Source organism: Brevundimonas sp. (assembly GCF_050729455.1).
Taxonomy (GTDB): Bacteria; Pseudomonadota; Alphaproteobacteria; order Caulobacterales; family Caulobacteraceae; genus Brevundimonas.
On sequence record NZ_JBOHLI010000001.1, the window covers coordinates 1 to 55276 of the forward strand.

The 55276-nt window shown below is 68.7% G+C and carries 50 protein-coding genes and 1 tRNA gene (1 of these 51 cut by a window edge); 23 read left to right on the forward strand and 28 right to left on the reverse strand.

Annotated elements, in window-relative coordinates; all coding sequences use genetic code 11:
- Positions 1–109: 109 nt before the first annotated feature.
- Together ACREEF_RS00005 and ACREEF_RS00010 are read right to left on the reverse strand one after the other, a co-directional pair.
- Entirely contained in the window at positions 110–1015 is a 906-nt protein-coding gene (locus ACREEF_RS00005; RefSeq protein WP_431563566.1) for a dienelactone hydrolase family protein, read from the reverse strand.
- Between the two features lie 65 nt (positions 1016–1080).
- Positions 1081–1698: an alpha-ketoglutarate-dependent dioxygenase AlkB gene (locus ACREEF_RS00010; RefSeq protein WP_431563567.1), complete on the reverse strand. Its 618-nt coding sequence runs from the start codon at positions 1696–1698 to the stop codon at positions 1081–1083.
- 429 nt (positions 1699–2127) lie between these two features.
- Here ACREEF_RS00010 and dnaK point away from each other — a divergent pair, with 429 nt between their 5' ends.
- The 4 genes from dnaK to ACREEF_RS00030 all read left to right on the forward strand — a co-directional run bounded on the left by dnaK (position 2128) and on the right by ACREEF_RS00030 (position 7110).
- Positions 2128–4038 (forward strand): molecular chaperone DnaK, encoded by a 1911-nt coding sequence (gene dnaK, locus ACREEF_RS00015; protein WP_431563568.1) that lies wholly within the window; start codon positions 2128–2130, stop codon positions 4036–4038.
- 185 nt (positions 4039–4223) lie between these two features.
- Entirely contained in the window at positions 4224–5432 is a 1209-nt protein-coding gene (dnaJ, locus tag ACREEF_RS00020) for a molecular chaperone DnaJ (protein WP_431563569.1), read from the forward strand.
- A complete protein-coding gene (dapB, locus tag ACREEF_RS00025; protein ID WP_431563570.1) occupies positions 5429–6178 on the forward strand; it encodes a 4-hydroxy-tetrahydrodipicolinate reductase in 750 nt (249 codons plus the stop codon). The genes dnaJ and dapB overlap by 4 nt, the downstream gene beginning before the upstream one ends.
- An 8-nt stretch (positions 6179–6186) precedes the next feature.
- The gene (locus ACREEF_RS00030; RefSeq protein WP_431563571.1) at positions 6187–7110 is read left to right on the forward strand and encodes a DMT family transporter; all 924 of its coding nucleotides are present in this window, start codon (positions 6187–6189) and stop codon (positions 7108–7110) included.
- A gap of 25 nt (positions 7111–7135) precedes the next feature.
- Here ACREEF_RS00030 and ACREEF_RS00035 read toward each other — a convergent pair whose 3' ends face one another.
- The 3 genes from ACREEF_RS00035 to coaBC are packed head-to-tail and all read right to left on the reverse strand — an operon-like array spanning position 7136 to position 9267.
- Positions 7136–7537 carry a BLUF domain-containing protein gene (locus ACREEF_RS00035; protein ID WP_431563572.1) on the reverse strand — a complete coding sequence of 134 codons (402 nt, stop codon included), beginning with the start codon at positions 7535–7537 and terminating at the stop codon, positions 7136–7138.
- A 47-nt stretch (positions 7538–7584) separates the two neighbouring features.
- A complete protein-coding gene (gene dut / locus ACREEF_RS00040) occupies positions 7585–8034 on the reverse strand; it encodes a dUTP diphosphatase (RefSeq protein WP_431563573.1) in 450 nt (149 codons plus the stop codon).
- A 9-nt stretch (positions 8035–8043) separates the two neighbouring features.
- The gene (gene coaBC / locus ACREEF_RS00045) at positions 8044–9267 is read right to left on the reverse strand and encodes a bifunctional phosphopantothenoylcysteine decarboxylase/phosphopantothenate--cysteine ligase CoaBC (RefSeq protein ID WP_431563574.1); all 1224 of its coding nucleotides are present in this window, start codon (positions 9265–9267) and stop codon (positions 8044–8046) included.
- Between the two features lie 136 nt (positions 9268–9403).
- On the opposite strand from coaBC, the gene ACREEF_RS00050 reads away from it, so the two are divergent.
- Entirely contained in the window at positions 9404–9904 is a 501-nt protein-coding gene (locus tag ACREEF_RS00050; protein WP_431563575.1) for an S-type pyocin family protein, read from the forward strand.
- Here the strand turns inward: ACREEF_RS00050 and ACREEF_RS00055 are convergent, their stop codons facing one another.
- A complete protein-coding gene (locus ACREEF_RS00055) occupies positions 9905–10768 on the reverse strand; it encodes a glutamate racemase (RefSeq protein WP_431563576.1) in 864 nt (287 codons plus the stop codon).
- A 123-nt stretch (positions 10769–10891) separates the two neighbouring features.
- On the opposite strand from ACREEF_RS00055, the gene ACREEF_RS00060 reads away from it, so the two are divergent.
- Together ACREEF_RS00060 and corA are read left to right on the forward strand one after the other, a co-directional pair.
- Positions 10892–13075 (forward strand): M3 family metallopeptidase, encoded by a 2184-nt coding sequence (locus tag ACREEF_RS00060; protein ID WP_431563577.1) that lies wholly within the window; start codon positions 10892–10894, stop codon positions 13073–13075.
- Between the two features lie 184 nt (positions 13076–13259).
- Positions 13260–14225, forward strand: a complete 966-nt coding sequence (corA, locus tag ACREEF_RS00065) for a magnesium/cobalt transporter CorA (protein ID WP_431563578.1) — start codon at positions 13260–13262, stop codon at positions 14223–14225.
- Here corA and ppc read toward each other — a convergent pair whose 3' ends face one another.
- Positions 14226–16922, reverse strand: a complete 2697-nt coding sequence (ppc, locus tag ACREEF_RS00070; protein ID WP_431563579.1) for a phosphoenolpyruvate carboxylase — start codon at positions 16920–16922, stop codon at positions 14226–14228. It lies immediately after the preceding gene.
- A gap of 296 nt (positions 16923–17218) precedes the next feature.
- Between ppc and ffh the strand changes: the two genes are divergently transcribed.
- The 4 genes from ffh to ACREEF_RS00090 all read left to right on the forward strand — a co-directional run bounded on the left by ffh (position 17219) and on the right by ACREEF_RS00090 (position 20747).
- The gene (ffh, locus tag ACREEF_RS00075; RefSeq protein WP_431563580.1) at positions 17219–18763 is read left to right on the forward strand and encodes a signal recognition particle protein; all 1545 of its coding nucleotides are present in this window, start codon (positions 17219–17221) and stop codon (positions 18761–18763) included.
- A 27-nt stretch (positions 18764–18790) separates the two neighbouring features.
- Positions 18791–19321, forward strand: a complete 531-nt coding sequence (gene rpsP, locus ACREEF_RS00080) for a 30S ribosomal protein S16 (RefSeq protein ID WP_431563581.1) — start codon at positions 18791–18793, stop codon at positions 19319–19321.
- Positions 19322–19426: 105 nt separating this feature from the next.
- Complete coding sequence (gene rimM / locus ACREEF_RS00085; RefSeq protein WP_431563670.1) at positions 19427–19960, forward strand: ribosome maturation factor RimM; 534 nt, start codon at positions 19427–19429, stop codon at positions 19958–19960.
- Positions 19961–20042: 82 nt separating this feature from the next.
- Positions 20043–20747 (forward strand): glutathione S-transferase N-terminal domain-containing protein, encoded by a 705-nt coding sequence (locus tag ACREEF_RS00090; protein ID WP_431563582.1) that lies wholly within the window; start codon positions 20043–20045, stop codon positions 20745–20747.
- A gap of 46 nt (positions 20748–20793) precedes the next feature.
- Here ACREEF_RS00090 and ACREEF_RS00095 read toward each other — a convergent pair whose 3' ends face one another.
- Both ACREEF_RS00095 and ACREEF_RS00100 read right to left on the reverse strand, forming a co-directional pair.
- Positions 20794–20967: a YegP family protein gene (locus tag ACREEF_RS00095; RefSeq protein ID WP_114817138.1), complete on the reverse strand. Its 174-nt coding sequence runs from the start codon at positions 20965–20967 to the stop codon at positions 20794–20796.
- Positions 20968–21067: 100 nt separating this feature from the next.
- Positions 21068–22237 (reverse strand): benzoate/H(+) symporter BenE family transporter, encoded by a 1170-nt coding sequence (locus tag ACREEF_RS00100; RefSeq protein ID WP_431563583.1) that lies wholly within the window; start codon positions 22235–22237, stop codon positions 21068–21070.
- 73 nt (positions 22238–22310) lie between these two features.
- Between ACREEF_RS00100 and ACREEF_RS00105 the strand changes: the two genes are divergently transcribed.
- A complete protein-coding gene (locus ACREEF_RS00105; RefSeq protein WP_431563584.1) occupies positions 22311–22715 on the forward strand; it encodes a VOC family protein in 405 nt (134 codons plus the stop codon).
- Positions 22716–22719: 4 nt separating this feature from the next.
- Here the strand turns inward: ACREEF_RS00105 and ACREEF_RS00110 are convergent, their stop codons facing one another.
- Positions 22720–23517 (reverse strand): enoyl-ACP reductase FabI, encoded by a 798-nt coding sequence (locus ACREEF_RS00110; RefSeq protein ID WP_181545060.1) that lies wholly within the window; start codon positions 23515–23517, stop codon positions 22720–22722.
- A gap of 133 nt (positions 23518–23650) precedes the next feature.
- Between ACREEF_RS00110 and ACREEF_RS00115 the strand changes: the two genes are divergently transcribed.
- Complete coding sequence (locus ACREEF_RS00115) at positions 23651–23989, forward strand: DUF2794 domain-containing protein (RefSeq protein ID WP_431563585.1); 339 nt, start codon at positions 23651–23653, stop codon at positions 23987–23989.
- 126 nt (positions 23990–24115) lie between these two features.
- On the opposite strand, the gene ACREEF_RS00120 is transcribed toward ACREEF_RS00115, so the two are convergent.
- A complete protein-coding gene (locus ACREEF_RS00120) occupies positions 24116–24865 on the reverse strand; it encodes a Bax inhibitor-1/YccA family protein (protein ID WP_431563586.1) in 750 nt (249 codons plus the stop codon).
- Positions 24866–24989: 124 nt separating this feature from the next.
- On the opposite strand from ACREEF_RS00120, the gene thpR reads away from it, so the two are divergent.
- Genes thpR through mmcB form a run of 3 tightly spaced genes read left to right on the forward strand, consistent with a single transcriptional unit; the run spans position 24990 to position 26562 of the window.
- Positions 24990–25529, forward strand: coding sequence for an RNA 2',3'-cyclic phosphodiesterase (gene thpR / locus ACREEF_RS00125; protein ID WP_431563587.1), 540 nt, complete (start codon positions 24990–24992; stop codon positions 25527–25529).
- Positions 25529–26089 carry a GNAT family N-acetyltransferase gene (locus tag ACREEF_RS00130; RefSeq protein ID WP_431563671.1) on the forward strand — a complete coding sequence of 187 codons (561 nt, stop codon included), beginning with the start codon at positions 25529–25531 and terminating at the stop codon, positions 26087–26089. The genes thpR and ACREEF_RS00130 overlap by 1 nt, the downstream gene beginning before the upstream one ends.
- 26 nt (positions 26090–26115) lie before the next feature.
- A complete protein-coding gene (gene mmcB, locus ACREEF_RS00135; protein WP_431563588.1) occupies positions 26116–26562 on the forward strand; it encodes a DNA repair putative endonuclease MmcB in 447 nt (148 codons plus the stop codon).
- A gap of 69 nt (positions 26563–26631) precedes the next feature.
- Here the strand turns inward: mmcB and ACREEF_RS00140 are convergent, their stop codons facing one another.
- Positions 26632–27186 (reverse strand): ActR/PrrA/RegA family redox response regulator transcription factor, encoded by a 555-nt coding sequence (locus ACREEF_RS00140; RefSeq protein ID WP_431563589.1) that lies wholly within the window; start codon positions 27184–27186, stop codon positions 26632–26634.
- Positions 27187–27255: 69 nt separating this feature from the next.
- Positions 27256–28782, reverse strand: a complete 1527-nt coding sequence (locus ACREEF_RS00145) for an ActS/PrrB/RegB family redox-sensitive histidine kinase (RefSeq protein WP_431563590.1) — start codon at positions 28780–28782, stop codon at positions 27256–27258.
- Between the two features lie 63 nt (positions 28783–28845).
- On the opposite strand from ACREEF_RS00145, the gene ACREEF_RS00150 reads away from it, so the two are divergent.
- The 3 genes from ACREEF_RS00150 (at position 28846) to ACREEF_RS00160 (ending at position 31523) form a co-directional block, all read left to right on the forward strand.
- Positions 28846–29466, forward strand: coding sequence for an SCO family protein (locus ACREEF_RS00150; protein ID WP_431563591.1), 621 nt, complete (start codon positions 28846–28848; stop codon positions 29464–29466).
- Between the two features lie 97 nt (positions 29467–29563).
- Complete coding sequence (locus ACREEF_RS00155; protein WP_431563672.1) at positions 29564–30844, forward strand: polyhydroxyalkanoate depolymerase; 1281 nt, start codon at positions 29564–29566, stop codon at positions 30842–30844.
- On the forward strand, positions 30810–31523 hold the full coding sequence (locus ACREEF_RS00160) for a M48 family metallopeptidase (protein WP_431563592.1): 714 nt from the start codon (positions 30810–30812) through the stop codon (positions 31521–31523). The genes ACREEF_RS00155 and ACREEF_RS00160 overlap by 35 nt, the downstream gene beginning before the upstream one ends.
- Positions 31524–31535: 12 nt before the next feature.
- Here ACREEF_RS00160 and ACREEF_RS00165 read toward each other — a convergent pair whose 3' ends face one another.
- Positions 31536–33617 (reverse strand): PBP1A family penicillin-binding protein, encoded by a 2082-nt coding sequence (locus ACREEF_RS00165; protein ID WP_431563593.1) that lies wholly within the window; start codon positions 33615–33617, stop codon positions 31536–31538.
- A 144-nt stretch (positions 33618–33761) separates the two neighbouring features.
- The gene (locus tag ACREEF_RS00170) at positions 33762–34691 is read right to left on the reverse strand and encodes an alpha/beta fold hydrolase (protein WP_431563594.1); all 930 of its coding nucleotides are present in this window, start codon (positions 34689–34691) and stop codon (positions 33762–33764) included.
- A gap of 120 nt (positions 34692–34811) precedes the next feature.
- Here ACREEF_RS00170 and ACREEF_RS00175 point away from each other — a divergent pair, with 120 nt between their 5' ends.
- The gene (locus ACREEF_RS00175; RefSeq protein WP_431563595.1) at positions 34812–35954 is read left to right on the forward strand and encodes a Rieske 2Fe-2S domain-containing protein; all 1143 of its coding nucleotides are present in this window, start codon (positions 34812–34814) and stop codon (positions 35952–35954) included.
- 103 nt (positions 35955–36057) lie between these two features.
- Here ACREEF_RS00175 and ACREEF_RS00180 read toward each other — a convergent pair whose 3' ends face one another.
- Both ACREEF_RS00180 and ACREEF_RS00185 read right to left on the reverse strand, forming a co-directional pair.
- Positions 36058–36717: a TetR/AcrR family transcriptional regulator gene (locus ACREEF_RS00180; RefSeq protein WP_431563596.1), complete on the reverse strand. Its 660-nt coding sequence runs from the start codon at positions 36715–36717 to the stop codon at positions 36058–36060.
- Between the two features lie 229 nt (positions 36718–36946).
- Positions 36947–38809, reverse strand: coding sequence for a cation:proton antiporter (locus tag ACREEF_RS00185; protein WP_431563597.1), 1863 nt, complete (start codon positions 38807–38809; stop codon positions 36947–36949).
- Between the two features lie 154 nt (positions 38810–38963).
- Between ACREEF_RS00185 and ACREEF_RS00190 the strand changes: the two genes are divergently transcribed.
- The gene (locus ACREEF_RS00190) at positions 38964–41099 is read left to right on the forward strand and encodes a M13 family metallopeptidase (protein WP_431563598.1); all 2136 of its coding nucleotides are present in this window, start codon (positions 38964–38966) and stop codon (positions 41097–41099) included.
- A gap of 383 nt (positions 41100–41482) precedes the next feature.
- On the opposite strand, the gene hisS is transcribed toward ACREEF_RS00190, so the two are convergent.
- The 5 genes from hisS to ACREEF_RS00215 all read right to left on the reverse strand — a co-directional run bounded on the left by hisS (position 41483) and on the right by ACREEF_RS00215 (position 46205).
- A complete protein-coding gene (gene hisS, locus ACREEF_RS00195) occupies positions 41483–42976 on the reverse strand; it encodes a histidine--tRNA ligase (protein WP_431563599.1) in 1494 nt (497 codons plus the stop codon).
- A gap of 42 nt (positions 42977–43018) precedes the next feature.
- Positions 43019–44242: a DUF418 domain-containing protein gene (locus ACREEF_RS00200; protein WP_431563600.1), complete on the reverse strand. Its 1224-nt coding sequence runs from the start codon at positions 44240–44242 to the stop codon at positions 43019–43021.
- 76 nt (positions 44243–44318) lie between these two features.
- Entirely contained in the window at positions 44319–44882 is a 564-nt protein-coding gene (locus tag ACREEF_RS00205; protein ID WP_431563601.1) for a hypothetical protein, read from the reverse strand.
- Positions 44882–45760 carry a 3-hydroxybutyryl-CoA dehydrogenase gene (locus ACREEF_RS00210; RefSeq protein WP_431563602.1) on the reverse strand — a complete coding sequence of 293 codons (879 nt, stop codon included), beginning with the start codon at positions 45758–45760 and terminating at the stop codon, positions 44882–44884. Before ACREEF_RS00210 ends, ACREEF_RS00205 begins: the two co-directional genes overlap by 1 nt.
- 139 nt (positions 45761–45899) lie before the next feature.
- Positions 45900–46205 (reverse strand): YggT family protein, encoded by a 306-nt coding sequence (locus ACREEF_RS00215; RefSeq protein ID WP_431563603.1) that lies wholly within the window; start codon positions 46203–46205, stop codon positions 45900–45902.
- A gap of 123 nt (positions 46206–46328) precedes the next feature.
- Between ACREEF_RS00215 and ACREEF_RS00220 the strand changes: the two genes are divergently transcribed.
- A tRNA-Ala gene (locus ACREEF_RS00220) sits at positions 46329–46404 on the forward strand.
- Positions 46405–46452: 48 nt separating this feature from the next.
- Here the strand turns inward: ACREEF_RS00220 and ACREEF_RS00225 are convergent.
- From ACREEF_RS00225 to ACREEF_RS00235, 3 genes are all read right to left on the reverse strand, one after another.
- Entirely contained in the window at positions 46453–47475 is a 1023-nt protein-coding gene (locus ACREEF_RS00225; RefSeq protein WP_431563673.1) for an NAD-dependent epimerase, read from the reverse strand.
- A gap of 46 nt (positions 47476–47521) precedes the next feature.
- Entirely contained in the window at positions 47522–49408 is a 1887-nt protein-coding gene (locus tag ACREEF_RS00230; RefSeq protein ID WP_431563604.1) for a M20/M25/M40 family metallo-hydrolase, read from the reverse strand.
- A gap of 114 nt (positions 49409–49522) precedes the next feature.
- Positions 49523–51757: a TonB-dependent receptor gene (locus ACREEF_RS00235; protein WP_431563605.1), complete on the reverse strand. Its 2235-nt coding sequence runs from the start codon at positions 51755–51757 to the stop codon at positions 49523–49525.
- Between the two features lie 251 nt (positions 51758–52008).
- Here ACREEF_RS00235 and ACREEF_RS00240 point away from each other — a divergent pair, with 251 nt between their 5' ends.
- Complete coding sequence (locus ACREEF_RS00240) at positions 52009–53376, forward strand: metallophosphoesterase (RefSeq protein ID WP_431563606.1); 1368 nt, start codon at positions 52009–52011, stop codon at positions 53374–53376.
- On the opposite strand, the gene ACREEF_RS00245 is transcribed toward ACREEF_RS00240, so the two are convergent.
- The 3 genes from ACREEF_RS00245 to chpT form a co-directional block, all read right to left on the reverse strand.
- Positions 53373–54188 carry a CheR family methyltransferase gene (locus tag ACREEF_RS00245; protein ID WP_431563607.1) on the reverse strand — a complete coding sequence of 272 codons (816 nt, stop codon included), beginning with the start codon at positions 54186–54188 and terminating at the stop codon, positions 53373–53375. The genes ACREEF_RS00240 and ACREEF_RS00245 overlap by 4 nt on opposite strands.
- Positions 54185–54577, reverse strand: coding sequence for a response regulator (locus ACREEF_RS00250; protein ID WP_431563608.1), 393 nt, complete (start codon positions 54575–54577; stop codon positions 54185–54187). Before ACREEF_RS00250 ends, ACREEF_RS00245 begins: the two co-directional genes overlap by 4 nt.
- A gap of 79 nt (positions 54578–54656) precedes the next feature.
- Positions 54657–55276: the 3' portion of a histidine phosphotransferase ChpT gene (gene chpT / locus ACREEF_RS00255; protein WP_431563609.1), read on the reverse strand. It continues 94 nt past the right edge of the window; the window shows 620 of its 714 coding nt (coding positions 95–714); the start codon falls outside the window, past its right edge; it ends in the stop codon at positions 54657–54659.

Sequence of the window (55276 nt, forward strand, 5' to 3'; positions counted from 1 at the left end):
AACTATTCCCGCTCACCCCGGCGGACGCCGGGGTCCAGTCCTTTGGCTGCGGCCTGCGCGTGGGGCTCTCACTGGGTCCCGGCGTCCGCCGGGATGAGCGGGTTTTAGGTCAGTGTTTCAAGCGGGCCTCGAAAAACGCCAGCAACCGCCGCCAGCCGTCCTTCGCATCCGCCTCGCGGTAGCTGGCGCGGTAGTCGGCGTGAAAGCCGTGCGGGGCGTCGGGATAGACAATGATCTCGCTGTCGGTCTTGCCAGCCGCAGTGAGCGCCGCGCGCATGGCCTCGACGCTGGCGACCGGGATGCCGCCGTCCTGACCGCCGTAGAGGCCCAGCACCGGGGCCTTGAGGTCGGCGGCCAGATCGACGGGCCACGGGCGGCCCGCTGCCTTCTGTTCGTCCGTAGCCGTGGCCGACGGGGCGAGGCGTCCATACCAGGCGACTCCGGCGTCCAGGGCGGGGAAGCGGGCGCAGGCCTGCCACACCACCTTGCCGCCCCAGCAGTAGCCGGTGATGCCGACCCGGTCCGACCGGGCCCAGGACTGAAGACCGATCCATTCCAGCGTGGCGCCGACGTCGCCCATGACCTGTTGGTGTCCGGCGGCGGCGACGATCTGCTGGATCCGCGTCATGTCGCTGAGCGGGGCGGGGTCCTCGACGCGGACGAAGAAGGCGGGGGCGACGGCGGCGTAGCCGGCCTTGGCCAGGCGGCGGCAGACGTCGCGGATGTACTCGTGCACGCCGAAGATCTCGGACACGACGATGACGACGGGGAAGGGGCCGTCGCCCTCGGGCCGGGCCAGATAGGCGGGCAGTTCGAAGCCGTCGGGCGCGGGGAAGGAGACGGTCGACGTGACCAGACCGGCGCTGTCGGTGGTGAGCGGTTGGGCCGACTGGCTGAGGGCGGCGGGGGCGTAGGTGGCGAAGGCGACGCCGCCGAGGGCCGCGACCCCCAGGCTGCGGCGGCTGGGGGCGATCTGGTCGGCGCTCAGGCCCTCGGGCCGGGTGATCAGGGACATCAAGGGTCTCCGGCTGGTTGAAGGCGCGACTGTGGCCCGGCTTTCGCGGTTTCGTCGAGTCCCGTTCAGCGGGCGCGGCGCAGCGTCAGATTGATCCGCCCGCCGCCGGGGACCAGCTGCGACGAGCCCGTCAGCAGCCGGTCGATCCCGTGCCGCGCCAGTCGGGCGGGGCCGGTCAGGGCGCAGACGTCGCCGGAGGCCAGCTTCAGGCTGTGGGTCCGACCGCCCTCGGCCGGGCCGATGCGGAAGATGGCCGTATCGCCCAGCGACACCGACAGGACGGGGGCGGTCAGGTCGGCCTCGTCGCGATCCTGATGCAGGCCCATTTTCGCCTCGCCGCGATAGAGGTTGACCAGACAGGCGTCGGGCGGGGCGGGCCAGCCGGTCAGGACATCCCACAGGTCGCGCAGGGTCTGCGGCATCGGCGGCCAGGGCTGTTCGGTGAGCGGATGGGTCGGCTGATAGCGATAGCCCGCCCGGTCCGAGACCCAGGCCAGAGGCCCCATCCCGGTCATCTCGACCAAAAAGGGCCGCCCGCCGGGCGTCACCGGGCGATAAAAGGGCGCCGCCTCGGCCGCCTCCAGCACCTCGGCCAGCAGAGCCTTCTGCGCGGCGGCGTCCAGCGCGCCCGGCCACAGGCGAAAGCCGGGCAGGCCGGTCGGAGTTTCGCGGGGTGAGGACATGTTCCCTCATCTAAGACCCTTCTCCCGATGGGAGAAGGTGGCCCGCAGGGCCGGATGAGGGTCGTCGGCGTCCCTCGGCGTGAGCCGTCGCAGGGACCGTCGCCACGGCTTTCGCCGACTGAGGCCGCCGCCCCTCACCCTCCCGCCGCCAGCGGCGGGCCCCTCCCTCTCCCATCGGGAGAGGGTTCATGGCGGGAAACGCCACCGAATCCGTCCCGAACCGCACGAAACCCTTGCAGGCCCTGCGGTCTTTCCCATATCCGGGCCAGTCTGGAAGAAGCCCCGAAGTTCCTGGGGCTTTCGACCGAAACCATTCAACCTGCCCGACCGGACGACCGGAACGGCTTTCAGCCCAACTGGGGGCGGTCACGCGCGGCGCTTTTCGAAGGCCGCCGCATCGCCCGCCGCAAGGAGTGAAAAGACAAGCTCATGGCCAAGATTATCGGCATCGACCTCGGCACGACCAACTCGTGCGTCGCCGTCATGGACGGCAAGAACCCCAAGGTCATCGAAAACGCCGAAGGCAACCGCACGACCCCGTCGGTCGTGGCGATCCAGGACAGCGGCGAAGTGCTCGTCGGCCAGCCTGCGCGTCGCCAGGCGGTGACCAACCCGACCAACACCTTCTTCGCCATCAAGCGCCTGATCGGCCGCAATTTCGATGACCCGGTGGTGGCCAAGGACAAGGGCATGGTGCCCTACGAGATCGTCAAGGGCCCGACGGGCGACGCCTGGGTGCGCGCCCACGGCAAGGACTATTCGCCGCAACAGGTCTCGGCCTTCACCCTCGGCAAGATGAAGGAGGCCGCGGAGGCCTACCTCGGCGAGACCGTGACCCAGGCCGTCATCACCGTTCCGGCCTACTTCAACGACGCCCAGCGTCAGGCGACCAAGGACGCCGGCAAGATCGCCGGCCTGGAAGTCCTGCGCATCATCAACGAGCCGACCGCGGCCGCCCTGGCCTATGGCCTGGAGAAGAACGAAGGCCAGAAGATCGCCGTCTATGACCTGGGCGGCGGCACCTTCGACGTCTCGATCCTGGAGATCGGCGACGGCGTCTTCGAGGTGAAGTCGACCAACGGCGACACCTTCCTGGGCGGCGAGGACTTCGACCTGCGTCTGGTTGACTACCTGGCCGACGAGTTCAAGAAGGAGCAGGGCGTCGATCTGCGGACCGACAAGTTGGCCCTGCAGCGCCTGAAGGAAGAGGCCGAGAAGGCCAAGAAGGAGCTGTCCTCGACGTCGCAGTACGAGGTCAACCTGCCGTTCATCACCATGAACGCCTCGGGCCCGCTGCACCTGAACATCAAGCTGTCGCGCGCCAAGCTGGAAGCCCTGGTCGACGACCTGATCCAGCGCACGATCGACCCCTGCGCCAAGGCGCTGAAGGACGCGGGCCTCAAGGCCTCGGACATCGACGAAGTCGTTCTGGTCGGCGGCATGACGCGCATGCCCAAGGTCGTCGAAGCCGTGAAGGCCTTCTTCGGCAAGGAGCCGCACAAGGGCGTGAACCCTGACGAAGTCGTGGCCCTGGGCGCCGCCGTTCAGGCCGGCGTTCTGCAAGGCGACGTCAAGGACGTGCTGCTGCTGGACGTGACCCCGCTGACCCTGGGCATCGAAACCCTGGGCGGCGTCTTCACCCCGCTGATCGAACGCAACACCACCATCCCGACCAAGAAGAGCCAGGTCTTCTCGACCGCCGACGATAACCAGTCGGCCGTGACGATCCGGGTCTTCCAGGGCGAGCGTCCGATGGCGTCGGACAACAAGGTCCTGGGTCAGTTCGACCTGATGGGCATCCCGCCGGCGCCGCGCGGCATGCCGCAGATCGAGGTCGCCTTCGACATCGACGCCAACGGCATCGTGCACGTGACCGCCAAGGACAAGGCGACCAACAAGGAACAGTCGATCCGCATCCAGGCCAACGGCGGCCTGTCGGACGCCGACATCGACAAGATGGTCAAGGAAGCCGAGGCCAACGCCGCCGCCGACAAGGTCCGCAAGGAACTGGTCGAGGCCGTCAACGGCGCCGACAGCCTGATCCACTCGACCGAGAAGGCCCTGGCCGAGCACGGCGACAAGATCGACGAGGCGACCAAGGCGACCATCCAGTCGGCCCTGGACGAGCTGAAGTCGGCCAAGGACGGCTCGGACCCCGAAGCCATCCGCGAGAAGACCAACACCCTGGCCCAGGCCTCGATGAAGCTGGGCGAGGCCATGTACGCCGCCCAGCAGGGCGCCGGTGAAGACGGCGCTTCGGAAGAAGCCCCCGCCGACGACGGCGTGGTCGACGCCGAGTTCGAGGAAGTCTCGGACGAAGACGACAAGAAGAACGCGTAACGAAACGCGATTGAAGACGACCGGCCCCGCTTGCCAGACGGCAGGCGGGGCCGTTTCATAAAACTTGCATCATTCGACCGGGCGCCCATGTCAGCAGGCATGGTCAATCGGTCATTCGCGAACGCACGATCTTCGGCTTAACGGGGACGGCGTACGCAGCGGGAAAGTAAGAGGACGAACGCCTGATGGCGCAGCGTGACTATTACGAGATTCTGGGGGTCGAGCGGACCATCGACGCTGCGGGCCTGAAGTCGGCCTATCGCAAGCTGGCCATGATCCACCACCCGGATCGCAACGGCGGCTCGGAGGAATCCCTCGCCCAGTTCAAGGAGATCTCCGAGGCCTATACGGTGCTGTCGGACGATCAGAAGCGTGCGGCCTATGACCGGTTCGGTCATGCGGGCGTGAACGGCGGCGCCGGCGGCGGCGACCCGTTCGGACGCGGCGGCGGGCAAGGTTTCCACGACATCAACGACATCTTCTCCCAGGTCTTCGGCGACGCATTCGGCGACGCCTTCGGCGGCCGGGGCGGGCGTCAGCAGCAGGGCGGACCGCGTCGCGGCTCGGACCTGCGCTATGACCTCGAGATCACCCTGGAGCAGGCCTACAAGGGCGCCGAGGTCGAGATCGCGGTGCCCACCACCATGACCTGCGAGGTCTGCGACGGCTCGGGTGCCAAGGCCGGAACCAAGCCGAGCATCTGCTCCACCTGCGGCGGCGCCGGGCGCGTGCGCCAGGCCAACGGCTTCTTCCAGGTCGAACGCACCTGCCCCCGTTGCGGCGGCTCGGGCGAGATGATTTCCGACCCCTGCAACGCCTGTCACGGCCACGGCCAGGTCCGCAAGAACCGCCAGCTCAGCCTGAAGATCCCGGCCGGCGTCGACGACGGCTCGCGCATCCGCCTGTCGGGCGAGGGCGAGGCCGGTCAGCGCGGCGGCCCGCGCGGCGACCTCTATGTCTTCCTGTCGGTGCACGACCACGAACTGTTCGAGCGCGACAACCTGGACCTGCTGGTCACGGTGCCGGTGCCGATGACGGTGGCGGCTCTCGGCGGCGTGGTCGACGCCCCCTGCCTGGTCTCCGAGGCCTGCGACGGCAAGTGCAAGGCCACGGTCGAGGTGCCGGCCGGCGCCCAGACCGGCAAGACCATCCGCATCAAGGGCAAGGGCATGCCCCACCTGAACGGCCGCCAGCGCGGCGACCTGGTGGTCGAGCTGTTCGTCGAGACCCCCGCCGACCTGACCCCGCGTCAGAAGGAGCTGATGCAGGAACTGGCCGCCTCGTTCGGAGAGAGCCAGAACCCGCGCAACACCACCTTCGCCGGCAAGGCCAAGCGCTTCTGGGCCGACATCCTGGGCGGCGACGCCGAGAACTCGAAAGAAACAGCCGCGTGAGCGACATCTTCCACGCCGGCATCTCCGGCGCCCGGGGCCGCATGGGCCGCGCCGTTTCGCAAGTCCTGGACGCCCGCGAGGACGTGGTGGTCGCCGCCCGCTTCGACCGGGGCGAGACGCCCGGCCTGAACCTGTGCGACGTCATCATCGACTTTTCGACGCCCGAGGCTTCGGTCGATCTGGCGAGGGCCTGCGCCGAACGCGGCGGTCCGGCACTGGTCATCGGCTCCACCGGCCTGTCGCCGGAACAGGACGCCCTGATCGAGGCGGCGGCGGAGAAGATCGCCATCGTCCGCAGCGGCAACTTCTCGCTGGGCCTCAACATCCTGATCGGTCTGGTCGAGCACGCGGCGCAACGCCTGGACGGCCGTGACTGGGACATCGAGGTGCTGGAGACCCATCACCGACGCAAGGTGGACGCCCCCTCGGGCACCGCCTTGATGCTGGGCGAGGCCGCCGCCAACGGCCGGGGCCGCGATCTGGAAGACCTGAAGACCGCCCCCTATGACGGCATCACCGGGCCGCGCGAGCCGGGCAAGATCGGCTTTGCGTCCCTGCGCGCCGGCGGCGTCATCGGCGAGCATACGGTCCTGTTCGGGTCGGAAGACGAGCTGCTGACCCTGTCGCACTCGGCCATCGATCGGTCGCTGTTCGCCAAGGGCGCCGTGGCCGCCGCCGCCTGGGTGCGTAACCGCCGCCCCGGCCTCTACGACATGCAGGACGTGCTCGGCTTCCGTCAGGCCTGAGGCGGCGGATGAGCCGCCAAGGGGTCAGACAGGGAAGCAGCTACGGCATGATGCTGCGGGCGGCCGCCGCCCTCTGCTTCTCCCTGATGTACGCCCTGATGAAGTGGGCGGCGACGATGGAACCCGTCTCGGCGGGCGAGATGGTCTTCTACCGCTCGATCTTCGGCCTGCCGGTGGTTCTGTTCTGGATTCTGAACAGCGGCGGGGGACTGGCCGCGATCTCGACCCGCCGGCCCATGGTTCATGTCTGGCGCTGCGCCCTGGGGGTGAGCGGCATTCTGCTCATCTTTCAGGGTCTGAGGCTGCTGCCCCTGGCCGACGCCACGACCATCGGCTTCACCGCCCCCATCTTCGCCACCCTGCTGTCCATCCTTGTCCTGAAGGAGAAAGTCGGACGCCATCGCTGGACGGCGGTCATCCTGGGCTTCGTGGGGGTTCTGGTCCTGGTGCGGCCCGGCGCCGAGGGCGCGCCGCCCCTAGGCGGGCTGCTGTTCGCGCTGGGCGGGGCCTTCGTGGCGGCCTCGGTGACTGTCACCCTGCGCCAGCTGGGCAAGACGGAGAAGGCGACCGCCATCGTCTTCTGGTTCTTCATCGCCTGCGCCTTGGTGGGTGGGGGGCTGGCCCTGATCGACGGCCACAGCCATAGCTGGCTGGTGCTGGCCGTGCTGGCGGCAGGCGGACTGGCGGGCGGGCTGGCCCAACTGCTGATGACAACCTCGCTGCAACACGCCCCGGTCTCGCTCCTGGCGCCGCTGGACTATCTGCAGATGGTCGGGGCCGTGGTTCTGGGCTGGCTGCTGCTGAACGACGCGCCGACCGGGGCGACCTTGATCGGGGCCGCCTTGATCGCCGGCAGCGGTCTCTACACCGCCTGGCGCGAGCGGGTGCTCCACCGCGAGATCACCTCGCCGTCGCCCAGTTCGACGGTCTGAGGCGTGGCCGCAGGTTGAGTCGGGCCTAGGCCGTGAATGCGGCGCTCATCGCCTGCCTCCACGACTCCAGGCGGGGTGAGCGCTCTGCGATCAGACGATCCAGGTCGCGGGCCGCGCGCTGGTCCGGCCGAGAGGCCGTCATGCCCCAGATCGGGAAGGCGCGTCGCGTGATCTGTTCGCGCGCCAGGACGACGATATCCTCATGTCGCTCATCGAAATGCAGGTGCAACATAAGGATATCCAGCTCGGTCGGGGTGCCTTCCAGCAACTGGACAAAGGCGCCGCCCCTGAGGGTCAGGGCGCCGGTAATGCCGACGCGGGCGTTTCGGAAAGTTGAGACGTGGACGATGTCGGCGATCTGCTCGTCGGCTTGCTCTTGATTCAGCCGGGCGCGGCTGCAGTAGACGAGTTGGTCCAGCGTATTCATACTGCTACGCTAGGTTGAACTGTGGCGTTTCGTAAAGTGCCGTTTTGTCAGCGCCCCGTCGAGCCGAAGCCGCCGGCGCCGCGCGCGGTCTCGTCCAGAGCCTCGACCTCGGCCATGACGGCCTGGGCGTAGGGGGCAATGACCATCTGGGCGATGCGTTCGCCGCGCTGGATCTCGAAGGCGAGCTGGCCGTGGTTGATCAGGATGACCCCGACCTCGCCGCGATAGTCGCTGTCGATGGTGCCGGGCGAGTTCAGGCAGGTGACGCCGTGCTTCAGCGCCAGACCCGAACGGGGGCGGACCTGGGCCTCATAGCCGGGCTCCAGCGCGATCTTAAGGCCGGTCGGGATCAGCTTGCGCTCGCCGGGGTGCAGCACGACCGGCTCGAACGCGGGCAGGGCGGCGCGCAGGTCCATGCCCGCCGATCCCGTCGTCTCATAGGCGGGCAGGGCCAGGCCCTCGGCGTGGGGCAGGCGTTCGACGCGGACGGTGGTCATGGACTTCTCTCAGGCCTTGAAGTGATCGGCGATGCGGCGGGCGAGCTTGCGCGCCACCTCGGTCTTGGACTGGCGCGGCCAGGGCTCGGCGCCGCCCTGGGTAAACAGGGTCACGGTGTTGCCGTCGGCGCCGAAGACGTCGTCGGAGACGTCGTTGCCGACGATCCAGTCGCAACCCTTCTTCGACAGCTTGGCGCGGGCGTTGGCCTCCAGATCGCTGGTTTCGGCGGCGAAGCCGACCACCAGTTTCGGCCGCTTCGGACCGGGGGCGGAGACGCCGGCCAGGATGTCGGGGTTCTCGATCAGGGCCAGGGACGGCGGGCCGCCCGGCTTCTTCTTGATCTTGCCCGAGGCGATCCCGTCCACGCGCCAGTCGGCGACGGCGGCGCTCATCACCGCGATGTCTGCGGGCAGACGGGCCTCGACGGCGGCCTTCATCTCGGTGGCGGCCTCGACCCAGACACGGGTCACGCCGACGGGGGCGTCCAGGGCCACCGGGCCGGAGATCAGCGTCACCTCGGCACCCAGTTCGGCCAGGGCGGCGGCCACGGCGTAGCCCTGCTTGCCGCTGGAGCGGTTGGTCAGGCCGCGCACCGGGTCGAGGGGCTCGAACGTCGGTCCGGCGGTGACGACGGCGGTCTTGCCGGTCAGGGGGCGGCCGTCGGGGCCGGCCAGCAGGCGGGCGATCTCGTCGAGGATGACGGGGGGCTCGGCCATGCGGCCGGGGCCGAACTCGCCGCAGGCCATCTCGCCGTCGTCGGGGCCGACCACGGCGACGCCGTGGAAGCCGTCGAAGTCTTTCAGCCGCTCGACATTGGCCCTCACCGCCGGGTGCAGCCACATCCGCACGTTCATCGCCGGGGCCAGCAGCACCTTCTTGTCGGTGGCCAGCAGCGTGGTCGAGGCCAGGTCGTCGGCCATTCCGTTGGCCGCCTTGGCGATCAGGCCTGCCGTCGCCGGCGCCACCACCACCAGATCGGCCCAGCGCGACAGCTCGATATGGCCCATGGCCGTCTCGTCCTCGGGCATGAACAGGTCCTGCCGCACCGGACGGCCGGTCAGGGCCGCCAGCGACATGGGAGTGACGAACTCGGCTCCGGCCCGGGTCAGCACCGTCATCACCTCGACCCCGGCCTTCCTCAGCAGACGGATCAGCTCCAGCGCCTTGTAGGCGGCGATGCCGCCGCCGACGATCAGCAGGACCTTGCGGCCGGAAAGCGAGGATGCGGTCATGAAGGAATCTCTAGCGGCGCCGCATGACGGCGTCGAGACAAAGCCGTGTTTGACCAAGCGACGACTACGGAACATTGCCAGAACAAATAGTTTATGCCTAACTGCGTTCGGCGGGTTTTTCAGGGAGGGACGACCCATGCGGATTCAGATGGCGACGGCGGCGCTCGCGGCGCTGGTTCTGGGGGCTTGCGACAGTGGCGGCTCGGCGGTGCAGACGCGCGAACGGGCGGCGGCCGAGCCGGTCGCCCTGATCTCGGCGGCGGTGTCCGAGAGCGAGACGGTCGAGGCGGCGCCCGAGGTCAAGCCGCCGGTCACGGCCAATCGCCGCGAGACCGCCGACGCCAAGGTCCAGCGCCTGTACGAGCGCAACGGCGCGGCCTTCGGGGCGAAGTCGGCGGACGAATACCTGCAAAAGGTGCGGGCCTTCACCGAGGCGGCGCCGCGCGGGACCGAGACGGTCAAGCGGCCGAACGGCGACACCCTTTATTATCAGGCTTCGACCAATACCTTCGCCGTGGTGGACCGGACGGGCACGCCGCGCACCATGTTCAAGCCCGACGACGGCCCGGCCTATTGGGCGCAGCAGAAGGAACGGGCGCCGACCTTCGGCCAGCGCCGCGCCCGTTCAGCCGAATAGTCAGGCTGCGGTAAAGGTCAGGGGCGCGCCCCAGAAGCGGGCGATCAGGTCCGACTGCGGGCCGGGCGCGCCGGTGGTCAGGAAGTCGCGGCGGCCGGACGAGCCCAGGTCGTATTCCGGATGGCGCTCGAAATAGCGTTCCAGCGAGTCGGCCACGGCGGTCGGCTGGCTGATGACCTGGACCCCGGCGGGCAGGGCGTCGGCGAACAGATCGGCGACGATCTCATAGTGGGTGCAACCCAGGATGGCCTTGTCCGGGTGGCGGCCGATGCGGCGGCGCAGGGCGTCGACGTGGTCGTCGACCACCACCTTCAGCTCCTCGGTCGGAGCGCCCAGTTCGATCAGGCCGGCCAGGCCGGGGCAGGGTTCGGTGAAGACGGCCAGGTCCTCGCGGCGCTTGTCGATCTCGATTTCATAGACCCGGCTCATGGCCGTGGCGGCGGTGCAGAAGACGCCGGTGATGTCGATCGCCTGCTTCTTCTCGCCTTCCAGCCGCCCGTTGCGTTCGGCCTCATAGGACCAGGGCAGGCCGGTGGCGGCCTCGATGGTCGGGACGATGATGCCCAGGACGTTGACCGGCCGGCCCAGCTTTTCGCGCATCCCCGGAATCCAGGTCTGCTGCAGGCGGCGCAGGGCGATGGCCGAGGCCGTGTTGCAGGCCAGAACGACCACCGAGGCCCCGGCCTCGAACAAACGCTCGCAGCCCGCGCGGGTCAGGTCGACGATCTCTTCGCCGCCGCGCCCGCCATAGGGGGCGTGGGCCTGGTCGCCCAGATAGATGAAGTCCCGCGTCGGAAAGCGGGTCACAAGTTCGCGGTGGACCGTCAGTCCGCCCACGCCGGAGTCGAAAACGCCTATCGCCATGACGCGGGCTTTAGACCGCCGGGGTTCCGTCGTCCAATGGTTAGGATTACATCGGCTTCATGTGACGACCCGGCCAAGCGCGCCTAGGGTCGCGCGACACTGCTCAAAGGTTGGGAGAACCGGATGCACAGACGCCATCTTCTCATCGGGGGCGCGAGCCTCTTCGCCCTGACGGGCTGCGCCTCCGTCGGCGCCATGGAGAACGCAATGACCGGATCGGCCACGGCCCTCTCGACCGCCGACGAAGCCCGCATCGGCCGCGCCGTCCTGCCGGCCGCGACGCCGCGCGCCGAACTGCTGCAGCCCTGGACCGGCCCCTATGAGGGCGTGCCCCCGTGGGACAAGGTGACGGCGCCCAAGATGCGCGAAGCCGTGCTGGAAGGCATCGAGCTGCAACGCGCCGACGTGGCCGCGATCGCGAACAACCCGGAGGCCCCGACCTTCGCCAACACCCTGGTGGCGATGGAGCTGGTCGGCGAGCCGCTGGACCGCGCCATCAACGTCTTCAGCGTCATGACCTCGAACATCGGCGGCGAGCAGTGGGACGTGCTGGAGACCGAGCTGTCGCCGATCCTGTCGGCCGCCTCGGATGAGATCACCTTTAACGAGAAGCTGTTCCAGCGCATCAAGGCCGTGGCCGACGGCGCCGACGCCGCGGGCCTCAACGCCCAGCAGAAGCGTCTGGCCGAGCGCAGCCGCGACGCCTTCGTGCGCAACGGCGCCGCCCTGGACGCCGCCGGAAAGGCCGAGCTGGGCCGCATCAACACCGCCCTGTCGAACGCCTTCACCGGCTTCGGCCAGAAGGTGGTGGCCGATGAGAACACCTGGACCGTCATCGCCAACGAAGCCGGCCTGAAGGGTCTGCCCGCCTCGAACAAGGCCGCCGCCGCCGCCGCCGCCCGTTCGCGCAACGTCCAGGGCTGGGCCATCGTCAACACCCGCTCCAGCGTCGATCCCTTCCTGACCTTCGCCGACGACCGCGCCCTGCGCGAGCAGGTGTGGAAGAAGTTCGTCAAGCGCGGCGACAACGGCGACGCCAACGACACCAAGTCCACCATCGCCCAGATCGTCGCCCTGCGTCAGCAGCGCGCCAGGCTGCTGGGCTTCGGCAACCACGCCGAATGGCGGATGCAGGACACCATGGCCAAGACCCCGGCCGCGGCGATGGAGCTGATGCAGCGCGTCTGGGCCCCGGCCAAGGCCCGCGTCGCCGAAGAGGTCGCCGACATGAAGGCGATCGCCGGCTTCGACATCGAGCCCTGGGACTACCTCTACTTCGCCGAGAAGGTCCGCAAGGCCAAGTACGACCTCGATCAGAACGAGCTGAAGCCCTACTTCGAACTGCACGCGGTGCGCGCGGCCTCCTTCTACATGGCAGAGCGCCTGTACGGCTTCGTCTTCAAGCCTCTGCCCAAGGGTTCGGTCTCGACCTTCGAGCCCGACGTGACCACCTATGAGGTCACCGACAAGGCCACCGGCAAGCTGATCGGCCTCTATTACGCCGACGACTTCGCCCGTCCGGGCAAGCGTTCGGGCGCCTGGATGACCACCTATCGGTCCTTCTCGACCCTGACCGGCGCCAAGCCGATCCTGGCCTCGAACAACAACAACTTCGTCAAGGCCGAGGCCGGTCAACCCCTGCTGATCTCGCTGGACGACGCCGAGACCCTGTTCCACGAGTTCGGCCACGCCCTGCACTACTTCTCGTCGGTGGTGACCTATCCGTCGTTCGGCAATACGCCGCGCGACTTCGTGGAATATCCGTCGCAGGTGCACGAGCACTGGGTGCTGAGCCGCCCCATCCTCGACGGCTACATGAAGCACGTCGAGACCAAGCAGCCGATGCCGCAGGCGCTGGTGGACAAGGTCGAGGCCTCCTCGACCTTCAACCAGGGCTACGCCACGGTCAGCTATCTGTCGTCGGCCCTGGTCGACATGGACCTGCACACCCAGGCGACGCCGCCGACCGACATCGCGGCCTTCGAGAAGGCCTCGCTGGACCGTCTGGGCATGCCCAAGGAGATGGTGATGCGGCACCGCCTGCCGCAGTTCAACCACCTCTTCACCTCGGACGCCTATTCGGCCGGCTACTACTCCTACCTGTGGTCGGAAGTGATGGACGCCGACACCTGGGCCTACTTCGAGGAGTCGGGCGACGTCTTCAACCCGGACATCGGCGGCCGCTTCAAGTCGATCATCCTGGCGCCCGGCAACACCACGGATCGCGGCGAGGCCTATCGCCAGTTCCGCGGCCGCAACCCCGACGTGGCGGCCCTGCTGAAGGTGCGCGGCTTCCCTGTTTCCTAAGGGGCCTACCGCCCTTCGGGCTACTTGAGGCCCGATAGGCGCTGAAATTGGAAGGGCCCGGCAGAGCGATCCGCCGGGCCCTTTTCTATTCCGGCTGAGGTGGCGTAAGCCTTGGCTGTGTCGCGGGCCGCGTCGGGTCGAGAAGGCGGAGCCTTCTGACCGCGGCCCAGAAAGGGGTCTCTGCATGAGCGTTGTCGCCTCCTACGTCTACAAGGACGGTCAGCGCGTTCGCGAGGCGCCGCTGACCGACGAGGGGCTGCGGCTCAAGCCGGGCGAGTATCTCTGGATCGGCCTCTATGAACCGACGGACGAGGAGTTCGAGGGGCTGGTGCGTCGTTTCCGTCTGCATCCGCTGGCGGTCGAGGATGCGCTGGCGGCGCACCAGATGCCCAAGATCGAGGTCTATGGCGGCGAGTTGTTCATCGTCGCCCGCACGGCCCAGAAATCCGACGACGCCATCCTGTACGGCGAGACCCACGTCTTCGTGGGCGCCCGCTACGTTATCACCATCCGCCACGGCTCGGCCCGCGCCCACACCCAGCTGCGCGCCCAGCTGGAGGCCTCGCCGCTGCAACTGAAGCACGGCGCCGACTTCATCCTGCACGGGGTGCTGGACTTCATCGTCGACGCCTATGTCCCCATCGTCGACGCCATCGAGGACAGCGTGCTGGAGATGGAGCAGCGGGCGCTGGACAGCTTCCTGTCGCGGGCGGACATCAAGCGCCTGTTCCGGCTGCGCCGCGAACTGCTGAAATTCAGCCGCATCCTTGGCCCGATGGAGGAGGTGGCGACCCGGCTGCAGTCGCTGGACCTGCCCTGCATCGACCGCGAGGTCCGCCCCTATTTCCGCGACGTGGCCGACCATGTGCGGCGCGTCGCCAGCCGGACGGCGGCGCTGCGCGATATCCTGTCGACGGTGTTTGAGGTCTCCAACCTGCTGGAGCAGCAGCGCCAGGGCGTCATCACCCGCAAGCTGGCCGCCTGGGCCGCCATCCTGGCCACCCCGACGGCGGTGGCGGGGATCTACGGCATGAATTTCGACCATATGCCGGAGCTGCGCTGGACCTATGGCTATCCGGCGGTGCTGGGGCTGATCGCCGTCATCTGCATCGGCCTCTACATCACCTTCAAGCGGACCCGGTGGTTGTGATCAGCCGCTGTTCCTGAGACCCGCCGCCACGCCGTTGATGGCCAGCAGGATGCCGTTGCGCACGCGGGGGTCGTCGTCGCCGGCGCGGCGGCGGCGGATCAGCTCGATCTGCACATGGTTCAGCGGCTCGACATAGGGCATGCGCTGGCGGATCAGCCGGTCCAGCTCGGGCTGGCCGCCCAGCAGGTCGTCGTGGCCGGTGATCGACAGGACGGCGTTGCGAGTCCGCTCCCATTCCTCGCGGATGGCGCCGTAGATGCGCTCGGCGAGCGCCGGGTCGGGGACCAGTCCGGCGTAGCGGCGGGCGATGGCCATGTCGGCCTTGGCCATCACCATCTCCATGTTCTGGACCACGGTGCGGAAGAAGGGCCAGGCGGCGGCCATGTCGCGCAGTTCGTCGGGGTTCTCGCCCTGAACCGCCGAGCCGAAGCCGAACCAGCCGGGCAGCATGACCCGCGACTGCGACCAGCTGAACACCCAGGGAATGGCGCGCAGGTCCTCGATGGCGGTCGAGGTCGAGCGCGAGGCCGGGCGCGAGCCGATCTTCAGGTCGGCGATCTCGGCGATGGGGGTGGCGGCGCGGAAGTAGTCGACGAAGCCGGGCGTCTCATAGACCAGGGCGCGATAGGCCTTCATCGAGGCCGCCGACAGGCGCGCGGCCGTGGCGCCGTGCTCGGCGCTGTAGCCGCCGTCGGTCTGCGGCCCCAGCGAGGCCAGCAGGGTCCCGCAGGTCAGGGCGTCGAGGTTCCTCTGCGCCACCTCCGGCTCGCCGTACTTGTTGGCGATGACCTCGCCCTGTTCGGTCACGCGGATGCGGCCCGCCACCGTTCCGGCCGGCTGGCCCAGAACGGCCGAGAAGGAGGAGCCGCCGCCGCGCCCGACCGCGCCGCCGCGGCCGTGGAACAGCTGCAGCCGTACGCCCGCCGCGCGGGTCACCTCCAGCAGGGCGCGCGAGGCCTCGTGCAGCTCCCAGCCCGAGGTCAGGTAGGAGCCGTCCTTGTTCGAATCCGAATAGCCGATCATCACCTCCTGCACCCCGCGCGCGGTTGCCACGGCGCGGGCCGAGGGCTCGGCCAGCACCCGCTCCAGCGTCGGTTGCGAGGCGCGCAGGTCTTCGATCGTCTCGAACAGGGGGGCGGCCTGGATCGGGCAGCCGGCGGGATCGGCGGGGTCGTAGAGGCCGACCTCCTTGAGCAGCAGATAGACCTCCAGCATGTCCGAGGCCGCGTCGGTCTTGGAGACGATGTGGGTGCGGATGGCCTGGGGGCCGAAGGCGGTCAGGGCCTGCGCCGCCGCCTGCAGGATGGCGCGCTCCTTCAGGGTCTCGGGCGCATAGTCCGCATACGGAGAAAACAGCGGGCGCGGTCCGGCCAGTTCGCGGGCCAGCAGGGTCAGCCGGGCCTCTTCGTCCAGGGCGCCGTAGTCCGGACAGACGCCCGCGACCTTCAGCAGGTCGGCGACGACCCGCTCGTGCACGTCGGAATTCTGGCGCAGGTCCAGCGTCGCCATGTGGAAGCCGAAGACGTCGGCCGCCGTGATCAGACGCGCCAGCCGGTCGTCAGCGAAGACGGCCCCGTGGGTACGGATCAGGCTGTCGTGCAGGACGGCCAGATCGGCGCGGAAGGCGTCGGGGCCTTCATAGGCGGGGGCCTCGAACTGGGCGGGCAGGGGGGCGGGACCGCCGGTCAGGGCCAGATGGGTGGCCGACAGCCGGGCGTAGATTTGGCTCAGCGCCCGGCGATAGGGCTCGTCCGCCCGCTGGATCGAGGCGTCGCCGGAGCTTCCGACCAGGGCCGCCAGCTCGGGGGTGACGGCGGTCAGGTCGGCAGAGAGGCTCAGCTCCTCGCCCAGGGCGTTCACCTCCTCCAGATAGAAGCGCAGCACGGCGCGCGACTGGGTGCGGAAGGCGGCCGCCAGAACCCCGGCGTCGACATTGGGATTGCCGTCGCGGTCGCCGCCGACCCAGGTGCCGATGCGCAGGAAGGGCGGCAGGTCGGGCGCGTCCAGCAGGGTCCGCCATTCGGCCAGCTGGGCCGGGGCGACGTGCAGGAAGATGCGCTGCAGCCAGTCGGTAACGGTGTTGATCTCGTCCTGAACCACCAGGCCCGAGGCGCGGGTCAGGCGCGTGGCCCACAGGATGACGATCTGGCGGCGCAGGGCCGCCTTCAGCGCCGTGGGCGAACAGGCGATCCCGTCGCGGTCGCAGCCGTCCAGCAGGGCGCCGACGGCGGCGATGCGGTCGATGACGCTCTTGCGCCGCACCTCGGAGGGGTGGGCGGTCAGCACCGGCGAGATCAGGGCGTCCGACAGAAGGTCGCGCACCGCCGCCCGGTCGACGCCCGCCGCGTCCAGCCGCTTCAACGCGCCCTCGGGCGTGTCGGCGCGTTCGCCGGCCTCGGCCTGTTCGCGCGCCCGGCGCTTGCCCGCCCGGTCCTCGGCGACATTGGCCAGCAGGGAGAAGGCGGCGAAGCCGTGGGTCAGGCCGATGGCCTGGTCCAGCGACAGGTCCTTCAGCAGGGCTTCCAGTTGCGAAGCGTCATGCGAGGCCGGGTCGCGATGATAGGCCACCGAGGCCTGCCGCACCGCCTCGATCCGGTCGTAGAGTTCCTGCCCGCCCTCGTCGCGGATCACCTCGCCGAGCAGGGCGCCCAGCAGGCGGACCTCGTCGCGCAGTCGGTCGTCGGCGGCCTGGATCATCGCATCGTCCTTCAGCGGGGAGGCTGGGAACGGAACCGTATCAGCGGAATCCGAACCGCCTAGTCCCCACGGTCAACGTTGAAACCCTTTGTGTGGTTGTTGGACGCGCGCCGCAGAGTCGACATTTGCTCGCGGATGCTCCATAAGCCGCGGCTTCCGGCGCAATTGAACCTGCGCCTCCACCTGCACGACACCCGCTTGATCGGGACGAGGCAGGCGAGGACCCTCTGCCGACGTGATCGTCGCCAGAGGCCGTTTCTCTATGGAGGTCAGGGTTCGCGCATGAAAGGTTTTGAATGTTCGAGGCTCTGAACGAGCGACTGACAGGCGTCTTCGACCGGATCACCGGCCGCGGCGCCCTGTCCGAAAAGGATGTCGAGGAAGCGCTGCGCGAAGTCCGCGTCGCCCTGCTCGAGGCCGACGTCGCCCTGCCGGTGGTCAAGGACTTCATCAGCCGCGCCAAGGAACAGGCGACCGGCGAAGAGGTCATCCGTTCGGTCAAGCCGGCCGATCAGGTAGTCAAGATCGTCTATGACGGTCTGGTCGAGATGCTGGGCGGCGAAGAACCGGTTCCGCTGAACACCAACGCCACGCCGCCCGCCGTGATCCTGATGGCCGGCCTGCAGGGCTCGGGCAAGACCACGACCTCGGCCAAGCTGGCGCTGCGCCTGACCAAGTTCGACCGCAAGAAGGTCATGATGGCCTCGCTGGACACGCGTCGTCCGGCGGCCATGGAGCAGCTGGCGACCCTGGGTCAGCAGATCGAGGTCGCGACCCTGCCCATCGTGGCGGGCCAGTCGGCGGTCGAGATCGCCAAGCGCGCGCTGCAATCGGCCAAGCTCCAGGGCTTCGACGTCCTGATCCTCGACACCGCCGGCCGCATCACGCTGGACGAGGCCCTGATGGCCGAGGTGGCCGAGGTCGCCCGCGTCGCCAATCCGGTCGAGACCCTGCTGGTCGCCGACAGCCTGACGGGTCAGGACGCGGTGCGCACCGCGGCCGCCTTCCATGAGCGCCTGCCGCTGACCGGCCTGGTGCTGACCCGCGCCGACGGCGACGGCCGCGGCGGCGCCATGCTGTCGATGCGCGCCGTCACCGGCCTGCCGATCAAGTATCTGGGCGCCGGTGAAAAGGTCGACGCCCTGGACGTCTTCGACGCCCGCCGCGTCGCCGGCCGCATCCTGGGTCAGGGCGACATCGTCGCCCTGGTCGAAAAGGCCGCGACCGAGCTGGACCAGGCCAAGGCCGAAAAGATGGCCCGCAAGCTGGCCAAGGGTCAGTTCGATCTGGACGATCTGGCCGCCCAGCTGCAGCAGATGAAGAAGATGGGCGGGCTTCAGGGCATCATGGGCATGCTGCCCGGCGTGGCCAAGCTGAAGGCCCAGATGGCCGACAGCAACGTCAACGACAAGATGATCGCCCGTCAGGAAGCCATCATCAGCTCCATGACCAAGGCCGAGCGCAAGAAGCCCGACCTGCTGAACGCCAGCCGCAAGAAGCGTGTCGCCGCTGGAGCCGGCGTCGAGGTCCAGGACATCAACCGCCTGCTGAAACAGCACCGGCAGATGGCCGACATGGTCAAGTCGCTGTCCAAGGGCGGCGGCAAGAACCTGCAGAAGATGGCCGCCATGATGGGCGGCCTCGGCGGAGGCGGCGGAATGCCAGGCCTCCCTGGAATGGGCGGCCCCGACATGGCCCGCCTCAAGGCCCTGGGCGGCGGCAAGATGGCCGAACCCAGCGCCGACGAAATGAAAGCCATTCAGGACCGCCTTGCGGGCCTGGGCGGCGGACAACTTCCGGGGGGCCTTCCGGGCCTGCCGGGCTTCCCGAAAAAGAACTGATTTCGATTTTCTAGAAAGAGACTGAAAATGCTGAAGATTCGTCTGGCCCGCGGCGGCGCCAAGAAGCGCCCCTACTACTACATCGTCGTTGCTGACTCGCACGCTCCGCGCGACGGCAAGTTCATCGAGCGCGTCGGCAGCTACAACCCGATGCTGCCCAAGGACAGCGCCCAACCGCGCGTCACGCTGAAGGCCGACCGCATCTCGGAATGGCTGGCCAAGGGCGCTCAGCCGACCGACCGCGTCGCGCGCTTCATCAGCCAGTCGCAAGACGAAGTTCTGGTCGGCAAGGTTCAGTGGACCCAGTCGAACAACCCGAACAAGGGCACGCCGGGCAAGAAGGCCCAGGAACGCGCCGCCGAGCGCGCCCAGCGCGAAGCCGACCGCCTGGAAGCTGAAGCCGCCGCCAAGGTCGAGGCTGCTGAAGCCGCCGCCCGCGCCAAGGAAGAAGCCGCTGCCGCTGCTGAAGCCGCCAAGAACGCTCCGGCTGCTGAAGAAGCCCCGGTCGAAGCCGCTGCTGAAGAAGCTCCGGCCGCCGAAGAAAACGCCGAGGGCTAAACCCTTCGGCTTCCCGGTTCCGGCCGGGATGCGGAAATGGAAAGCAGCGTCCGATCCCAGGCGCTGCTTTTCTGCTATCTGGCGCATGGAATTGCGCAACGGAGCCTGTCGATGAGCGACGAAAACAAGATGATCCTCGTCGCCCAGATCGGCGGCGCCTTCGGCGTGAAGGGCGAGGTGCGGATCACCGCCTTCACCGCCGACCCTATGGCCCTGATGGCCTACCAGCCCCTGCTGAAGGCCGACGGAACGCCCGCCATCACCCTGCTCTCGGCGCGGCCGGACAAGGCGGGCGTGGTGGCCAGGGTCAAGGAGATCGCCACCAAGGAGCAGGCCGACGCCGCGCGCGGCCAGAAGTTGTTCGTGCCGCGCGACCGCCTGCCCGAGCCTGAGGACGACGAGTTCTACCTGACCGATCTGGTCGGTCTGGAAGCGCGCGATCTGGACGACGCCGTCGTCGGCACGGTCAAGTCGGTGCAGAATTTCGGCGCCTCGGACATGCTCGAGATTTCGCCCAAGGAAGGCGGACCGACCTGGTATCTGCCCTTCACCCGCGAGGCGGCGCCGGACCTGCGCATTTCCGAAGGCTGGCTGCGCATCGTGCGCCCGACCGAGGTGGACGAGCGCGACGAGGTCTGATCGACCGCCACCGACGCGGTGGCTATTGCGGCGGACGGCTCGGCTTCCGACATAGGACGCTCAACGCCAACCGGAGCGCCTCATGGCCGACCTGTCCGCCTTTCCGATCACCCGCCAGTATCCGGCCCAGCATCCCGACCAGCTGCAGCTCTATTCCCTGCCGACGCCGAACGGGGTGAAGGTCTCCATCCTGCTGGAGGAGCTGGGTCTGGCCTATGAGCCGCATCTGGTGGACATCGGCCAGAACGAGACCTGGACGCCCGACTATCTGTCGCTGAACCCCAACGGCAAGATCCCGGCTATCATCGATCCCGATGGTCCCGGCGGCAAGCCTCTGCCCCTGTTCGAGTCCGGGGCCATCCTGGTCTATCTGGCCGAGAAGACCGGGCGTTTCCTGCCCGCCGATCCGGCGGCGCGCTACGAGACCCTGCAATGGGTCTTCTTCCAGATGGCCTCGATCGGCCCGATGTTCGGTCAGGTCGGCTTCTTCCACAAGTTCGCCGGTCGCGAGTTCGAGGACAAGCGCCCGCGCGACCGCTACGTCGCCGAGTCGCGGCGTCTGCTGGGGGTTCTGGAAGGCCGTCTCGAGGGCAGGGACTGGATCATGGGCGAGGACTACACCATCGCCGACATCGCCATCCTGGGCTGGGTGCGCAACCTGATCGGCTTCTATGAGGCGGGCGATCTGGTCGGCTTCAACGACTTCCCGCGCGTCGCCGCCTGGCTGGAGCGGGGTCTGGCGCGCCCGGCGGTTCAGCGCGGGCTGAACATCCCGGCGCGGGCGTAAGGGCGAGGATGCGGGGGCGGGCGAAAGCGCCGCGCCCCCGCGGAACTTAGACTTCTTCGGTCGGGGCGTCGCCGACGTGCTTCTTGATCGACTCGATCGCGCGCTTGGCGCCCGACTTGTCGGAATAGCCCTCGGTCGAGAAGATGATCTCGGAGTTGTATTTGAACCGGACGCGGAACTCGCCCGCCTTGTCCTGATAGACTTCGAACTTGTGCGCCATCGTCGCCTCTCTGCACGGCCGGGTGTCGACCAGGGGCGACGCTCTCACAGTCAGGCTTGGCGTGAAAAGCCGTCGTTCGCTCACAGTCCCGTGATGCGGCTCAGGCGCGCCGCCGGATCCAGCGGCGCGCGGCCAGGGCGACGAAGCCGACCGCCAGACCCCAGAAGGCCGAGCCGACCCCGAACAGGGCCAGGCCGGACGCCGTGGCGGCGAAGGTCAACACCGCCGCCTCGCGGTCCTCGGCCACGCCCATCATGCCGGTCAGCGACCCGGTCAGGGGCGCGATCAGGGCCAGACCCGTGATGACCGCCAGAGCCCTCGTCGGCATGGCGATGAACAGGCCCGCCAGAGGCGCGGCGAACAGGGCGACGACCAGATAGATCAGGCCGTAGATGACGCCGACGGTCCAGCGTCGGTCCTGATCCGGGTGGGCCTCGGGTCCGGTGCAGAGGGCGGCGGTGATGGCGGCCAGATTGACGCCGTGGGCGCCGAAGGGGGCCAGGAGCGTGCTGGTCAGACCGCCCCAGAAGATCAGCTTGCCGGCGGGCGGGGCGTAGCCGGCGGCGCGCAGCACCACCAGACCGGGCAGGTTCTGCGAGGCCAGCGTCACCAGATAGAGCGGCAGGGCCAGGCTGACCGCCGCCTTCCAGTCGAAGGCGGGCATGACCGGCGACAGCTCCCCGAACAGTCCGGTTCCGGCGGGCAGGCCGAGCTGGCCCCTCAGGGCCAGCACCAAGAAGGCCGCGACCAGAACGGCCGGCAAGGCCCAGGCGGCGGCGACGCGGCGCATGATCAGGAAGACGGCCAGTAGGCCGCCCGCCAGCGCCATGTCGGTCGGGAAGACGAGAAACAGCTTCAGACAGAAGGGCAGCAGCACCCCCGCCAGCATGGCTGAGGCGATCGCGGCGGGAATACGTTCGGCCAGCCGTCCCAGGGCGGGGACCAGCCCGGTCAGCACCATCAGCAGCCCGGCCAGCACGAAGGCGCCGACGGCGGTGCTCCAACCCAGTCCCAGAGTCGAGGCGGCCAGCAAAGCCGCCCCCGGCGTCGACCAGGCCAGCACGACCGGCATCCTCAGCCGCCAGCTGAGGATCGCGCCCGGCAGGCCGATGCCGAGGCACAGCGCCGTGACCATGGAGATGATCTGGGCGGGCGCGGCGCCCATGACCTGACCCGCCTGCACCACGAGGGCCACCGTGCCCCCGAAACCGATGACGGTCGCCACGGCGGCGGCGGAGAAGCTGGCGGGCGGGGGGAGGCGCGAACTCATGGCGCAAGACTTAAGCGGAGCCGGAGCCCGCCGCAAAGAGGGAACGGTCGCGGCCCCGCGCCGTTGAGCCCTGATGCTGGATCACACCGGAATCGTCGTCTCGGACCTGAAGGCTGCGCGCCGTTTCTATGACGCCGTGGCGGGCGCGCTGGGGTTGCAGACCATCAGCAATGGGCCGGCGTCCTTCCTGTTCGGCCACAGCGCCGAACAGCCCATTCCGTATCTGTGGATCGGAACCCTGCGGCCGTCCTATTGGGCGCAAGGGTCGCGCGCGGGCCTGAACCAGATGCACGTGGCCTTCGTCGCCCAGGACAAGGCCATGGTCGAGGCCTTCCACCGAGCCGCGCTGGCGGCGGGCGGCCGCGACAACGGCGCGCCCGGCCCCCGCGAAGGGGCCGGGGAGTACTACGGGGCCTTCGTCCTGGATCCCGACGGCAATAATATCGAAGCCTGCTGTCGGGGCGCGGCGGCCCGCTGAGGGATCAGCCCTCCATGTCGTCCGGCAGGCCGACGGCGTGGAAGCCGGCGTCGACGTGGACGACTTCGCCCGTGGTCGAGCGGCCCAGGTCCGAGCACAGCCACAGGGCGGCGCCGGCGACGCCTTCCATCGAGGTCTCTTCCTTGATCAGCGAGAACTGCGCCGACTTGGAGTGCAGGCCGCGTCCGCCCGAGATGCCGGCCAGCGACAGGGTGCGCATCGCGCCCGCCGAGATGGCGTTGACGCGGATGTTCTTCGGTCCCAGGTCGCGGGCGATGTAGCGGGTCGCGGCTTCCAGGGCGGCCTTGGCCACGCCCATGGTGTTGTAGTTGGGGATGACCCGCTCGGACCCCAGGTAGGTCAGGGTGATCATCGAGCCGCCGTTGGGCATCAGCTTGGCCGAACGCTTGGCCACGTCGACGAAGCTGAAGGCCGAGATGTTCATGGCCAGCAGGAAGCTGTCGCGGGTGGTGTTGTCGACGAAGGAGCCCTTCAGCTCGTCCTTGTTGGCGAAGGCCACCGAGTGGACGACGAAGTCGATCGTGCCGAACTCTTTTTCCAGCTCCTCGAACGCCTTGTCCATCGAGGCGTCGTCGGTGACGTCGGCCTGGATCAGCAGCTTGGCGCCGACGCTCTCGGCCAGCGGGCGCACGCGGCGCTCAAGGCTTTCGCCGAGGTAGGTGAAGGCCAGCTCGGCGCCCTGGGCGGCCAGCTGCGAGGCGATGCCCCAGGCGATGGAACTGGAGTTCGCGACCCCCATGATCAGGCCCTTCTTGCCCTTCATGAGTTCGCCGGTCGGCATATCCCAGCCTTCGCTCGTCGCCATGGGTCGTCTCCGTATCTAGAACTTGTTCCGCCTTTTGGACGGGTGCGGCGCGGGTGACAAGTCGCGGCGCCGCTGGCGTTCGACGCGAGCCTGCTTAAGTTGAGGAGCGATGAGCGTCGATCCGCACAGTTCCGAAGCCTCGCAGGCCGGGCCGGTCTTCTTCGATCGGCAGGAGTTGGGCCTGATGCTGCGGGTCTATGGCCGGATGGTCGCCGCCGGGGAATGGCGCGACTACGCCATGATCGGCCACAGGGACGTCGCCGAGTTCGCCGTCTTCCGCCGCTCCGGCGATGCGCCGCTTTACCGGATCGAGAAGCGCCCGGCCCTGCGCCTGAAACAGGGCCAGTGGGCCGTGATCGGCGAAGGCGGCCATGTGCTGAAGCGCGGCCGCGATCTGGCCCAGGTGTTGCGCGTGTTCGACAGCCGCAGGTTCACGGTGGTGGAATAGAAAAAGGCCCCGACGTTTCCGTCGGGGCCTTCATTTTTGGTGACCTATCGCCCGTCGGGCTGCTTGAGGCCGTTGGCGCTCAAGTCGGCCGTGACCGCGTCACGGCCATAGCGCGCTTAGATGGCCCTATTCCCGGCTGCCGCCCATGAAGGCGAGCAGGAACTGGAACAGGTTCACGAAGTTGATGAACAGGCTCAGCGCGCCGAAGCCCGTGGCCACGCCCATGGCTTCCTGATTACCGCCCAGAGCATAGTAGGTCATCTTCAGGCGCTGGGTGTCATAGGCGATCAGACCCGAGAAGATCAGCACGCCGAGGCCCGAGATGATCAGGTACATCACGCCCGACTGCATGAAGATGTTGACGATCGAGGCGATGATCAGGCCGATCACGCCCATGATCAGGAAGCTGCCCATGGCGGTCAGGTCCTTCTTGGTCGTGTAGCCGACCAGGCTGAGACCGCCGAAGGCCGCCGCCGTGACGAAGAAGGTCGAGGCCAGCGAACCGCCGGTGTAGCGCAGGAACAGGACGCCCAGACCGGCGCCGATGGTCGAAACCACGGCCCAGTAGAGCAGGTTCACGCCCTTGGCCGTCGGGTTCTTCATGAAGAACATCGAGCCGAACAGCATGACCAGGGGCGAGAACTGGATGATCATGCCCAGCAGGGTCAGGCCGATGCGGCCGTCAGCCGCCTGGAAATAGAGAAGGCGTTGCACGGGCTCAAAATTGCCGGTGACGTAGGCCAAGGCGCCCGCGACCACGAGGCCGAGAGCCAGCTTGTTGTAGACGCCCAGCATGAAGGCGCGCAGACTAGCGTCGACGGACATATCCGCCGACTGCGGAAGCGGGCGCGCATAGCCCTTGTTGAAGTCGCTCATCGCGAAAATTCTCTCCATATGGCCGACAAGCGCCGACCTTGGCTGGAAATATCGGGACGGAAGAGCCGTCTTGCAAGGAAAACCCGCCTTCCAGCATCGCGTTCCGGGCGCTACCAAGGGTCGCATGTTGCGCCTGTTCACCGCCGTCGCCATTCCCGAGGACGTCGCCGAGACCCTTCAGCGACGACAATCCGGCCTGCCCGGGGCGCGCTGGCGGCCGCTGGACGCCCTGCATGTGACCCTGGCCTTCTATGGCGACGCGGACGAACGCACCGCCGACGACCTGGCCTCGGAGCTGAGCCGGGCCGAGGGCGGCGGGGCTTTCGAGATCACGCTGAAGGGCGTCGGGGCCTTCGGCGACGCCCACCGCACCCACACCCTGTGGGCCGGGGTGGAGCCGTCGGAGCCGCTGAACGTTCTGGCCGGGCGTTGCCGGTCGGCGGGTGAGCGCGCGGGCGTGCCGCCGGAACGGCGCGAATACCGGCCCCATGTGACGCTGGCCTATCTGAAGCCGCAGGCGAACCCGGACCGGATCGGAGCCTGGATCGCGGGCCACAACCTGCTGCGTTCGCCGCCGATCCGCATCGACCGCTTCGGCCTCTACTCCAGCGTCCTGACCGAGGACGGCAGCGTCTATGCGCTGGAGCGGGAGTATCTGCTGTGATCGCCGCCGCGCCCGTCCTGGGCCCGACGCTCGAGACGGAACGGCTGATCCTACGTCCGCCGACGCTGGAGGACTTCCCCCGCTGGGCCGACTTCATGAGCGATGCGGAGACGACCCGTTTTATCGGCGGCGTCCAGTCGAAACACGAGGTCTGGCGCGCCATGGCCTCCATCGCCGGGATGTGGGCCTTGCAGGGCGAGGGGATGTTTTCGGTGATCGAGAAGGCGACGGGGATCTGGCAAGGCCGGATCGGGCCGCTGCATCCCTACGGCTGGCCGGGCCGCGAGGTGGGCTGGAGCCTGCACCGCGACGCGACGGGCAAGGGCTATGCGGTCGAGGCCGCCGCCGCGACCATGGACTACGCCTTCGACGTGCTGGACTGGACCGACGTGATCCACTGCATCGACCCCGACAACCTGGGTTCGGAGAAGGTGGCCCGGCGGCTGGGCTCGAGCAATCAAGGCCCGGGAACCCTGCCGTCGCCGTTCCAGCACCATAAGGTCAACCTGTGGGGCCAGACACGCGCGGACTGGCGGGTGAACCGGCTGCGCTTGCGGTAGGAACATAGGCGGAACATAAAGGCGACATGGCCGCCTCCGCCCTGCATCTCGAACTGGTCTTCAGCCGTCCGGAGACCACCCTGTCGGTGACGCGCGGCGCGGCGCGGCTGATGCTGGACATGGGTTATGCGCCGCTGCTGGAGGTCTGCCTGCCCAACGGGCGGCGCGCCGACGTCATGGCCCTGGGGCCCAAGGGCGACGTGGTCATCTGCGAGGTGAAGTCGGGCGTGGACGACTATCGCGTCGACCGCAAATGGCAGGAATACGGGCCGTTCTGCGACGCCTTCTACTTCGCCGTCGCGCCCGAATTTCCCCAGGCCGTGCTGCCCGACGAGCCGGGCCTGATCGTCGCCGACGGCTTCGGCGGGGCGGTGGTGCGCGACGCCCCCGCCACGCCTCTGGCCCCGGCGCGCAGGAAGGCGCTGACCCTGGCGTTCGCCCGGCTGGGCGCGCTCAGGACGATGCGGGACTAGAACCCCACCGGGGCCTCAAGTAGCGCGAAGCGCGATAGGCCCCCCCTCGAAAAACCAAATAGGCGAAGCCTATTTGGGCGCGCGCTTGGCCAGAATCCGTTGCAAGGTCCGGCGGTGCATCCCGAGGCGGCGGGCGGTTTCCGAGACATTGTGGTCGCACAGCTCATAGACGCGCTGGATATGTTCCCAGCGCACCCGGTCGGCGCTCATGGGGTTCTCGGGCGGCTCGGGGGCTTCACCGGTGGAGAGCAGGGCCTTGACCACGTCGTCGGCGTCGGCGGGCTTCTGCATATAGTCGACGGCGCCGGCCTTGACCGCCGCGACGGCGGTGGCGATGGCGCCGTAGCCGGTCAGCATGACGATGCGGGCGTCCTCGCGCCGCTCGCGGATGGCCTCGACCACCTTCAGGCCGTTGCCGTCCTCCAGCCGCATATCCAGCACGGCGAAAGCGGGGGCCGAGACGCGCAGGGCGTCGCCGGCCTCGGCCACCGAGCCGGCCAGGGTCACCTCGAAACCGCGGGCTTCCAGCGCCCGGCCGAGGCGGGTGCGCAAGGCCTGGTCGTCGTCCAGCAGCAACAGGGTCTTGTCGGCAAGGGTGGCGATACGGGCTTCGAGTTCGGACATGGTGTTCTCCTGACGCTCAGGTCGTGCGTCTGTGAGGCATGGTCAAGGTTGAAGCTCCTGACTGCGACATCAGGTTCCACCCCCGGCGCGGGGCTCCAGCGCCGGATCGGCGACTTCCAGGGCCTGTCGCGGCCAGCGGACGGTGACGCGCGCGCCTCTGGGCTGGCCCTTCTCGCCGTCACCGGCGCCGACTGAGACCTTGCCGCCGGTGCGTTCCAGCAGGGTGCGGGCGATGAAGAAGCCCAGGCCCATGCCGCCCTGGCTGGGGGCGATGGGGGCCGTGACCGGCGGCGGGGGGGCGACCTTCCTGCCCTTCTTGCGCGGGGCGGCCGGGGCCGAGGCGGCGGCGATCTGGGCCGCCAGGGCCCGGCGCGCCTTGGCCTGGGGCCGGCTGGTGACATAGGGCTCACCCAGGCGCGGCAGGATTTCGGAGGCGAAGCCCGGCCCGTCGTCGACGATGTCGATCTCGATCCAGCCGGCGTCGACGACGGCGGTGACCCGCACCCGGCTGTTGGCGAAGTCGGCGGCGTTCTCGACCAGGGTGGACAGGCCGTGGATGACCTCGGGCAGGCGGTGGACGCGCGGCACGGGCTGGCCCGGCGGCGCCTTCACCGCCGTCTCGAACGCCAGATCGAAGCCCCGGTGCGGCTCGGCCACCTCTTCCAGCAGGGCTTTCAGGTCGACGTCGGCGTAGAGGGCGTCGCCTTCCTCCGGCTGGGCCGACAGCTGTTTCAGGATGTCGCGGCAGCGTTCGGCCTGCTGCAGCATCAGGGCTGCGTCCTCGGCTGTGGGGCTGTCGGGCGGCGAGGCGCGCAGCAGCTCCTTGGCCACCACCTGGATGGTCGCCAGCGGCGTGCCCAGCTCATGGGCGGCGGCGGCGGCCAGACCGCCCAGGGCCGCCAGCCTCTGCTCGCGCTGCAGCACGTCCTGGGTGGTGGCCAGGGCCAGTTCCAGCTTCTCGGCGTCGGCCGCCACCTTCCAGGCGTAGCCCGCGGTGAACAGCACCCCTGTCACCAGAGCCAGCCCCATGCCGAAGCGATAAAGGGTCGGCAGCTCCAGATGCTCGTGCATCCGCCAGGGCAGGGGCAGGGACCAGGAAAACAGCACCCCGACCGCGACCAGGGCCATCAGTCCCAGGGCCAGGGCCTGACGCGAGGGCAGGGCGGCGGCGGCGATGGTCACGGGCGCGACCAGCAGCAGGCAGAAGGGGTTGTCCAGACCGCCGGTCAAGGCCAGCAAGGTGGCCAGTTGCAGGATGTCGAAGCCCAACTGCGCCGCCGTCTGGCGCCCGTCGGCCAGACTGCCGTCGATGCGCCGCGCCCGCGCCATGGCGGCCAGGTTCATGACGGCGCTGGCCCCGATCACGGTCAGGCACTGCCATAGGGGCAGGGGGAAATGCAGGGCGAAATAGGCGGTCAGGATGGCCGCGCTCTGACCGACGATGGCCAGCCAGCGCAGCACGATCAGGGTCCGCAGCGACAGGCCGCGCCCGCGCCGGGGCTGGTCGCGCAGGGCCTCCATGGCGCCGGTCGGGGCGGCGGGCGCCCCTGTGCGATGGGGGGGCTGCGACAGGGAAGGGGCTTCTGTGCTGCTCACGGCTCTTCTATAGACCGCGACGCTGACGGCTGCACTCCTGTCGTCAGGTCCGAGGAGAAGCCGATGCCGCGTCGTCCCGTCATTCTGTTCGCCGCCGCCTGTGCGGTCATCGCCCTGGCCCTGGGCCTGATCACCATGGTGGTCGTCAACGGGCGCCAGCAGGCGGCCCAGGTGGCCGAGACCGGAACCGGCCAGCCGAGCGTCGGCGGGCCCTTCACCTTGACCAATCAGGACGGACAGGTGGTCGATCAGTCGATCCTGAACGGCAAGTGGAGCCTGGTCTTCTTCGGCTTCACCTACTGCCCCGACTACTGCCCGACCACCCTGGGCGTCCTGAACGCGGTGCAGGAACGGATGGGCGACAAGGCCAGGGACCTGCAGATCGTCTTCATCAGCATTGATCCCGAGCGCGACACGCCTCAGCTGTTGAAGGACTACCTGTCGTCGGACGGCTTCCCCACGGGCGTCATCGGCCTGACCGGCACGCCGGAGCAGACGGCCCAGGTGGCGAAAGAATACCGCGCCTTCTATCAGAAGGTCGGCGAGGGCGAGGGCTATACGATGAACCACAGCCTGACCGTCTATCTGATGGGGCCGGACGGCCAGTTCCGCAGCGCCGTGGCCCACGACCTGGGGCCGGACAAGACCGCCAAGCTGATCGAGCGGGCGATGGAACGCGGCTGATCACCTTTCCCTGATCGGGGGCGGCTTTGGTCTATTTTGCGCCCGGATGCGTTATATGCTGCACTGCCGCATCGGCGGGGGCCGCAGTCGGGGTTTCATGCTCTACGCTTTTCACGAGCTCGCCTATCATTCGGCGACGCCGTTCCGGATCGGGGCCCAGATGGCCCGCCAGTTCTGGACGTCGCCCTTCAATCCGGCCTCGGACACGGCCATTGGCCGCACGGCCTATGCCTCGGCCGAGGTGTTCGAGAGCCTGACGCGGCGCTACGGCAAGCCCGCCTGGGGGCTTGAGACGCTGGACATCGACGGCCATGCCGCGCGCACGACCGAACAGGTCGTCTGGTCCTCGCCCTGGTGCAGGCTGGTGCGCTTCAAGCGCGACGCGGGCGACCTGAAGAAGGCGGGCAAGCCGGCGACGGCGCCCGCTGTCCTGATCGTGGCGCCCCTGTCGGGCCACTACGCCACCCTGCTGCGCGGAACGGTCGAGGCTTTCCTTCAGGACCACGACGTCTATGTCGCCGACTGGGAGAACGCCCGCCAGGTGCCGGTGCTGGAAGGCCGCTTCGACTTCTACGACTACATCGACCACGTCCGGGCCATGCTGACCGCCATCGGCCCGCGCGCCCACGTCGTCGGCGTCTGTCAGCCCGGACCGCCGGTTCTGGCGGCCTGCGCCGTCATGGCGGCCGAGAACGACCCGAACCGGCCCGCCTCCATGACCTTCATGGGCTCGCCCATCGACGCCCGCCTGTCGCCGACCGTGACCAACCAGCTGGCCGAGGAAAAGCCCTTCACCTGGTTCCGGTCCAACATGATCCACACCGTGCCCTGGCCCTATCCGGGGTTTGGGCGCCGCGTCTATCCGGGCTTCGTCCAGCTCTACAGCTTCATGTCGATGAACGAGGACAAGCACATCGACGCCCACCGCCGCTACTTCGAGAGCCTGGTCGACGGCGACGGCGACGGGGTCGAGAAGCACGAACAGTTCTATGACGAGTATCTGTCGGTGCTGGATCTGACCGAGGAATTCTATCTCCAGACCATCGACATCGTCTTCCAGCAGCATCTGCTGGCGCGCGGCTTGCTGGAGCATGAGGGCAAGACGGTCGACCTGTCGGCCATCACCGACATCGGCCTGGCCACGGTCGAGGGCGAGAAGGACGACATCTCGGGCGTCGGTCAGACCCAGGCCGCGCACGGCCTGACGCCCAACATCCCCGACGACCGCCGCCTGCTCTACGTCCAGCCGGGCGTGGGCCACTACGGCGTCTTCAACGGCCGCCGCTTCCGCGACGAAATCTATCCGCGGGTGCGCGACTTCATCGCCCAGAACGAGTCCTTAAGTGCAGTACCGGAACGGCCAGCGGCTGCCGCTTGAGGGCGGGGGCGCCCTTCGCCTGTCGGTGAACCCGCGCGCGCGACGGCTGTCGATCCGCATCGACGCCCGCGCCGGCGAAGCCGTGGCCGTGGCCCCGTCCGAGCGGCGGCTGGGCGAGGCGGTGGCCTTCGCCCGCACCAAGTCCGAATGGATCGCCGACCGGCTGGCGGCGCGGGTCGCGGGAACGCCGCTGGCGCCCGGCGCGGCGGTGTCCTGGCTGGGACGCAGCGTGCGGCTGGAAGCCGTCGGCGGGGCGGGCGCGGCGCGTCTGGTCGAGACCCCGGATGGCCCGGTGATCCGTTCGGGCGGCGAGGGCGAGGCCTTCGCGCGCCGGGTCGAGAACTGGTTCAAGCGGGCGGCGCGCGAGTTCCTGACCGCCCGCACCGAGGTTCATCTGAAGGCGCTGGCTCAGAAGCCGGTCAAGGTGTCGATCGTTGACACTCGCTCGCGCTGGGGTTCGTGCAGCCCGCACAACCGCTCGATCCGCTACAGTTGGCGGGTCATCATGGCCCCGCCTGAAGTGGCCGACTATCTGGCCGCGCACGAGGTCGCCCACCTGGTCCACGCCGACCACAGCCCGGCCTATTGGGCGGTGGTGCATCGGCTGGTCGGCGACCATCGCCCGTTCCGCCAGTGGCTGCGCGACCACGGCGCGGCGCTGCACGCCGTGGGGCGCTGAGGCGGCGCCTTTCTAGAAGAAGACGGCCTCGGGCTTCTTCTCGCTGCGCGGGGCGTCCTTGGGGGACGGCTGGGGCGAGGTCGGGCGCACGACCGGCTGGTCGTTGGGCAGGGGCTTGGGCGCCGGGACCGGCTCGCCGTCGACGATGGGCGGGGCGTTGGGGTCGCCTTCCTGCGGCTGGGCGTAGGGGTCCTGGACCTGGCCCATCATGTCGCCGACCGGATCGGGCGCGACCCAGCCTTCGGGCAGGGGCGGGCCGTTGGGGATGGGCTGAACGGCCAGTTTGGGCAGAGCGGCTTCCATGAAGCCGCGCCAGATGGCGGCGGGGGACGAACCGCCGGTCACGCCGCGCATGGCCTTGTTGTCGTCCTTGCCGACCCAGACGGCGGCGACGAAGCCGCCGGTGTAGCCGACGAACCAGGCGTCCTTGTAGTCCGAGGTGGTGCCGGTCTTGCCGGCGATGTCGCGACCGCCGATGGCCGCCGAACGGCCGCTGCCGGAGGTGATCACGCCGCGCAGCATCTGGTTCATGTAGTAGAGCGACGGATTGTTGATCGCCTGACCGTTCTCGCCCGCGCCATGGCTGTAGATGACGCGGCCCGAGGGGGTGCGGATGCGGCTGATGCCATAGGCCTCGACCCGCTTGCCGCCGTTGGCGAAGGCGTCATAGGCCTGGGCCATCTCCAGCGGGCTGACTTCGACGGCGCCCAGGGCCATGGACGGCTGCAGGCCGATCTCGCTGGTGACGCCCAGACGGCGCGCCGCGCGGGCCACAGCGTCGCGGCCGACTTGATCGGCGACATAGGCGGCCACCGTATTGGTCGACTGGGCCACGGCCTGGGCCAGGGTCATCTGGCCGGCGAAATTACCGGAGTAGTTGCGCGGCGACCATCCGCCGATGGTCAGGGGCTGGTCCACCACGGGGGTCGCCGGGGTGTAGCCGGCCTCGACCGCCGCCAGATAGACGAAGGGCTTCCACGCCGAGCCGGCCTGACGGCGGGCGTCGACGGCGCGGTTGAACTGGCTGTCGGCGTAGGAGCCGCCGCCGATCATGGCGCGGACCCGGCCTTCGCCGTCCAGGGCGACCAGGGCGGCCTGCTCGACCCCCCGGCCCTTGTCGCGATCCAGGATGCGGCGCACGGCGCGCTCGGCGTCGGTCTGCAGCGTCAGGTCCAGGGTGGTCTCGACCACCATGTCCTCGGTCGGTTCGCCAACCAGGCCGCGGATCTGCTTGTCCAGCCAGTCGATGAAATACTGGGCGTGTTGGCTGGCCAGGGTGCGCGAGACGCGGACCGGCTCGGCCACGGCGGCTTCGCGCTGGGCCGGGGTGATGGCGCCGGTCTCGACCATTTCGTTGAGCACGACATTGGCGCGCGTGGCGGCGCGTTTGCTTTCCGAGACGGGCGAATAGCGCGAAGGCGCCTTCAGCAGCCCGGCCAGCAGGGCGGCTTCGCCGACCGTCAGCTTGTCCGCGCTCTTGTCGAAATAGCGCTGCGAGGCGGCTTCGATGCCATAGGCGCCGGCGCCGAAATAGACCCGGTTCAGATAGAGGGCGAGGATCTCTTTCTTGGTGAACTTCATCTCCAGCCAGACGGCCAGCATCAGCTCCTGGACCTTGCGCTTCATGTTCTGATCGGGCGTCAGGAACAGGTTTTTGGCCAGTTGCTGGGTGATGGTCGATCCGCCCTGGACCACGCGCCCGGCCTTGAGGTTCAGGGCCATGGCCCGGCTCATGCCGATGGGGTCAAAACCGGGGTGGTGGTAGAAACGCCGGTCCTCGATGGCGATGAAGGCGGCGGGGACATAGTCGGGCAGGGCGTCCAGATCGACCGGCGGCGCCATCTGGGTGCCGCGCACCGCGATCAGGGCGCCGGAGCGGTCCAGATATGTGATTGAGGGCTGGCGATCGACCTCGTACAGGCTGGAGGTGTCGGGCAGGTCGCGGGCGAAGACGGCGAAGAAGACGACCGCGAAGATCAGGCCCCAGACGGCCAGCACGGCGGTCCAGTAGAAGAGCCCGCCCAGGAAGGACCGACGCGGCTTCTTGCCGCCAGCCTGCTCGTTGCGGTCCGGTCCGCCGTCTTTACGCGCCATGAAAGTCCCTCTTGCAGCGACGCGACCCTAGAGCGAAATCGGTTTGGACGCGACAGCGGCCAAACTCAGATATTCGCTCCAGCAATATGCTCGGTCACGCCGCCGCAGAAAACGCCCCGCTTGAGTTCACAGGAGCGTGAGGACCTATTTCGCCGAAAGAAAGGCGTCGAGCTGGCCATAGAAGGCCGTCGGCTGGTCCAGCATGATGAAGTGGGCGCTGTCGTCGATGCGCTTCAGCTTCGCGCCCGGCAGAGTCGAAAACGACATCTGATAGATGGCGTCGGTGATGGCGTCGGTCATGCGCGGGTCGTTGAACTTCACATAGAGGACCTCGGTCGGGGCGGTGATCTTGCCCAGTTCGGGGCGCAGGTCGGTGACGATCAGTTCGCGGAAGGCGGCGGCCGAGACCTGCTGGTCGCTGGTCTCGACGTCGCTCAGCGGGCCGGGGCGTGTGGCCTCGGTCTTGATCATGCCGGTGACGGCGGCGCGGGCCTGGGTCAGATACTGGTCGCGGGGCGCGGCCGACTGGCCGGCGAAGACCTGATCGGCGACGGGCTTGACGCTTTCGGCCGTGGTTCCGGGCGGGCCGAACATGGCGCCCATGAAGGGGACCATGTCCACGACCATCAGCCTGCCGACCGCGTCGGGATGGCGCGCGGCCAGCATCATGCCCATGGTCCCGCCCATCGAGTGGCCGACGACGGCGGGCTTGGTCAGACCCTGCTCGCGGATGTAGCGGGCGATTTCCTCGGCCACCGGGGCGGCCACGGGGCCGGTCGCATTGCCCTCGGCAGGCGCGCCGGCGAAGCCCTGAACATGGATGCGGTGAACGCGATAGGCGCCGTTCAGGTGATCGACCGCGCCCTGCCAGACGGCGGGCGAGGACGACAGGCCGGGGATGAAGATGACGTCCGGTCCCTGGCCCTCGACGGCGACATGGATGCGATCCGAGGCGAAGGCGGCGTGCGCGTGGCCGTGCGCGGCGGCGTGGTTGACGTGACCGTCCTGGGCCAGGGCGGCGGCGGGCGCGGCCAGGATCAGAAGGGCGGCGGCGAGTGCGGAGCGACGGATCATGACGAGCTTTCCCGATGTGATGGTCGTTGAATAGATCATCAACTTTGCAATGTAAAGTTCTTTGACGACTTCGGTGTTCAGCCCGACGACACAGGCGGCGTCTCTTGGTAGAGAAGGGAGATGAAGCCAGCCGCCGCCGATCCCGTCCAGTCCCCTTCGTCCGACGCTCCGGAGGCGAAAGCGCCGTCCGCCCATGTCGGGGCGACCGCCTTCGGCAAGGGCTTCGTGCGCGACGCCTGGTATTTCGTCGCCCTGGCGCGCGACGTGCCGGTCGCCAGCCTGAAGCGGTATGAGGTGATGGACGAGCCGGTGCTGATCGGTCGGACCCGCGCCGGCGAAGTCTACGCCATGCGCGACATCTGTCCCCACCGCGCCGCCCCGCTGTCGGCCGGGCGGCTGGTGGACAGGCCGGGCGAGGGCGAGACGATCGAGTGCCCCTATCACGGCTGGCGCTTCCGTCCCGACGGCGTCTGCGCCGCTATTCCGTCCCTGGTCGAGGATCAGGCCTTTGAGGCCAATCGCATCCGCGTGCGCGCCTATCCGGTGCGCGAGAGCCAGGGTCTGGTCTTCGTCTGGATGGCTTCGGATGCGCGCACTCCGTCCGAGCCGGACCACGAGCCGCCGCTCTTCCCCGGCGCCGAGGGCGAGGTGAAGCTGGTCGAGGCGATGGATTTCGACAGCCATATCGACCACGCCGTCGTCGGCCTGATGGACCCGGCCCACGGTCCCTTCGTGCACCAGCAGTGGTGGTGGCGCTCCGAGCATTCGATGCACGAGAAGGCCAAGACCTTTGCACCCAGGGATTTCGGCTGGGCCATGGTGCGCCACGCCCCGTCGTCGAACAGCCGCCTCTACAAGATCCTGGGCGGGGCGCCGGCGACCGAGATCACCTTCCGCCTGCCGGGCTATCGCTGGGAGCATATCCAGGTGGGCGAAAAGCAGGTTCTGGCCCTGACCTGTCTGACGCCGGTGACGGAAAACAAGACGCGGATCACCCAGATCTTCTGGTCCGACCACTGGGTGTTCAACGTCGCCAAGCCCTTCTTGCGGATGGGCGTGGTCGCCTTCCTGAAGCAGGACGGCGGCATGGTGAACCTGCAGAACGAGGGGCTGAAGTACGACCCGGCCCTGATCTGGATCGACGACGCCGACAAGCAGGCCAAGTGGTATCAGCAGCTCAAGCGCGAATGGACCAAGAGCCGCGCCGAGGGCCGCGCCTTCGCCAATCCCATCAAGGAAGTGGTGCTGCGGTGGAAGAGCTGATGAGGCGCGGTCGAGGCCGGTCCTGAGAGCAAGAAAAAGGCCTCTCCCCATCGCCGGGGAGAGGCCTTTTTGTTTCGCAGCCAGGGGCGTCGGCCCCCGCCGATTACTGCCGCGCGAGTTGGCTGGACAGGATCAGGTCCAGTTGCTTGCGGATGTGGGGCGTCAGCTCCTCGATGCCCCAGTTGTCGTAGGCGGCGTAGCGGAAGTTGGCGATGAAGACGTCCCAGATCATGCGGGCCATGACCAGCTGATCCAGGTCCTGGCGCAGCTCGCCCTCGCGGATGCCGCCTTGCAGCACGGCGATGATGGCCTCGATGATCGGCTTGACGAAGGTGCGCGAACGGGCGTCGGCGGCTTCGGGCTGGAACCAGGAGCGGGCGATCATCGCCTGCATCAGCGGCAGGTGCTCCAGCGAGCGGTGGTAGCCGGCGGTCAGGCCCTCGGCCAGGCGTTCGGCGACGCGGCCTTCATGACCGGCGGCGGTCTGGATGTCCTGCAGCAGGCCGGCCATTTCCTCGGCGAAGACGCACTCGAACAGTTCGGCCTTGTCCTGGAAGTTGGCGAAGACCGCGCCGGTCGACATTCCGGCGCCCTTGGCGATGTCGCGGATGGTGGCGGCGTCGTAGCCGCGCTCGGCGAACAGGGAACGTGCGGCGTCCAGCACCTTCTGGCGGGTGCGGATCTTGGCGGCCTGACGGCGGTTCAGCCGGGGCTGGCCCTCGGTGTCGGCGACTTCAGGGGCGGACAGGATGGTCTCACGCATCAGCAAAATACTCTGGCTCGGGAAGGGCGAAGCGCCCGCCGGTCGTGAAGGACGGCAACAATCGTCAGAACAGGTCCGGCGCCGCTCGGCGTGAACCTGACACAAGGCGACAGCCGACGTCCCAGGGGGGAGGGCGAACTTTCATCACCGAACATTGACCAAAATGGGTCACGAACCAATCTCAGATACTGCTTAAGCTTGACCGTAAGGTCAATCAATATAAGGGCTTCTACGTATTTTTAGACGTTTGGGGCGGCGGTATCGCCGAACGAGCGGTGCGGAAGGCACGCGCCGGGCGGGCGCCGCGACCATCGGGCGCGGCCGCCTGGAAGGCCTTGCGGAAGCCGTCGCGCCTTTCGTGGATCGAGGCCAGGACCAGTCCCATCGGCACGCCCAGATCGACCAGGGTGTTTTCCGCCAGTTGCAGGCTGGCCTCGGTCGTCTCGGGCACCGCGTCGGTGACGCCCAGGGCGTAGAGGCGCGTGGCGTGACGGTCGTCGCGGGCGCGGGCGATCAGGATCAGGTCGGGCCGCAAGGCCCGCGCCGAACGGACCACTTCATCGACCTTGCCGGGGGCGTCCATGGTGACGATCAGGGCGCGGGCCGTCGCCAGACCGCAGGCGTTCAGCATCTCGCGCCGGGCGGCGTCGCCGTAATAGACCTCGTATCCGTCGGCGCGTCCGAACCGCACCGAGGTCTGGTCGGTGTCCAGGGCGACGAAGCGCTGATGATGCTCGGCCAGCATTTCGCCGACCAGTCGGCCGACCCGGCCGAAGCCGACGATCAGAACGGCGCCGTCCGGCGCGGGTTCGGTCAGCGGCGGGGCCAGAGCCGTGACCGTCTCATCGTCCCCGGCGGGGGACGGTTGTCGCGTCAGCACGCGCGCCAGAATCGCCAGCAGAGGCACGGCGAACATACTGAGGGTGGCCGCCAGCATGGCCTTGCGGGTCAGTTCCGGCGACGCCAGGCCCTCGACCAGGCCGGTGCTGAGGATGACGAAAGCGAACTCGCCCGCCGGACCCAGCACCAGGGCGGCCTCGATAGCCGGCCGCGCCGACAGGCCCCAGGCGTGGGCCAGGGCGAAGATGACCGCGGCCTTGAGGACGATCAGTCCCGTCGCCAGCCCGAGCACCGTCGCGGGATCGGCGGCTACGGCGTCCAGGTCCAGGCTGATGCCGACGCCGACGAAGAAGACGCCGAGCAGCAGACCCTTGAACGGGTCGATGGCCACCTCGACCTCGCGCCGGAATTCGGTTTCGGCCAGCAGGACGCCGGCGACCAGGGCGCCCAGGCTCATCGACAGGCCGACCGCCTGGGCCGCAAGGCCGGCGGCGACCACCACCAGCAGACAGGCGGCGACGAACAGTTCGCGCCCCTCGCCCCTTTGCTGGGCGCGCGCCACGGAACGGAACATGGGTCGCAGCACCACGCGGCCCAGCAGGACCAGAAGAAAGAGGCCGATGGCGGCGGGGGCCAGGGTGAAGAGGGCGCGGCCCAGCACCGCAGGCTCCAGCGTCGGTCCGGTCTGGGCCAGGGTCGCCAGGACGGTGACGGTGATCAGGATGGGCGCCACGGCCAGGTCTTGCGCCAGCAGCACGGCGAAGGTGGCGCGCCCGGTCTCCCCCCTTAGCCGTCCCTGGGCGGCCAGGACTGGCATGACGACGGCGGTCGAGGACAGGGCCAGGCCCATGCCCAGTACAGCGGCGCCGGCCAGGGGTTGGCCCAGCATCATGAAGACAAGGGCGATGGCCCCGGCGCAGACCGCCACCTGCAGCAGGCCCAGGCCGAAGACAAGCCGGCGCATGGCCTTCAGCCGTTCCCACGACAGCTCCAGTCCGATCATGAACAGAAGGAAGGCGACGCCCAGCTCCGACAACTGCCGCACCTGGGCCTGGTCGCCGATGGTCAGCCAGCTGAGCCAGCCGTCCGACTGGGCGAACCGGCCCAGGCCGTCGGGCCCCAGCAGGACGCCGGCCGCGAGAAAGCCGAGAACCGGGCTGATCTTCAGCCGATTGAACAGGGGCACCACCACCCCGGCCGCCGCCAGAAAGACCACCAGGTCCCTGTATTCTCCGCCGTGCGCCTGGGTCATTCGTCCTCCTGAGCGCGCACTGTGGCGCCGCCGATCACAGTCTGGCGAGCGGCCTCGCGTTTTTCATGAACTTTTTTTAAGACGCGCAGGCGCTCAGGCCGGGACTAGGGTCCGGTCAACCTGAGCTTCGGGGCTGATTTTAGGAATGCCACAGATGAAGAAACTGCTTGTCGGGGCCGCCGCCGGCGCCCTGCTTCTGCCCGCCGTCGCCTTTGCCCAAGACAGTCACGACCACGCCTGCGTGGACGAATCCTGCACCGTGGTGGAGCTGTTCCACGGCGCCTCGGCGCCCGAGGGCGGTGCGGCGGTCGTCGGCTGGCAGGGCACGGACGCCCCCAAATACGGAACCTGGGGCTTCGACATGGCTGGCCGCGACGCCTCGGTGGCGCCGGGCGACAGCTTCTTCCGCTACGCCAACGGCACGGCCTTCGACAAGCTGCAGATCCCGTCGGACCGCACCTCTTACGGCTCCTTCCCGCTGCTGCGTGAACTGTCGGACAACCGGATGAAGGCGCTGATCCAGGGCCTGGTCGCGCGCACCGACCTGACGCCCGGGTCGGACGAGGCCAAGATCGCCGACGCCTATCGCGCCTACAGCGACGAAGCGCGCATCGAGGCGCTGGACGCCCAGCCGCTGCAGCCCTTCCTGGCCGCCATCCGCGCCGCCGACACCCATGAGAAGATCGCCGCCTACATGGGTCAGACCCAGGGCCGCGTCGGCTCCTCCTTCTTCGGCACTGGCATCACGATCGACCAGAAGAACCCGACCCGTTACGCCGTGACGACCGGCCAATCGGGCATCGGCCTGCCGAACCGCGACTATTATCTGGACGCCCGTTTCGCGGACAAGAAGGTCAAGTATCAGGCCTATGTCGAGCGGATGCTGACCAACATCGGCTGGGCTGATCCGGCCGGTCACGCCGCCGCCATCGTCGCCCTGGAGACCAAGATCGCCGAGGCGCACTGGACCCCGATCGAGAACCGCGACCGCGACAAGACCTACAACGACTACACCATCCAGCGTCTGGCCGCCGAGGCGCCGGGCTTTGACTGGAGCGGCTATTTCAACGCCGCCGGCCTGGGCGCGGTCGACCGCGTGATCGTGCGTCAGAACACGGCCATGCCCAAGATCGCCGCCATCTACGCCGAGACGCCGATCGACACCCTGCAGGCCTGGCAGGCCTTCCACACCACGGACGAGGCCGCCTCGGCCCTGTCCAAGCGCTTCTCGGACGCCCAGTGGGAGTTCCGCTCGCGCGATCTGTCGGGGCAGCCTGAGCAGCGCACCCGCGAAAAGCGCGCCATCAGCTTCGCCGAGGGCGCCCTGGGCGAGGCGGCCGGCCGCCTCTACGTCGCCGAATACTTCCCGGCCGAGTCCAAGGCCAAGATGGAAGAGCTGGTCGCCAATCTGCGCACCGCTCTGTCGCACCGCATCGACAACCTGACCTGGATGGGCGCCGAGACCAAGGCGGCGGCGCAGGAGAAGCTGCGCAAGTTCACCGTCAAGATCGGCTATCCGGACAAGTGGCGCGACTATTCGGCGCTGGAGATCCGCGCCGACGACCTGTTCGGCAACACCCAGCGTCTGGGCCAGTTCCAGTGGAACTATCAGCTGAACCGCCTGAACAAGCCGGTCGACAAGGCCGAGTGGGGCATGACGCCCCAGACGGTCAACGCCTACTACAATTCGGCCAACAACGAGATCGTCTTCCCGGCCGCCATCCTGCAGCCGCCCTTCTTCGATCCGAACGCGGACCCGGCCGTCAACTACGGCGGCATCGGCGGCGTCATCGGCCACGAGATCGGCCACGGCTTCGACGACCAGGGCTCCAAGTCCGACGGCGACGGCGTGCTGCGCAACTGGTGGACCGACGCCGACAAGTCGAACTTCCAGGCCCTGACCAAGCGTCTGGGCGCCCAGTATGACGCCTATGAGCCCCTGCCGGGCTTCCACGTCCAGGGCGGCCTGACTATGGGCGAGAACATCGGCGACGCCGCCGGCACGGCGGTGGGGCTGGACGCCTACCATCTGTCGCTGAACGGTCAGCCGGCGCCGGTCATCGACGGCACGACCGGCGACCAGCGCTTCTTCTACGGCTGGGCCCAGGTCTGGCAGTCGAAATACCGCGAGGACGCGCTGAAGAACCAGATCGCCACCGACCCGCACAGCCCGGCCGAGTTCCGCGTGATCGGCCCGGTGCGCAACGTCGACGCCTGGTACGAAGCCTTCGGCGTCAAGCCGGGCTCGAAATACTACCTCGCGCCGGAAGACCGCGTCCGCATCTGGTAAGCGCGACGCCTGACGAATGAAAGGGGCCGGGGCGGCGACGCTCCGGCCCTTTGTCTTGGCGGATCACTGGCGAGCGCCGCTTTATCGAAGGTCTTTCGATAACGCCTTTGCGAAGGGTCGTCCGAGGGCGGAGCTTTCGGATATCAGGCATGAAAAAGCCCGCTGCGGGGGATACATCGCAGCGGGCCTTCTCGCTCTCTAAGGAGCGGACGTTTCCTCCCCGAAACGCCTCCAAGATGTCGCTGCGTTTGACCGCTGCGCCTCTTGAGTGAGGCCAATTGACGCGAAGCCTGGGGGCAAGTCAATCGCGTCCATGCCTAAAGACAGGTCTTTCGTGAGTGAACGTCGATAATACACATTCGAGCGCAAAAGTTAATCGAAGCCTATTCGATAATGGCGCGAACTGTTGCGACCAGTTCGCTGCGTACCACCTTCTGCTGGCCCGGACGCTCGGCCTTCCAGGCCTCGTTGTCGGCGATGGCGGCGGCGCGGGCGCGTCCGGCGTCCAGATCCTTGATGGTGACTTCCCCGGCGGCCAGTTCGTCGCCGCCCAGGATGACCACGGCGGGCGAGCCGCGACGGTCGGCGTACTTCATCTGCGCCTTCATGCCGGCGCGCCCCAGATAGAGCTCGGCGGCGATCCCGGCGGCGCGCAGTTCCGACACGGCGTCGAGATAGTGCTGCATATCGTCCTCGGAGAAGACAATGACCACGACCGGGCCGCGCGTCGCGTCGTCGGCGCCGCGACCGGCGGCGCGCAGGGCCGAGGCCAGACGCGAGACGCCGAAGGAGAAGCCGGTGGCCGGGACCGACTGGCCGGTGAAGCGGGCGACCAGATCGTCATAGCGGCCGCCGCCGCCGATGGAGCCGAAGCGGACCGGGCGGCCCTTGTCGTCCTTGGTGTCGAGCAGAAGCTCGGCCTCGAAGACGGCGCCGGTGTAGTATTCCAGCCCGCGCACGATGGTGGGATCGAACTTCACCTCGGCCTCGCCCACGCGCATGGCGGTCAGGGCGCGGTCGATGGCCGACAGCTCGGCCAGGGCCGCTTCGCCCGCGGCGCCCAGCGAGGCGCCGGCCTTGGCCACGGCGTCCAGCACGCCCGCGCGGCTGAGGCCCGGCGTCTCGGCCGAGACGAGGAAGGCCTCGACCGCGCCGATGACGGCGGCGGGCAGGCGGGCGCCCTTGGTGTAGTCGCCGGATTCGTCCAGACGGCCCTCGCCCAGCAGGGCGCGCACGCCCTCCAGGCCCAGACGGTCATACTTGTCGACGGCGCGCAGGGCGGTCAGGCGCTGGACCGCGTCGGTCACGCCGCCGGCGTCGAACAGGCCGTCGAACAGCTTGCGGTTGGAGACGCGGATCACCGACTGGCCGTCGCCGAGACCGGCGGCGCGCAGGCCCTCGCAGCCCATGGCGATGATCTCGGCGTCGGCCTCGGGGCGGTCCGAGCCGACGGTGTCGGCGTCGCACTGCCAGAACTCGCGGAAGCGGCCGGGGCCGGGCTTCTCGTTGCGCCAGACCGGGCCGTAGGCGTAGCGGCGGAACGGCTTGGGCAGGGTCTCCCAGTTCTGGGCGGCGAAGCGGGCCAGGGGGGCGGTGTGGTCGTAGCGCAGGGCCATCCACTCGCCCGGCTCGTCCGATCCGGCGTCGTCCTGCAGGGCGAAGACGCCCTCGTTGGGACGGTCGGCGTCGGGCAGGAACTTGCCCAGGGCGTCGGCGTATTCGAAGGCCGGGGTCTCCAGCGGCTCGAAGCCCCAGCGCTCATAGACCTCGGACACGCGCGCGACGATGCGGCGCTCGGCGGTCAGGTCGCGGCCGCGACGGTCGGCAAAGCCCCGGGGGGCGCGGGCTTCGGGGCGGATGGGGGCTTCGTCGGTCATGCCGCGCGATTAAGCCATCGGCGGAGCCGCTGCAACTTGCCGTCAGGCCTCGCGGCGCAACGGCAGGCGGCGGCCGTAGGTCAAGCAGCGCCACAGCCATTCCAGCGGCCCCATGCGGTATCGGCTCAGCCATAGCGGCGACCAGATCAGTTGCAGCGCCCAGACGGCGACGACGATGGCCCACTGGCCCGGATAATCGACCTGTCCCATCAGGCGCGGCCCCCACGGCATATAGAAGAGGGTGGTCATGATCAGGGTCTGGGTCAGGTAGTTGGTGAAGGCCATCCGGCCGACTGGAGCGAAGATCCGCGTCAGCCCGCCGAGGCTGCGGGTGGTCGCAAGGATCAGGGTGCTGGCGTAGGCCAGGGTGATGAAGATGGGGTAGGAGGCGACGACATCGGCCCAGCCGCCGGTGGCATGAACGCCGGGCCCGGCCATGGCTTCTCGCCACTCCAGCACGCCCAACAGAGCCAGGACCGCGCCGCCCGGGGCGATCAGAGCCGCATAGACCCGCGTCGGCAGCCGGCCGTGGAAGAAGCCGGCCTTGAACAGGCCCATGCCGAGCATCATCAGCGGCACGGTGGCGAAGACATAGCCGAACAGGCTGGCGCTCTGCAGGACGCCCCAGGCCTTGAGGTTCTCGATCAGGGCGCCCGGCCAGCCGCTGCGATAGGCGGCGATGCTGGCGGACACGGACCCCTCGGTCAGGGCCATGGAGTCGTCGCTCAACGCATCGACCAGAACGGCGGGCCCGTTGACCGTCAGCCACAGGGTCGCGGCCTGCAGCGTGGCCAGGCCCAGCGTCGCGGCGGCCCCGAACAGGATCAGGGAGCGGGCCTGCATCGAGCGCATCAGCATGACGAACAGGCCGGACCAGGCGTAGAGCAGCAGGATGTCGCCGAACCAGAAGGCGGCGCCGTGGATGACGCCGAACAGGGCCAGCCACATCAGGCGCCGACGCAGCACCCGCCCGCGCGCCTCATCCTCGCGCTCGCCGCCGACCAGAAAGATCGACACGCCGAACAGCATGGAAAAGAGGGTGACGAACTTCTGATGGAAGAAGACCTCGACCACCCATTGGGCCACGGCCGAAGACCCGATCAGGGGGAAGGGCGACTGCTCCGGCGACATCGCCGCCGACATGGGCAGGGCGAAGGCGGCGGCATTGACGGCCAGGATGCCCAGGACCGCGACGCCGCGCAGAACATCCAGCGTCTGGATGCGGGCGCTCGTCGCCACGGGCTGAAGCGTCGTCTGATCGGTCATGGCGTCGGCCCTCCCCAAGTAAGCCGGATGCTCATGGGGGCCCAGCTTGGCGGGGACGCCCTAAATCGCGGTAATCTCAGCGGGCGCCGGTCTGCATCAAGCCCATGCGGTCCTTCACGACGGGGGCGGGCGCGAAGCCGATGAAGGCCACGCACAGCCCGGCCCACAGGGCGTAGCTGACGCCTACCAGCACCGCCAGCGGCAGGCCGGCGACGCCGAAGATCAGCAGGGTGGTCTCCAGCGCACCCAGGCCCTGAGTCAGGCTTTGCGCGGCGAAAACCGAAAGCAGGGACATGACGACGGCGATCAGGATCTGGACGGCGGCGGCCAATAGGCCCCCGAAGACCATGAAGCGGCAGACCACGCCCAGCCGCGTCGAGGGACGGCCCATCCGTGCGTGGCTCTGGCGCATCAGCCACAGGCCCGCCGGGGCGGCGATCAGGCCGATGACCAGCAGGACCAGCCGCCAGTCGGTATCCACGCCCGAAGCCCAGTTCCGGGGCGGCCAGACGATCAAGGTGATGATTAGCGGGGGCCAGGCGGCGGCGGCCAGGGCCGCCAGCACGAACCTCTGCCTTGAGTGCCGAGGCGCGACGCGCTTCAGCCCCGGCAGATCCTCCATCCGGTCCAGCCGCGACATCAGCGGGTCGGGACCGGCGTCGGGCCGGAATAGTCGTAGAAGCCGCGGCCGCTCTTCTTGCCCAGCCAACCGGCCTCGACATATTTCACCAGCAGCGGGCAGGGACGGTACTTGCTGTCGGCCAGGCCGTCGTACAGCACGTTCATGATGGCCAGGACCACGTCCAGACCCATGAAGTCGGCCAGTTCCAGCGGCCCCATCGGGTGGTTGGCGCCCAGCTTCAGCGCCTTGTCGATCGAGGCGACGTTGCCGACGCCTTCGTACAGGACATAGATGGCCTCGTTCATCATCGGCACCAGGATGCGGTTGACGATGAAGGCGGGGAAGTCCTCGGACTCGGTGGTGATCTTGCCCAGGCTCTCGGCGAAGGCGACCGCGGCCTCATAGGTCGCGGCCGAGGTGGCGATGCCGCGCACGATCTCGACCAGCTTCATCACCGGGGCCGGCTTCATGAAGTGCAGGCCGATGAAGCGGTCCGGCCGGTCCGTGACCGAGGCCAGGCGGGTGATCGAGATGGACGAGGTGTTGGACGCCAACAGGGTGTCCGGCTCCAGATGGGGCAGAAGGTCGATGAAGACCGACTTCTTGATCGCTTCGTCCTCGGACGCCGCTTCGATCACCAGATCGGCCTGGGCCGCTTCGGCCAGGGAGACGACGGGGCGGATGCGGGCCAGGGCGGCGTCGGCCTCGGCCGGGGTCATCAGGCCGCGTGCGGCGCGCCGCGCCAGGCTGGCCGCGATCTCGCCCTGGGCCAGCGGGATCCGCTCGGCCGACAGGTCATAGAGCCGCACCTCATAGCCGCCCGTGGCCACGGCCTGGGCGATGCCCGAACCCATCTGCCCGGCGCCGACGACGGCGACTGTTTTGATCGTGGTCATGAATACGCGCATTCAGCGGCCCCGCGGGGACCAATCGCGGGCACCTTAGGAGCCCGCCCGCCGGGCGCAAGGGGCGGAGTGGGGCGGGATTAAGATTCCTGGCCGCCCGTGTCCGCGCCTCAACGCTCGCCGGCGCGCCTTAGCCCAGCGCGCCGATCAGCAGGGGCGCAACGCTGTTGTTGAACGGGATGCGCAGGAACTGGATCGCCAGAAGGGCCACGATCGGCGTCAGGTCCATGCCGCCCAGCGGCGGGATGATGCGCTGAAGCGGGGCCAGCACGGGCCGGGTCACCGTGTCCAGGAAATGCGCCGCCTGTCCCACCAGTCGATTGCGGTGGTTGATGACATCGAACGCGAACAGCCAGCTCAGGATGGCCGAGGCGATGATGGCCCAGACCATCAGCGTCGCCACTGCGTTGACCAGCCAGACAATGGCGTAACCCATGAAGAACTCCTGCCTCGTTTGAGATCGCTTCTAGCGGCGCCGTGACGGAACGCCAAGGATTCCTACCCGGCCCGTTGACACTCCCCCGCCGCGCCGCGTATCTCCGCCCCCTGCCTGTCGGTCGGGGCCGTAGCTCAGTTGGTAGAGCGCGTCGTTCGCAATGACGAGGTCAGGGGTTCGACTCCCCTCGGCTCCACCAGGGCGTTTCCAGACAATCGGACGTAGAGACGACGCGCACCCGCGCGCCTCAGTTCTCGCGGTAGAAGTTGCAGTACCAGTCGACGAAGCGGCCGACGCCGTCTTCCACGGGGGTGGAGGGGGCGTAGTCGAGGGCGGCCAGGGTGTCGGTGACGTCGGCTTCGGTATTGGCCACGTCGCCGTCCTGCATGGGCATGAGGTTCAGCTTCGCCTTGCGGCCCAGTTTGTCCTCCAGCACCTCGATGTAGCGCATCAGGGCGACCGGGCGGCCGGCGCCGAGGTTGAGGATGCGCCAGGGGGCGACGCCGCTGGTGGCCGGGTTAGGGGCGGTGGCGTCCCAGGTCGGGTCGATGGCGGCGGGGCGGTCGAGCGCCGCGATCACGCCGGTGACGATGTCGTCGACGTAGGTGAAGTCGCGGCTCATCCTGCCTTCGCCGTAGACGTCGATTGGTTCGTCCTTGAGGATGGCGCGGGTGAATTTGAACAGGGCCATGTCCGGGCGGCCCCACGGTCCATAGACGGTGAAGAAGCGCAGGCCGGTGGCCGGGAAGCCGAACAGGTGGGCGTAGGAATGGGCCATGGCCTCGTTGGCCAGCTTGGTCGCCGCATAGACGGTCAGCGGGTGGTCGGCCGGGTCGCGCACCGAAAACGGCAGGGCGGCGTTGGCGCCGAACACTGAGCTGGTCGAGGCGAAGACCAGGTTGGCGGCCTTGGTCGCGCGGCAGCCCTCGAGGATGCAGAGGAAGCCGACGACGTTGGAATCCACATAGGTCTCGGGCGCTTCGAGGCTGTAGCGAACCCCGGCCTGGGCGGCGAGATGGACGACGCGGCGCGGCTTGTGCTCGGCGAACAGGGCCGCGACGCCGGCGCGGTCGGCCAGATCCAGGGTGTGGTGGCGGTAGTTCGGATGTTCCTGCAGCAGGGCCAGACGGGCCTGCTTCAGCGTCGGGTCGTAATAGGCGTTGAGGTTGTCCAGACCGATGACCGTCTCGCCGCGCGCCAGCAGCCGACGCGCGGTGTGGAAGCCGATGAAGCCGGCGGAGCCGGTGACGAGGACGGGATCATGGGACATGGCGCAGCGATAGACGCTCAACCGGGTTTTCGCCAGCGGGGGACGGTCAGGGCAGGGCCTCGGCCACGGCGGGCGTCGGTTCGGCGAAGCGGGCGGCGAGGCTGAGACCGCAGGCGAGGATCAGGCAGGCAGCCGCCCCGATCAGCACCGGACGGGTCGCGCCGACGGGCGGGCTGAGCGGGCGCAGGAACAGCAGGGCCAGCAGACCGATCAAGGCCAGGGCGCCGGGCAGATCCATGCCGATGCCGAGGAAGACGAAATGGCCGATCGCCATCAGCCAGGCGCCGCCGAGGACGCCTGCCACGGCGGGCGGGAACAGGCTGGAGAGCCGGGTCAGGTCGGGGTCGATCAGGGCGGACAGGGCGGCCGCCGTCGCCGCCAGCAGAACGGGCCAGACGAACAGCAGGGCGGCTTCGGGGGCGGCGCCCTGAACCGCACAGGCCAGCAGGAAGACGAGGGCGATCAGGCCCAGCCAACCGCCCCAGACCGAGGTCGGGGCCTTGACCGGCCACAGCGACAGGGCGGCGGCGATCAGGCCGGCCCCCAGCATGACCGGGCTGAAGCCGCCGATCAGCAGGACCACCAGGGTTAAGGCGGCGATGGTCCCGGCGGCCGTGCGCGGACGCGAACGGCGCGCGCCGATCAGGAACAGCAGGGTCAGGGCCAGGATGGTCAGGACGGCGCCCGCCTCCATCCAGGGCAGGCGGCGCAGCAGGACGTAATAGGTCTCGGACGAGGCGGCGCGGCTCGACATCGGTCCGGCGAGCAGGCGCACGGCCTGGGCCAGCACCAGTCCGGCGGACGCGAACCACAGGCCGTCCAGCAGGCCGCGCCCCACCTGTCCGGCGGTCAGGCCGGTCGCGCGGCGGGCGCGCCAGGCGGCGAAACTGCCGAACAGGGCGGTCAGTCCCAGCAGGCCCCAGCCCATTGCGGCCGAATGGCTGAGCATCCAGCGGCCGAAGACGTCGGCATAGACGGTGTTGGGGCCCCTGGCGGGCAGGGCGGGCGCGCGCAGCAGGGCGTCGGCGGCCTCCAGGGCCTGCGATCCGAGGTGCTGCAAGGCGCCCTGGTCGAGGTTGGCGGGGGTGGCGTCGGCGGAATGGTACTGGGCCGGGCGGCCGATGAAGGCGAAGTTCAGCCCGGCGACGCCGCGATCCTTGGGGATGGTAAAGTCGGTGCCGTTGGGCATCTGTTCGTACATGAAGACGGCGAGCGAGGTGGCCGTGGTCCCGCCGTCGGCGCGGGCGGCGGCGCGGCGGAACAGGTCGACGGTCGGGCCGGCCTCGCGCCCGGTCTCGAACATGGCGGCGCGGCCGCCGCCGCCGCGCGCCTCCAGATTGACCACGGCGCCGATGCGGTCGCGCAGCGGATGCCCGCCGAAGAAGATGCGGGCGCCGTCCAGGTTCAACTCCTCGGCGTCGGTCAGCAGGACGACCAGGTCGCGCTCGACCGGGCCGCGGGCCTGGATGGCGCGCACGGCCTCCAGCACGGCCCCGACGCCGGTGGAATCATCCGCCGCGCCGGGCGAGCCGACCACGGTGTCATAGTGGGCCATCAGCATGACGGCGGGCTGGCTGCGGTCTTTTCCGGGAAGAACACCCAGCAGATTGATGGCCTGATTCTTGGCCGCGTCGGGATCGCCGCCCGCCTTTTTCAGGCGCTGGATCGAGCCCGGCGACAGCGGTCCTGTCTGCTCCTGCGGCGACAGGCCCAGCTGGGTCATGCGGGCGGTCAGATAGGCGCGGACGCGGGCGTGCTCGGGCGAGCCGACCGGATGCGGGGCGCGGGCGATCTGTTCGATGTCGGTCATGGCCCGCGCGGCCGAGAAGGCGGCAGCGGGCGCGGCGGCGGGGCGGGGTCTTGGAACCTGAGTGGTCCAGACGGCCAGCAAGAAGGCGAGCGTCAGCGATCCGAACAGCAGGGCCAGCCGCATATGAAAGATCCTCCCCGATCCGGGAGGCAGTAGGCGGTCAGAGCGCGCCGGATGGCAAGAGGGCGGCGACGGGTCTCCCCGCCGCCGCCCTCCGATGGCTTCAGCCGGACCGGCTTAGAAGCGCTTCGACAGCTCCACGCCGTACATGCGCGGCTCGTTGACGAAGGCCGTCAGGTTGTTGAAGTCGATGGCGCCGATGACGTTGGCTTCGTCCGTGATGTTGCGGACATAGGCGGCGGCTTCCAGGCCCCGGCCCAGGTCGCGCCAGCCCGCGCGCAGGCCGCCCTCGAAGGCCGTATCCTGCATGAACTCGACCGATTCATAGAGGAAGAGGTTGAAGCCCTTCTGCATCACCCAGTCGGTCGAAGCGAACAGCTCCTGAGCGTCGCCGATGGGGCGGACGTAGGACAGGGTCAGGTTGGCGGTGTATTCCGGCGCCTGCGGGAAGGGGTTACCGTCGACCCTGGCGCGGCGGGCCGTGCCGACCATGACGATCGGATCGGTGACGGTGCAGCCGGCGCTGCAGACGGCCACCAGCAGGTCGGCGTCCTTGATCTCGGTGTGGTTCCAGGCGGCCCCGGCGGCCAGGTTGAAGCCCGCGCCCAGATAGACGTCGCCGTCGATTTCCAGACCATGGCCCTCGCCCTTGTCGGCGTTGATCAGGCGGTTTGAGTTGTCGGCGCCGCCGATGGCGGTGAACTGCATGTCGCTGACTTCGTACAGATAGGCGGTCGCGTTCAGGCGGGCGCGGCCGTTCCACAGGCGCGACTTGAGGCCGGCCTCGTAGGACATGACGGTTTCGGAATCGGCCGTGGTCAGGACCGGCAGGTTGCGGCCCTGGATCGACGGGCCGCGATAGCCCTTGGCCACGCGAGCGAACAGATTCAGGCTGTCGTTGACCTCGTGGAGGGCGCTGACGTCCCAGCTGACCTGTTCGTCGCCGACCGAGATCGCGGCGTTGGCCGGGGCGCCGACGATGCGTTGGCCACGATAGTCGCGGCTGTCCTCGGTGTAGCGCACGCCCGCCGTTAGCTTGAAGGCGTCCGTCACCTGATAGCGGCCCTGGCCGAAGACCGACCAGGCGTCCGACTTCTGCACCACGTCGGTGGCGGCGACGGGGAAGAGGCCGCCCGTGCCGTTGAAGGTGCCGGACACCAGGTTGATGCGCTCGTTCCAGTAGAAGGCGCCGACCTGCCAGCCGAAACGCTCGTCGCCGTTCGAGGCGAGACGCAGTTCATAGGTGTTCTGCAGCAGGTCGCTGGACAGGGTGCCGGACTCGGAATTGAACGGCGTCTTGTAGGCGGCGCCGACGGGGGCCGAGGCCACGCCGCCGTCGATGTCGCCGTCGCCCTGGCTCCAGCCCTGATAGGAGCCGATCACGCCGGTCAGGGTGGCTGGGCCGAAGTCGTAAGCGACCTGCAGCGACTGCGAGGTGGTCTTCTGCTTCTGGAAGTTGTTGCGGCCGCCGTCGTACCAGACGGTGTCGCGGTCGAAGTTGTCGTTCAGTTCGTTCGAGCCCTTGGTCAGGACGTTGGCGCGGTTCATCGTGCCGGTGCCCTCATAGTCGCGGGCCTGCAGGGTCAGCAGGGTCGACAGGTGGTCGGTCGGGGTCCAGGCGACATGGACGCGGCCGGCGACGTCGTCGAAGTTGCCGAGGTCCTTGCCGTCCTTGCTGGCGAAGGGGGCGTCATACGCGTTGTTGATGTAGTCGTCCCGGTGGTTCCACAGGGCGGCGACGCGCACCGACAGGGTGTCCGAGGCGGGCAGGGTGACGCCGACTTCGGTGCGGGTCGAGCCGTAGTTGCCGTAGGTCAGCGAGCCGAAGCCAGCGAAGTCGTCGCCGGGCTTGGTGGTGTCGATCTTGACCACGCCGGCCGGGGTGTTACGGCCGAACAGGGTGCCTTGCGGGCCACGCAGCACTTCCAGCTGCTTGACGTCGAACAGGGGGAAGCCCTTCAGATAGACGCTCTCCAGCACGATGTCGTCCATCACCACCGAGACCGGCTGCGAAGCGGTGAAGTCGAAGTCCACGTTGCCGAGGCCGCGGATGTAGAAGCGCGGAGCGTAGCGGCCGTTCGAGCTTTCGACCTGCAGGCTGGGCACGCGGCCCGACAGGCTGAGGATGTCGGCGCCGCCGGCGGAGACGGCGCTCAGGGTTTCGGTGGTCATCGCCGTGACGGCGAAGGGCACGTCGCGGATGTTCTCGCTGCGGCGCTGGGCGGTGACGACGATTTCATCGACGCCGACGGCCGGTTCAGCGGCGTCAACGGTCTGGGCCATGGCCGGGGCGGCGATCAGAAGGGCGAGGCCGCTGGCGGAGGCGGCGAGGGCGATAAGACGACGGGACATGGGGGAGGATCCTCGTTGAGACTGGCCGAGGGCCTAGGTCCACGGCGCCGCTTTTTCCAGCGCCGAGAATGCGCGTTCGATGAAGCTTTCAAGACACGGACACGGCGCAGGAAAACTCGACGTTTCGCCCGACATCAAAGGACTTCAGGGGATTGTGCGCTGCAATGCGACGTGCGAATCGACAGGGCTGGGCCGCCTGTTTCGATGAGGAGTCTCTCGACGCGCCGGGCGCGGCCTGACAGGGACCAGGCATGACGATCACACCCCTCCATCGCCGCCGTCTCTTCCAGCTTCTGGCCGCCACAGCCGTCGCGCCGGGTCTGGGCGCCCTGGCGCCGCTGCGCCAGACGCGCGCTCTGGGCCGGGTCCTGGCCATGTCGGACCTCCACTCGGCCTACGAGCGGACGGGCCAGCTGTTGGCGGCGCTGGAGGCCGAGATCGTCGGGTCGGACGTCCCGCACCTGATCGCCGTCGACGGCGACAGTTTCGAGCACGGCAATGTCGTCTCGGTGCGCTCGGGCGGGGCGATCGACTGGGCCTTCCTGGGCGAGCTGCCGAAGCTAGCGCCGACGGTGGTCAACCTGGGCAACCACGACAACGACCTGACGCCGGATCTGCATGAGGTCGTGGCGCGGATGCGGGGGCTGGGGATCGGCGTCGTCAGCAACATCCTCGATGCGCGCACGGGCCAGCCCTACGCCGACGCCGCCGTCACCGTGCCGTTGGGCGAGCGGTCGCTGCGGGTCGTCGGAGCGGGGACGGATTCCTTGAACACCTACCCCCGGGCCAGCCGCGACTGGCTGTCGATCCCGGCGCCGGGCGACTGGGCGAAGGCGAACCTGGCGCGTCTGTTGGACGGGGCGGACCTGATGCTGGTGATGAGCCATGCGGGGGTGGCGGGGGATCGCGACATCCTGCCCCTGCTGCCGGACGGCGCCCTGATGATCGGGGGGCACAACCACCTCCTGTTCCAGCACGAGCAGGGACGCAGTGCTTACGTCCACACCGGATCGTGGAGCAACGCCTACACGACGGCGACCTTCTATGAGGATGGGCGGATCACGGTCGGCTCGACGGCGGTGGACCTGACCGCCGCGCCGTCGCCGCGCATCGCCGCCCTGATCGCGACGACTCTGGCGGCGCATCTGACGGACGAGGAGAAGGCTGTGCTGGGCGTCAGCCCGCGTGCGCTGACGTTGGGCGAGACCGGCCGCACGGTCGCCGTCGCCATGGCGCGGGCGGCGGGCGCGGACGCCGGCTTCATCGGCCACACCACCCTGGGGACGGGCCTGTCCGCCGGGCCGGTGACGCGCTACGCCTTCGACGCCGTGGTGCGGTTCGACGGCAAGCTGATGGTCGCTGAAGTGACGCCTGAGCGGCTGGCGGGCTTCATGTCGCGGGCTGATCAGGACCGGCCCATGCCCCTGGCCGAGCGTAGCGGCGATTTCCTCTACGGCGCGGCGGAAGGCGGCGCGGGCGAGGCGACCGTGCGTCTGGTCACGACCGACTGGTGCGCCATGAACCAGGCCGAGTATTTCGGCACGACCGATCTGGTCTTCACCGAGGTTCCGCAGGCGCGGGTCAAGGCCGTGGCGGCCGAGGGACTGCTGAGAGCCTAGGCCGCGCGGCTTAGGGCGGCGGGCGCCTTGACGTAGAGGCCGGGACGACCGGCCACGGGGCGGAAGGCGATGCTGTCGCCTTCGGGGCGTTCGTCCACGCCCAGGAACAGGCAGCCGTCGTCGACCAGCCGCCGCTCCAGCCCGTCCAGCACCCGCGCGCGCCGCGCCGGTTCGAGGTCGCTGAGAACATGGCGGCAGAAGATGACGTCGAAGCGGCCCTCATCGGCCGGCTCGTCCAGCAGATTGGCGCGTTCGAATTTCACGGTGCTTCGCAGCTCGGGCCGGGCGCGCCAGTGGTCGTCGGCCTGTTCGAACCAGCGCAGCATGGACCTGGCCGACAGGCCGCGCTGGATCTCGAACGAGGTGTAGAGGCCCGAGGCCCCCTTTTCGATCGCCAGGCGTGACAGGTCCGTGGCGACGATCTCGACGTCGGCGCTGTTCTCCAGCGCGGCGATGGCCAGGGAATAGGCTTCCTGGCCGGTCGAGGCGCCGGCGGACCACAGGCGCACGCGGCCGCCGGGGCGGGCGGCGGTCAGGGCGGGCATCAGCTCGCGGGCGAAGACGTCGAAGACGGCGCGATCGCGGCGGAACCAGGTCTCGCCGTTCAGCAGGGCCTCGATCACCGACCAGCCCAGCGAGGCGACAGGCTTGCTCCACAGGGTCGCCAGCATGGCCTCGACGTTGTGATAGCCCTCGCGGCGCGCCACCGGCCCCAGCCGATGCTCGGCCAGATGCATCCGGTCGCGCGTCAGCCGGAAGCCGGCGCGCGTCGCCAGCAAGGTCTGAAGGCGATCGAAATCCTCCGGCGTCATGACAGTCCCTGAACAGCTCCCACTTCAGCGAGTTTCGAATGAAGAATCTCGCCGTCGAATGGTTTCATAACATAATCGTCGGCCCCTGCGGCCAGGGCTTCGGCGATCCGGTCGGCGCGGGTCTCGATGGTGCAGAACAGGACCTTGGGGGCGCGACCGCCGGGCAGGTCGCGCAGGCGGCGCAGGAAGCTGAGGCCGTCCATAACCGGCATCTGCCAGTCCAGCAGCACCACATGGGGCATGACGTCCATGCAGTAGGTCAGGGCCTCGGCGCCGTCGGCAGCCTCGTCGACCTCGAAGCCCAGGTCCTCGACGATGCGGCGCGCGACCTTGCGGATGATCCGGCTGTCGTCGACGATCAAACAGGTCCTGGGGTTCAAGGGCTTCATCCCGTTGCGCGTGAAACGCCGGCGCGCCTCATGCCATGGTCGTTGATGTTGGTTAACGGACGATTGGAGGGGGGCGAAATCAGGCTGGCGTCGAGGCGATCAGGCCGACGCGGCCCTCGTCGCAAGCGACGTCCAAACGGCCGCCCGCCTCGCTCGCGGCCAGCCACAGCCAGTAGGGCTGGATCCATTGTCCGGCCAGACCCTCGGTCAGCCGTTGGCCCTTCAGCCCGGTCAGGGCCTCGGGCTTGAACCGGGCGCGGTTTCCTTCAGCCGAGCCGATCAACAGCAGGCGGTCGTCTTCACGCCCGGCGGTGATCGTCGCCACGCCGCCGGTCGGCAGGGTGCCCAGGGTCATCCAGGCCAGGTTGATCAGGATGCGGGCCTGGGGCTTGGAGAAGGTCGTCCCGTCGTTGATGCGCCAGTCCAGCGTGGCGCGGCCGCCCTCGGACAGGCCGGCCACCAGGCCGTGCAGTTCGGCCGAGGTGAATTGTTCGCTGGTGGTGGCGGCGCCGAAGGCGACGCGGGCGAAATGGACGTGAGCGACCATCTTCCTGGCGCTCTGACGGATCAGGCCCATGGCGTCGTCGCGCATATCCTGGGCGGTCGGGTCCTCCAGCAGGTCGAGACCCGACATGATGGCGCCGGCCGGGCTGATGAAGTCGTGGCACAGTTTTCCGGCGATGAAGGCGGCCAGTTCGG

Bases quoted from the DNA above. Each gene is read 5' to 3' on its own strand.
- ACREEF_RS00105 (WP_431563584.1), top strand. From the start codon at position 22,311: ATGCTGGATCACACCGGAATCGTCGTCTCGGACCTGAAGGCTGCGCGC.
- ACREEF_RS00055 (WP_431563576.1), bottom strand. From the start codon at position 10,768: ATGGCGATAGGCGTTTTCGACTCCGGCGTGGGCGGACTGACGGTCCAC.
- ACREEF_RS00175 (WP_431563595.1), top strand. From the start codon at position 34,812: ATGAAGCCAGCCGCCGCCGATCCCGTCCAGTCCCCTTCGTCCGACGCT.
- ACREEF_RS00060 (WP_431563577.1), top strand. From the start codon at position 10,892: ATGCACAGACGCCATCTTCTCATCGGGGGCGCGAGCCTCTTCGCCCTG.
- hisS (WP_431563599.1), bottom strand. From the start codon at position 42,976: ATGACCGACGAAGCCCCCATCCGCCCCGAAGCCCGCGCCCCCCGGGGC.
- ACREEF_RS00140 (WP_431563589.1), bottom strand. From the start codon at position 27,186: ATGTCCGAACTCGAAGCCCGTATCGCCACCCTTGCCGACAAGACCCTG.
- ACREEF_RS00225 (WP_431563673.1), bottom strand. From the start codon at position 47,475: ATGTCCCATGATCCCGTCCTCGTCACCGGCTCCGCCGGCTTCATCGGC.
- ACREEF_RS00005 (WP_431563566.1), bottom strand. From the start codon at position 1,015: ATGTCCCTGATCACCCGGCCCGAGGGCCTGAGCGCCGACCAGATCGCC.
- ACREEF_RS00185 (WP_431563597.1), bottom strand. From the start codon at position 38,809: ATGACCCAGGCGCACGGCGGAGAATACAGGGACCTGGTGGTCTTTCTG.
- dut (WP_431563573.1), bottom strand. From the start codon at position 8,034: ATGACCACCGTCCGCGTCGAACGCCTGCCCCACGCCGAGGGCCTGGCC.
- dnaK (WP_431563568.1), top strand. From the start codon at position 2,128: ATGGCCAAGATTATCGGCATCGACCTCGGCACGACCAACTCGTGCGTC.
- ACREEF_RS00245 (WP_431563607.1), bottom strand. From the start codon at position 54,188: ATGACGCCGGAGGATTTCGATCGCCTTCAGACCTTGCTGGCGACGCGC.
- ppc (WP_431563579.1), bottom strand. From the start codon at position 16,922: ATGATCCAGGCCGCCGACGACCGACTGCGCGACGAGGTCCGCCTGCTG.
- ACREEF_RS00205 (WP_431563601.1), bottom strand. From the start codon at position 44,882: ATGTCGCGGCTGGACCGGATGGAGGATCTGCCGGGGCTGAAGCGCGTC.
- mmcB (WP_431563588.1), top strand. From the start codon at position 26,116: ATGGCCGCCTCCGCCCTGCATCTCGAACTGGTCTTCAGCCGTCCGGAG.
- ACREEF_RS00095 (WP_114817138.1), bottom strand. From the start codon at position 20,967: ATGGCGCACAAGTTCGAAGTCTATCAGGACAAGGCGGGCGAGTTCCGC.
- ACREEF_RS00230 (WP_431563604.1), bottom strand. From the start codon at position 49,408: ATGCGGCTGGCCCTGCTGTTCGGATCGCTGACGCTCGCCTTCTTGCTG.
- ACREEF_RS00180 (WP_431563596.1), bottom strand. From the start codon at position 36,717: ATGCGTGAGACCATCCTGTCCGCCCCTGAAGTCGCCGACACCGAGGGC.
- coaBC (WP_431563574.1), bottom strand. From the start codon at position 9,267: ATGACCGCATCCTCGCTTTCCGGCCGCAAGGTCCTGCTGATCGTCGGC.
- ACREEF_RS00120 (WP_431563586.1), bottom strand. From the start codon at position 24,865: ATGAGCGACTTCAACAAGGGCTATGCGCGCCCGCTTCCGCAGTCGGCG.
- ACREEF_RS00170 (WP_431563594.1), bottom strand. From the start codon at position 34,691: ATGATCCGTCGCTCCGCACTCGCCGCCGCCCTTCTGATCCTGGCCGCG.
- ACREEF_RS00115 (WP_431563585.1), top strand. From the start codon at position 23,651: ATGAGCGTCGATCCGCACAGTTCCGAAGCCTCGCAGGCCGGGCCGGTC.
- ACREEF_RS00150 (WP_431563591.1), top strand. From the start codon at position 28,846: ATGCCGCGTCGTCCCGTCATTCTGTTCGCCGCCGCCTGTGCGGTCATC.
- dnaJ (WP_431563569.1), top strand. From the start codon at position 4,224: ATGGCGCAGCGTGACTATTACGAGATTCTGGGGGTCGAGCGGACCATC.
- ACREEF_RS00090 (WP_431563582.1), top strand. From the start codon at position 20,043: ATGGCCGACCTGTCCGCCTTTCCGATCACCCGCCAGTATCCGGCCCAG.
- ACREEF_RS00210 (WP_431563602.1), bottom strand. From the start codon at position 45,760: ATGACCACGATCAAAACAGTCGCCGTCGTCGGCGCCGGGCAGATGGGT.
- ACREEF_RS00035 (WP_431563572.1), bottom strand. From the start codon at position 7,537: ATGAATACGCTGGACCAACTCGTCTACTGCAGCCGCGCCCGGCTGAAT.
- ACREEF_RS00250 (WP_431563608.1), bottom strand. From the start codon at position 54,577: ATGAAGCCCTTGAACCCCAGGACCTGTTTGATCGTCGACGACAGCCGG.
- ACREEF_RS00215 (WP_431563603.1), bottom strand. From the start codon at position 46,205: ATGGGTTACGCCATTGTCTGGCTGGTCAACGCAGTGGCGACGCTGATG.
- corA (WP_431563578.1), top strand. From the start codon at position 13,260: ATGAGCGTTGTCGCCTCCTACGTCTACAAGGACGGTCAGCGCGTTCGC.
- ACREEF_RS00100 (WP_431563583.1), bottom strand. From the start codon at position 22,237: ATGAGTTCGCGCCTCCCCCCGCCCGCCAGCTTCTCCGCCGCCGCCGTG.
- ACREEF_RS00030 (WP_431563571.1), top strand. From the start codon at position 6,187: ATGAGCCGCCAAGGGGTCAGACAGGGAAGCAGCTACGGCATGATGCTG.
- ACREEF_RS00010 (WP_431563567.1), bottom strand. From the start codon at position 1,698: ATGTCCTCACCCCGCGAAACTCCGACCGGCCTGCCCGGCTTTCGCCTG.
- ACREEF_RS00155 (WP_431563672.1), top strand. From the start codon at position 29,564: ATGCTCTACGCTTTTCACGAGCTCGCCTATCATTCGGCGACGCCGTTC.
- ffh (WP_431563580.1), top strand. From the start codon at position 17,219: ATGTTCGAGGCTCTGAACGAGCGACTGACAGGCGTCTTCGACCGGATC.
- ACREEF_RS00240 (WP_431563606.1), top strand. From the start codon at position 52,009: ATGACGATCACACCCCTCCATCGCCGCCGTCTCTTCCAGCTTCTGGCC.
- ACREEF_RS00165 (WP_431563593.1), bottom strand. From the start codon at position 33,617: ATGGCGCGTAAAGACGGCGGACCGGACCGCAACGAGCAGGCTGGCGGC.
- ACREEF_RS00235 (WP_431563605.1), bottom strand. From the start codon at position 51,757: ATGTCCCGTCGTCTTATCGCCCTCGCCGCCTCCGCCAGCGGCCTCGCC.
- thpR (WP_431563587.1), top strand. From the start codon at position 24,990: ATGTTGCGCCTGTTCACCGCCGTCGCCATTCCCGAGGACGTCGCCGAG.
- ACREEF_RS00050 (WP_431563575.1), top strand. From the start codon at position 9,404: ATGCGGATTCAGATGGCGACGGCGGCGCTCGCGGCGCTGGTTCTGGGG.
- ACREEF_RS00190 (WP_431563598.1), top strand. From the start codon at position 38,964: ATGAAGAAACTGCTTGTCGGGGCCGCCGCCGGCGCCCTGCTTCTGCCC.
- ACREEF_RS00110 (WP_181545060.1), bottom strand. From the start codon at position 23,517: ATGCCGACCGGCGAACTCATGAAGGGCAAGAAGGGCCTGATCATGGGG.
- rpsP (WP_431563581.1), top strand. From the start codon at position 18,791: ATGCTGAAGATTCGTCTGGCCCGCGGCGGCGCCAAGAAGCGCCCCTAC.
- ACREEF_RS00200 (WP_431563600.1), bottom strand. From the start codon at position 44,242: ATGACCGATCAGACGACGCTTCAGCCCGTGGCGACGAGCGCCCGCATC.